Here is a 57,671-nt window from a genome sequence, read left to right as displayed (position 1 = left end):
ATGTCCTACGCGGCCACGATGGTTTCAGCTTCGGCGATATAGCGACGGCAATCGGCACGACGCGCGCCAACATCCATCATCACTTCGGCAACAAGCGTCAGCTGATGGAGGAATTGATCGCAGACTTCGCCGCCAACGCCGAGGCCCGCATCAAGCGCTTCTGGACGACCCCCGATATCCGGTTCTTCGACCGTCTCGATATGCAGCTCGAGGATCTGCGCCGTTTCTACGAACGTTTCAATGCTGAGAAGGGAGCCCGCAATATGTGGAGCCCGCTTTCGCGCCTTCGCCACGACCTCCCGGTTCTCGGCGAACCAGCGGAACGTGCCCTGGAGCGCGTCAACCGGGTCTATGATCAGAGCCTGCGTCATGCGGTAGACCAGGCGGTGAAGGACGGAGAGCTTTCCTCCCACACACTCAGCGACGAGCTCGTGCACATGCTGCGCATTACCCTTCTGTCCTGTCCACCAATGACGCAGGACACCGGAAGCTTCGACGAGGTCGCCAGGACCTTCGCAGCGCTCGCCGCGATCATCCGCGCCGCTTGGCATGATGCGGGGAAGGGCTCGGGTCGAGGCTAGACATCCAGTGGATCAAAGCGAGGGTGAGTTGACAGCCTTTGGCTTTCAAGTTACTTACTTGCAGGTAAGTCAGCCCATGATGGCGACGAGGCGCGTATTAGGGAGGATCACGTGCTGCGCGATGACGCATTCACTCGTTTCGAGGTCAGCCCCTTCACTGGAGCGCTCGGTGCAGAAATTCGTGGGATCGATCTGGCGAGCGCGAGCGAGGATGCCTTCCAGGACGTTCGCCGCGCGCTCTACAAGTATCATGCGCTCGCCGTGCGCGATCAGGAGCTTGACGCCGCCGGCGTCCACAAGGTCGCCCGCCGGTTCGGACCATTTAGCGGCAATCCGGTGCACACGCCGATCGACGGCTTTAACGATATCGTGCGCTTCGTGCGCGAGCCGGACGACACGGGCAAGGTGATCGGCGAGGACTGGCACATGGACCTCGCCTGGCTACCGAAGCCGCCGGGCATTACGATCCTCTACGGTGAGGAGGTGCCGCCGGTTGGCGGCGACACCTGCTTCTCCAGCCTCGAGAAGGCATATGACTCGCTTTCGCCGCGGCTGGTCGAGATCCTGCAAGGCCTGACGGGCGTCCATAGCGGCCGCGGGGTCTTCGCCATCAACGCGGCCCACAGCCGGCTCGGCGTCAAGGCCGATGTCGAGGCGATCGAGAATGCCGTCGTCGAGCATCCTGTGATCTGTCGCCACCCCGAGACTGGCCGGCGCTATGTCTTCGTCAGCAGCGTGATGACCAATTTCAAGGGGATGACGGAGGAAGAAAGCAAGCCGATGATCGACTTCCTGATGGCGCGGGCTGTCCGGCCCGAGTTCAACTGCAGGCTGCGTTGGGAACCGAAGACGCTCGGTATGTGGAACAATCCCCATGTCCTGCACACCGCCATCAACGATTATCCCGGATATCGCCGGGTGATGTACAGGACAACGGTGGAGGGCACCGTTCCACTTGCCGCCAGGGACGGCTGACGCGCAACCGCTCAGGGAGGAGCAATGGCATTTGGTTCCGAGGCATCCGTCGGCCACAGGGGGGAGGGGACGGCGGAAGCGGCTGGCGAGACCAAGAGGCGGCGCTTCGCGTTTTCGCCTGCCTACCTCTATGCGACGCCCGTACACCTCCTGGTGCTTGGGATCATCGTGCTCCCCGCCATCTTCGTCCTGTGGCTGAGTTTCGAAGCCTCGTCATTCGGCCAATCGGCAACCTTCGTTGGGTTCGATAACTACATCCGCGTCCTCACCGATCCCTATTTTTGGTGTTCGGTCTGGAACACCGTCCTCGTCGTCGCCGTGGCGGTTCACATCGAACTGCTGCTCGGCCTTGGCCTGGCCCTGCTTTTCGCTTCCGGGCTTCCCCTCCAGCGCGTCATGCTCGTCGTGGTGCTCGCTCCCTACGCCATCAGCGAGGTGACGGCGGTCGCAATGTGGCGCTTCCTGTTCGATCCGGACGTCGGCCCAATCACGCTAATGCTGCGATACACCGGTCTGCCGACGCTCGACTGGACGTTCATCCCTTCCCACGGCCTCGTCCTCGTCGGCCTGCTCACGATCTGGCTGCACCTGCCATTCACATTCATCATCCTCTATGCGGCACGACTCGCGGTTCCGAAGGAGCTCTACGAGGCTGGGCGCACCGACGGGGCCAATGCGTTCCAGCTCTTCCGCAACATCACGCTGCCGCTCCTGGCGCCAGCGATGCTCATCGCGCTGCTCTTCCGCTACATCTTCGCCTTCCGCCTCTTTTCCGAGGTCTGGCTCCTGACCCAGGGCGGCCCGGCACGCACGACCGAGGTCGTTTCCGTTTATCTTTATCAGGAAGGCTTCCGCTACAACTCGTTCGGCACGGCGGCCGCGACGGCGTGGATGATGGTCGTCATCTCGCTGCTGCTTGCGACTGGCTATGTATGGCGGCTGCGCAAGGAATCCCTGGCCAATGCGTTCTAGGCGTCTCGCCATCGGTGCCGGAAAGATGCTCGCTGTTGCGGCAATCGTCGTCTGGTCACTGTTTCCGATCGGCTTCATCGTGCTCTCGTCGTTCAAACCCGGTCGCGAGATTTTCGCGGTTCCACCGGAGCTCTTCTTCGAACCGACCTTGGAGCACTACGCCTCGCTGTGGCAGCGCTGGCCGGCCTTTTTCGACGGGCTCGTCAACAGCCTGATCATCACCACCGGGGCGACGGCGCTTGCCGTCATGGCAAGTATGCTCGCCGGTTTTGCCTACTCACGCTATCGGGGCGTCCGTTTCCTGGAAGGATCGGTGATGTTTCTGATCGGATCGCGGCTGATCCCGCCGATCGTCGTGACGCTGCCACTGTTCCCGGTCGTCAATCGGCTCGGGCTCAACGACACCCATCTGGTGCTGATCCTGCTCTACGCGACGTTCTTTGTCTCGCTCGGCACGCTCTTGATGCGCACGTTCATCGATCAGGTACCGCGCGAACTCGACGAGGCGGCTGTCCTCGATGGCGCGCGGCCGCTGACGATCCTTGTCAAGATCATCTTGCCGCTCGTAGCGCCCGGCATGCTCGCCGTCGCCGTCTTCGTAGTCGTCTTCGCGTGGAACGAGTTTCTGTTCGCCTATATCTTCACCGCCAACCACGCCAAGACCGCGCCTCTGGTCCTTTCGGAGATGATCAGTTCGATCGACGGCGTCGACTGGGGCGTGCTCTTTGCGGCCTCTACCGTCCAATTGCTGCCGGTTCTCGTCTTCGTGGTCCTGATGAACCGGTTTCTGGTCGCCGGATTGACCGCCGGCGCGACCAAGGGGTGACGACGTCACCGAGAAAGGGAGGAAGACAATGCCTTTGCACATGACACGCAGAGCCCTGCTGACGACCGCGATGGCCGCCGGCGCGACGGGCGCATTGGGTCGGTTGGCCCATGCCCAGGTAAAGACGCTGAACGTGCTTTGCCATCGCGTCCACCAAGCCAACCTGACGACCGGCGCCGCCGGCAATGTCATCAAGCCCTGGGAGGACAAGAACAACGCCCAGATCTCCTGGACTACGCTTGACAGCAATCCGCTCCAGGACCGGTTATTCCGGGAGGCGAGCCTGAGCGAGACCGATTTCAACGTCGGCTATGTCATCGACAACCGCATGACGTCGCAGATCGCCTCGCTGTTCGAGCCGCTCGACGACCTCAAGAAAGCCGAGCCGATCGACGATTTCGACGATATCGCCGAGGGCCTGCGCCAATCGATGACCGTCGGCGGCAAGCTCGTCGGCATCCCCGTGCGCCATGCCACGCAGGGGCTTTTCTACAACGAGGAGCTGCTTCAGGAGGCCGGCATTTCGGCGCCACCGAACACATTGGAGGAGCTGGTCGAGCAGGCGAAGAAGCTGACCTTCACCTCCAAGTCTGGTACGCCGGCCGTCGGCATGATCCTTGCGAGCGACCTCGCCGTCTTCCCGGTCATGTTCGCCCGCGCGTTCGGCGGTGATTTCATCGACAAGCAGTTCAAGGTGGTTCCCGATCCGGAGGCGATGGAAAAGGGCCTGTCCGTGCTCGCCGACCTCTTCAAGGCCGGGGCGCTTCCCCGCAGCTACGCCACAACGCGCAACGACGACATGGCGACGTGGATGCAGCAGGGACGCGCTGCCTTCGCGGTGCTGCCTTTCGCCCGCTACGCGCAGCTCAACAGCAAGGAACAGTCGACTGCGCCGGGAAAGATCAAGCCGATCGAGTTTCCCGGCTCCAAGACCCTCGGCACCGGTCAGGAAATGCACCCAGTCGTCGAATCCTGGGCAATGGCCATTCCCGCCAATTCGGCGGACAAGAGGCTCTCCTGGAGCTACATCCGCTTCGTAGCGAGCAAGGCCGCCACACTCGACATGGCGCGCAACGGCAATGGCCCCGTCCGCGCTTCGACCTATGCCGAGCCGTCGTTCGCCGGGGCGCTGCCACAGGCGACGGTCGAGGCAGCCGCCCTTGCCAAGGCGCGACCGGCCTTTCCGGCTTTTCCCGAAGCCGCTCGCGCTCAGTCGACGTTTCTCGAGGAGGTTCAGCTCGCCGTCCTCGGTCGCAAGAGCCCGAAGGAAGCGGTCGCCGCCATTGTCGATCGCGTCAAGCCGCTAATGCCAGCTTGATCGTATGGACTGACGTGGCCATGTCGCCTGCTACTTGCCAGGCGACCAACCGGCGAGGATCAGCGCGGTCGTAAAGTCGTCGTCGGGTGAGGCGGTGTTCCATGGACCTGAGTTCGATCGCGCGAGCTCAGGACTGCTTAGCAGTGCGCTGGCGGCAGACAGCAGGTTCAGCGCGCCGCCACCGATATCCCACCACGCGGCCTAGGCGCCTGGGCGATCGCGTGATGCAGGCCTTACGGCGAGGCCACGCCTTGGCGCACGAGGATCATCAGCGACTCCAGCCGCGCGACGTCCTCTGGGCGAAAAAAGCTTGACGACATCATATTCGGATGCGTTTACTTCGTCCGTAACTAGGATATAAATTCCATTACTATGGAACAGAGCGAAGGGAACCAAGATGAAGCGTTTCTTGCAAATCGTCGCTTCACTCGCCGCGCTTATGCTGCCGGCGACAGGCGCTGCCTGGGCCGAGCCCGCTAGAGGTGGAGTGATTGATGTGGCGACCATTGGGGAGCCGCCGACACTGGATCCGATGGCCTCGACCGCCGATCTGGTTGGCATTGTCACGCAGCACATCTACGAGACGCTCTATACCTTCGACAAGGACTGGGGCATCACGCCGCTGTTGGCCGCCGAAATGCCACAGATTTCACCGGATGGCCGTACCTACACCATCGCGCTCAGAACCGGCGTTAAGTTCCACGACGGCAGCGATATGAATTCGGCCGACGTGGTCGCTTCGCTGCAGCGTTGGATGAAGATTGCCACGCGCGGCAAGCAGGCAGCCGAAGTCATCGCCACGGTCGACGCCGTTGACGACCACACCGTCAAGCTCACCCTGAAAAAGCCGTTCGCGCCACTTCTGTCGCTGCTCTCACTCAACAATGCGGCCGCAATCATCATCCCGTCCGAAAACGTGGGACAGGAGCCGCTGACCAGCTTCGTCGGTACCGGCCCCTATATGTTGAAGGAACGCAAGCCGGACCAGTACATCCAGCTTGCCCGGTTCGACGGCTACAAGTCGCGCGACGGCGAACCCAACGGCTATGGTGGCGCCAGAAAACAGTATCTCGACGAAATCCGTTTCGTGCCGGTTCCCGATGCGAACACGCGCGTCGAAGGCGCTGTCTCCGGCCAGTTCGCCTATGTTGACTCGCTGCCGGTCGAGTCCTTTGACAAGATCTCGGGTGGCAAGACCCAGCCGGTCATCTTGAAGCCGTTCGGTTGGCCGGTATTCGTCCTCAATACCAAGCAGGGGCTGAATTCCGACATTCGCATCCGCAAGGCGATACAAGCAGCGCTGGCGCCGAACGACATGCTGCTCGCCGCATTCGGATCGAAGGAGTTCTTCGCAGCCGACGGCGACATGTATCCCGAAGGCTTTGCCTGGCACACGGACGCCGGCACCGAGCCCTACAAGCCCGATGGCGACACTGAGGCGGCTGCGGCGCTGCTGAAGGAAGCCGGCTATGACGGCAAGCCTTTGCGCATCCTCACCAGCCGCCAATACGAGTTCCACTACAAGCTGGCGCAGGTCGCGGCCGAGTATCTGAAAGCCGCCGGCTTCCAGGTCCAGCTCGACGTGGTCGAATGGGCGACGCTGACCAAGAACCGCACCGACCCGGCGCTGTGGGACATCTACATTAGCCACAGTCCGTTCCTGCCCGAGCCGTCGCTGACCGGCATAATGTCGGACTCCTCTCCGGGTTGGTGGGTTTCGGATCGCAAGCACCAGGTGCTTGAGGCGTTCAACGCCGAAGCCGATCCGGCCAAGCGCGTCGCGCTGTTCGCAGATGTCCAGAAGGCGATCTACGACGAGGTTCCAGCGTTCAAGGTCGGCGACTTCAACGCCTTGGCCGCCCAGGCCCCCAAGCTGAAAGCCGTGACGCCGGCGCCATGGCCCTATTTCTGGAACGCTTATCTGGAAGGCAACTGAGACGGTCCTGCTTTCCGCCTCCACTCAACGACAGGCGACCGGGTGCCGGCCGACAAAGCCGGCGCCCAGCAAACCGTTCGATGGTTGCTCAGGGATGCTATAACGCCGATGCTGCACTCAATCCTCAACAGACTTCTCGGCATGATCGTCGTCATGGCGCTGGTCGTCACCATCGTGTTCGTCATCGTACGGGTGACGCCCGGCGATCCGGCGGCAGTTATGCTGGGTCCAGACGCCACCGCCGCCGATATAACCGCGCTGCGGTCCAAGCTCGGGCTCGACGGTTCCATCCTCGAACAGTTCGGGCGCTACGTTCTCGATGTCGTCCAAGGCGACTTCGGCCAGTCGATCTTCCTCGGCGAGCCGGTCACGACCGCGCTCGCCCAACGCGCCGAACCGACGTTTTTTCTCACCGTCTTCTCCCTGGTAATCGCAACGCTCATCGCGCTGCCGGTCGGAATCCTGTCGGCCTATAAGCGCGGCTCTATCTTCGACCAGGCAGCAACCACCATTGCCATGTTCGCAGCCAGCGTGCCGAGCTTCTGGCTCGGCCTTGTGTTCATTCAGTTCTTCGCCGTGAAGCTCGGCTGGTTCGACACATCTGGCTATGGCGGGCCGGGAGCTTCGTTTGCCGACCGGCTTGACCATCTGGTGCTGCCGGCGCTGGCGCTCGGTCTCATAAGCTCGGCACTGATCACCCGCTTCACGCGTGCCTCGATGCTCGACGTGCTCAATGACGACTATGTGCGGACCGCCCGATCCAAAGGCATGAGCGAATGGCGTGTGGTGCTGAAGCATGCCTTCAGAAATGCCTTGATCCCCATCCTCACCGTCATCGGCCTGACCGCGGCACTGCTCATTTCCGGTGCGGTGGTGACCGAGACGGTGTTCGGCCTGCCCGGCGTCGGCAGCTTGGTCGTCTCGGCGGTGTTACGGCGCGACTATCCGGTTATCCAAGGCGCGCTGCTGGTCATTGCCGGGCTGTACGTCCTGGTCAATTTCGCCATCGACATGCTCTATCTGGCTGTCGATCCGAGGGTTCGCTACTGATGGCCGCTATCTCGGTGCCGCTCCAGGCGGAGCCAAATATGCTTTCGCGGCTGATGACGCGGCCGACGGCGGCGGTGGGCATCGCCGTACTGATCGCCATCGTGCTCGCCGCGATCCTCGCGCCGGTCATCGCCCCCTACGCACCGACTAAGCTCTCCATTGCCAGTCGGCTGCATCCGCCGAGCCTCGACCACCTGTTCGGCACCGACGATCTCGGGCGCGATATCTTTACCCGCACGCTCTACGCCGCGCGCACTTCGCTGGCGGTCGGCTTTGCTGTCGTGATCTTCGCCTCGATCATCGGTGTCGTTTTGGGACTGACTTCCGGCTTCTTCAGAAGGCTCGACGCGCCGGTGTCGCGGTTGATCGACGCCATGATGGCTTTTCCCGACATATTGCTCGCAATTGCACTCGTGGCGGCACTTGGCGCCACCGCCGTCAATGTCGTGGTCGCCCTCGGCGTGGTTTATGCGCCGCGGCTCGCACGCGTCGTGCGCGCCTCGACGCTGGTCATTCGCGAACTGCCCTATGTCGAGGCGGCCCGCGCACTCGGCGTGCCGACGCCGATTATCCTGGTGCGGCACGTACTGCGCAACGTCACCTCTCCATTGCTGGTGCAGGCAACCTTCATCTTCGCCAACGCCATCCTGGCCGAGGCCGGTCTGTCCTTCCTCGGCGTTGGCATATCGCCCGACATCCCGACCTGGGGCACAATGATCGCCACCGGCCGTCAATACATGGATCAGGCCGGCTGGATCATGATGTTTCCGGGCGGCGCCATCGTCATCACCGTGCTGTCGCTGCAGCTCGTCGGCGACGGCTTGCGCGATCTTCTCGACCCTCGTCTCGCAAAGGACATCTGATGTTCAGCAATCGCTCTTCCCAAACCGAAAGGCCGCTGTTGATCCGGGGCGCAAAACCAGTCGGCTTCGGCGGCGAGTTTGGCCAGACGATCGACGTGCTGATCGGCAAGGATGGCCGTATCGCCGAAACCGGTTCGACCATTGCCGCCGGCGAGGATGTGACGATGCTTGACGCCAATGGCGCGTTCCTGTCGCCCGGCTGGACCGATCTTCACGTGCATGTCTGGTACGGCGGCACCGACATTTCGCTGCGGCCGCAGCAATGTGGCGCCGCCCGAGGCGTCACCACGATGGTCGATGCCGGCTCAGCCGGCGAAGCCAATTTCCACGGCTTTCGCGAGTTCATTATAGAGCCGGCGCGAGAGAATATATACGCGTTCCTGAACATAGGTTCGATCGGTCTCGTCGCCTGCAACCGTGTCAGCGAGCTGACCGACATGCGCTCGATCGACATCGACCGCACCATTGCAACCGTCGAGGCCAACCGCGACGTCATCGTCGGACTGAAGGTGCGTGCCAGCCACGTCATTACCGGCGGCTGGGACCTGACGCCGGTCCGGCTGGCGAAGAAGCTCAGCCGCATCCTCAAGCTGCCGCTGATGGTGCACGTTGGTGAGCCGCCGCCACTCTATGACGATGTTCTCGGCCTGCTGAGCGAAGGCGACATCGTCACTCATTGCTTCAATGGCAAGGCCGGCGGCTCGATCATCGAGGACGACGATCTTTATCGGCTCGCCGAGGATGCGGCGCAGCGCGGCATTGTGCTTGATGTCGGCCACGGCGGCGCCTCGTTCTCCTTCGATGTCGCCAAGGCGGCGCTCGAGCGCGGTCTGCCGCCGAAGACGATCTCGACCGATCTGCACAACCGCTCGCTCGACGGCGCGGTGTGGGATATGGCAACCACCATGTCGAAGCTGTTGTCGCTCGGCATGGCATTCGACGATGTGGTGACGGCCTCGACGACGGCGCCGCGCCGCGCCATCCGGTTGCCCGCCGACGGACTGCTGGAAAAGGGCAGGCCGGCAGAATTCACTTTGTTCGACCTCGCCGACGCCGAGCTCACCGTGAAGGATTCGCAAGGGGCGACAAGTACGCTGCACCGGCTGTTCGAGCCTCGCCACGCTATCCTCGGTGCCGAGGCGATCATTGCCCACCGCCACCTGCCGCCGGAAGGTTCTGCGGGCAGTGTGCACGTCTGTCCGCATTGCGGGTGGAAATCATGAGCGGCGCGATCGCCAGCGACGTCATCCTGTCGGTTCGGGACTTGCGGACCTGGTTTCAGACCCGCCGTCTTACCGCCAAGGCGGTCGATGGCGTCACCTTCGACCTGAAGCACGGCAAGACTCTGGCCGTGGTCGGAGAATCCGGTTCCGGCAAGTCGGTGACCAGCCTGTCGATCATGGGCCTGCTGTCACGGCCCGGAAGGATCGCCGGCGGCCAGATATTGTTCCGCGATCGGCAGGAGCGTGTCCACGACCTCGCCGGATTTACCCAGAAGGAATTCCGCAAGGTCCGCGGTCGGGAAATCGCGATGATTTTCCAAGAGCCGATGACCAGCCTCAACCCGCTCTTAACGGTCGGCGATCAGATCGGCGAAATGATCGCGCTGCACGAGCCGGTGACCCGGGAGCAAGCGCGCAGCCGTGCGCTCGCCATGCTGAAGCATGTCGAGATTCCGGACGCCGTCTCGCGGCTCGACGACTATCCGCACCAGATGTCCGGCGGCATGCGCCAGCGCGTCATGATCGCCATGGCACTCGCCTGCAGTCCGTCGCTGCTGATCGCCGACGAGCCGACTACGGCCCTCGACGTCACCATCCAGGCGCAGATCCTCGATCTCTTGCGTCGCCTGCAGGTCGAGATGGGCATGTCGATCCTTTTCATCACCCACAATCTCGGTGTCGTCGCCGAGATCGCCCATGATGTCGTCGTCATGTACGGCGGCCGTGTCGTCGAGCAGGCACCGGTCAACCACCTGTTTGCGCACCAGCGCCATCCCTACACGAGAGGGCTGCTGGCCTGCACGCCCAATGCCGCGCGCGACATCGGTGACGACGGCAAGCGCCGGGCGCTCTATTCCATTCCCGGCAGCGTGCCGCCGATCACCGCATTGCCGCCGGGTTGCGCCTTCGAGCCGCGCTGTGACTTCGCCATTGCGCCCTGTCGCGCGGCACCGCCGCCATTGATGCCGGCAGGACTGCACGGCGCTTCCCGTTGCATCAGGAGTGCAGAGCTGTGAGCGCCGGGGTGATACCAAGTCGTGCGGCGACTGCGCCATTGCTCAGCGTGCAGGGTCTGACAAAGCACTTTCCCGCCCGCAATGGCCGCATCGTTCATGCTGTCGAGGATGTCAGCTTCGATGTCGGACGCGGCTCGACGGTCGGGCTGGTCGGCGAGTCCGGCTCCGGCAAGACCACCGCCGGGCGCGCCATCCTCAGGCTGGTGGAGCCGACCAGAGGCAAAGCGCTGTTCGACGGCGTCGATCTGTTTTCGCTGTCCGCACGTGAAATGCGCGGCTATCGGCAAAAGCTGCAGATCGTGTTCCAGGATCCATTCTCCAGCCTCAACCCGCGCATGCGCATCGCCGCCATCATCGGCGAGGCACTCGACGCGCGCGGCTTTCCGCGAGGCAAGCGACGTGCCGACAGGGTCGCCGAACTGCTGACCCTGGTCGGCCTGTCGCCTGATCACGCCACGCGCTACCCGCACGAATTCTCCGGCGGCCAGCGCCAGCGCATCGGCATTGCACGCGCGCTCGCCGTCGAGCCGGAATTCGTCGTCGCCGACGAGCCGGTCTCGGCGCTTGACGTGTCGGTGCAGGCGCAGGTGCTCAACTTGCTCGGTGAGTTGCAAAAGCGGCTCGGCCTGACGCTGCTGTTCATCGCGCATGACCTCTCGGTGGTCGAATACCTTTGCGACGAAGTGGTGGTGATGTATCTCGGCCGCGTCATGGAGCGTGGTCCGAGCCGTCTTCTCTACGCCGCGCCGCGGCACCCATACACCAAGGCATTGCTGGCGACAGCACCCGTGCCCGACCCGACCCGCCGACGCACTCACGTCGCCTTGCGTGGTGACATTCCAAGCCCGATTGACCCGCCTTCCGGCTGCGTCTTCCGCACCCGCTGTCCGGACGCAATTGCTGCCTGCGCCGGGATCATTCCGCCCGTCGACGATATCGGCGGCGGGCATCACGTGGCCTGCATCCGGCACAACCAAAAAACGATCTGATTGGAGTTTGTGTATGACTTTTTCCGAGCTCATGAAGCGACCGGAAAGCACGCCCTACGACCGGCTTTTGGCGCTTGGAATAACGCTGCCCGAGGCGCCGCCGCCGATCGCCAATTTTGTCACACACGTGCAGGAGGGCAAGCTGCTGTTCCTGTCCGGCCAGGGGCCGAGTGAGGCCGACGGCCGGGTCTATACGGGCAAGGTCGGTGCCGACGTGACCGTGGATCAGGCCTATGCCCATGCGCGGCTGACCGGTGTCAACCTCATTGCCGTCATGCACGCAGCGCTCGGCGATCTGTGCCGCGTGCGACGTGTGGTAAAGCTGTTCGGCATGGTAAACGCCACGCCGGATTTCGCCGATCACCCCGCAGTGATCAACGGCTGCTCGGACCTGCTCATTGACGTTTTCGGCGAGCGCGGCACCCATGCCCGCTCTGCGGTCGGTCACGGATCACTGCCGGGAGGGATCAGCGTCGAAATTGAAGCCGTCATCGCCGTTGATTAGTCGCATCGAATAGTCGGAGCACAAGACCATGCCTGTCGAAGATATCCGCAGCCAGTTGGGCCTCAGGCCCGTCATCAACGTCTCAGGCACGATGACCTCGCTCGGCGCCTCCATTGTCGTTCCCACGGCTGTCGAGGCTGTGTCCGGCATTCTCACCGAGTTTGTCGAAATGGCCGATCTGCATCGCAAGGCCAGCGCCGTGATCGCCGAATTGACGGGCGCGGAGGCCGGTTTCATCACCGCCTCCTGTTCCGCGGCAATCAGCCTGGCCGTGGCGGCCAGCATGACGGGCCCGGACCTTGCCGCGATCGAACGGCTGCCGGATACCGCTGGACTGAAAGACGAGATCGTCATCCAGTCCGGCCACATGGTCAGCTACGGCGCACCGATCGAACAGGCGATCCGTCTCGCCGGCGCCAAGGTCGTGCCGGTCGGTCAGGCGACCAGCGCCTCGGCGTATCAGCTCTCAGGCGCTATCACCGAGCGCACTGCTGCAGCAATCTACGTCGTGTCGCACCATGTCGTCGAGTATGGGCAAATCCCGCTGAAGATGTTCGTCGAAACCGCCCGTGCACGCGGGGTCCCGGTCATCGTCGACGCAGCGTCCGAATACGATCTGGCGGGCTTTCTCGCCAGCGGAGCCGATCTGGTGCTGTATTCGGGTCACAAATTCCTGGGCGGCCCGACATCCGGTATCGTCGCAGGCACGAAGGCGCGGGTGCGCGACGTCTACTTGCAGAACCGGGGCATCGGGCGCGGCATGAAGGTCGGCAAGGAAGGCATCGTCGGTGCGCTCGCTGCTCTCCAGGCCTGGAAAACGCGTGACCATGAGGGTATTCGCGCTCGCGAACGCCGAGCGCTCGACTGCTGGGCGCAAGCACTCGAGGGGCGGCCTGGCGTCACCGCCGCTATCGTACCCGACCCGACCAGCAATCCGCTCGATCGCTTGAAGGTGTGGGTGAATGCCGCCGAATCGCGCATTACAGCCTGGGATCTGGCCGACCGGCTGGCAGCTGGCAATCCGCCGGTGGTCGTCCGCGATCATGAAGTCGAGCACGGCTATTTCTTCCTCGATCCATGCAATTTGCATCCCGACGAAGAATTCATTGTGGCGGCACGGCTTGCCGAGGAGCTTGATGGCGCGCGCAAGTCGAATGCGATCATCGCCACACCATGGAACGAGCGTCTCATGGCCCGCGAGGCTGCGATCCTCAACTGGCCGGATTGAGGCTGGCTGTGGTAAATGCCCCGGCTGCCTTACAGTGCCCGCAAAACCGAGAATGCCATGCCCACGATAGCGCCCGACCTGCACCTGAACCCCGCCGAAGACCCGCGGGAACCCCGCCGCTCGCGCACCAGCGGTATCGACCGTGCGCTGCAGATACTCGACTATCTGCAAAAGCAGGGGCGGCCAGCAACTGCATATGAGATTGCGCACGACATCGGCGCCCCCCTGTCGACGATCTACGTCATCGTCGACGATCTGGTCGAAAAGGAACTGCTGGACCGCAAGGACGGCGGCCTGCTCTGGCTGGGTCCGCGGCTCTATCAGTACGGCCTGACCTACGCTCGCACATTGGACCTGCTCAACGTGGCAACGCAGGAGATGCACGAACTGGCTCAGAGTTCGAAAGAGACGATCCAGCTATGCGGCCGTGACGGTGACCATATGGTCGTGCTTGCGATGGAAGAGGGCAAAGATCATTTCCAGGTTACATCTCGCGTCGGGACCCGGACGCCGCTGAACTGGACCGCGTCGGGTCGGCTGCTCGTCGGCCATTTGCCGGAAGCCGAACGCCGCGCCATTTTCGCTCGATCCGCGATCGCATCTCCGACCGGACGCGCCGAGACGGACGAGGATGTGCTCGCTCGGGCGGCCGCCACAGCACTGGAGCAGGGCCTGTCGATCCAGGCTGGTGAATCTGACTTTTCAGTTGCCTGCATTGCGGCTCCCATCCGTGACAACCAAGGAGCCTGCCGTGCCACGATCTCGATCGTCGTCCCGGATGTGAAGCTGAAGCAAAAGAACCCGGATTTGATTACGATGGTCAAGATCAGTGCGCGCCGCATCGAGTCGCGGCTCGGTTGGCGAACCGACCGGCCATAACGAACGCCCGGCGCGAGTTGGCAAAATCACGGGATGGTGCGTTTCTGCACATCCCGCTCACCGAACCAGAAATGATCCCATTGGGCTCAGCAGCCCGTCCAGACGAAAATTTGACGCATTGAACCGACGGGCGCCGAGTCTCCAGCCGTTCCAATCAAGCCTGCGCTCGCATCTTCAAGCTGGCCGATCTGGTGGTTTTCGGTGCCTGACAGGCTTGAGCAGTGAAACGAGAATGTGCTCTCTGGCCTGTTGATCAGACGCTCCCGTCGTCAGGCAACCGAGTACAGCGTCATCGCTGCATCAAAGCCGCGCTGACCTCTCGGGTCGAGGGCTGCCCTGATCCCCAGGGATCCGGGGCCCCGTGCGGTGTGGCCGCGCGCGCCGAGCCTCGCGTCGCCGAAGAGGCCCGAGGCGATGTCGAAGCCCAGAGTGTACATGCCGGGCGGCTCTGCAGTGCGGGCAGCCTTAAAGGCATCCGTCGAGGTCTTCTCCGCGATCTTCGCGCCGACGGTCGCGAGGCCGAGTTGCGCATTCCGGGCGACAATGAAGAACGCTGAATCCTCGCAGCCAACGCGCTCGTCAGCATCAAGGCCATCCATGAAAAGCTGCTTTCCCGGGCCCCATAGCGTGTCTGCTCCGGGCATCGCGACGCCAATATCAAACCCGGTCTTGGCGGGGCCGTCTGGCTCTAGTTCTCGCATCCCGCTCAACAACGCGTCGCGGCTGACCATCATTTTTCCCTTGTCTGCATAAACGCTTTTCAGCCCCTTCGCGCCTTCCGGAAATGGATCGGGCGTCAGCCCTTGCGGGAAACGCCGGGCCGGCGTCTGCTTCGCGGCGAAATCAACCGGCAGGCACGCTGTTTTAGGATCGTTGATCGCCGCGGCGGCGGCTTGCGCGATGATGTCTATATCGACTTGGAAACCACGGAATGCCTCCTGAACCATCTGCAGGGTTGTCGGTGCCGTGAAGGTGAACTTGCCTGGATTGAGCGTAATGAAGTCCATCAGGTTCATCTGGTCTAGCCGGCTGCTGCGCTCCTTCGCGCACTCAACCAGAACATCCTGGGCTTGCCGGACCTGCGCTGCGTTCGGCGGGATCGGTCCATCTGCGATGGAGATTGGAGCTAGGGTGACGAAATAAGGAACGGCATTGGCGTTCGGATCGGTCTGGAATGCGTTCAGCCATTGCTGGAGAAGCCCATACATCTGGCTGGGATCCGTTACGTCCCCCATGATCAGATTGATCGGGCCGCCTTCGTGGTAGACGGTCGTGCGCACGTCTTCATGGAAATGCCTCTGCCATTTTCATCTTGGCGTCGGCAGAAAACAGCCCGTAGGACCCCGACAACTCCATCGAAACGGCTTGGGCCTCCTCGGAACTGGCTGTATCCATCTGCAGGACGGCCAGGAACATCCCGCCGCGTCCTACCCCGTTCACGAACATGTTCCCGTAGCGTGATTGGAAGAGCTCGGGATTGCTCGATATCGCCGCCGCCGAGCCGCTCAGCTTTGGTTCGTCGATGCCGTGAAAGGGCAGCGTTACTTTGGCGGAGATGAGCAGGAACAGGGAACTGCTCTGGATCTTGGAACTTTGGGCGAAGTCAAACCTTCCGGACGCGGAGAAGCACCCGCACCCGCCGCTCGCTTCGACATTGATGCTCAGCGACTTTTCGAGTTCGGCGGTGGTGTGAATACGGCGTATGTCGAATGAAGATATGGACCCCATTGCATCGTCGACGCCGGAAAATGCGCCATCGACGACATGACCCATCGGACTACCCGTCGCAAGATCGACACCTTTTTCATAGTCGTAGCCGGGAGAGTAAGGTACGGTTACTTGAGTAAGCATTTCAATCTCCTGATGGGCCTATTGGCATTACTCTTAAATAAGCCAGTTCAGCAGAGTATAATCTGCATGATTCTATCTGGCCGCCAGAGTGCAGTCTAAGGGGCTAGTTGGCGGCGTCCTCCCCACATTCCTAGCAGGAAGGCTCAAGCGTCGTCGGGAGGCGCTACCCCAAGCCATCTGTCGAGTTCCCGTTTCGGAACCAAAATTACAGGGCCGGGCGCTCCGCCCCGGGAACAGCTCCCAGACGTCTTTGATGTCCATGACCTTCTCTGCAAGGTCTTCAAAGAACGGTCCGACCGGAACCGATCCATGCATGTCAAGAAGCTCGATCGGAACCGGATCGCTCGCCGAGCTTGAGTTCGGAGCAGTTCCTGGCGCGGAGAGGCCACCCTCGCCGGAGGCACCAGACATCCAAGGCGGAGCAGGCGCGATCCTGCTTCGAGTGCGGATCGCGCATGCTAGAGCTAGTCTGATACGGATTGGACGAGGATGGTGATGTCGTAACTGGCATCCGCGCCCTGCACGTTTTTCACGGTTTGGAAATCCATGATCGCGGACAGGTCGATCATCCCTATCTCGTCATCGCCTGAAAGGTCGGTCTCGATAATATTAAGGTAGAATTCACCGGCTGGAACGATCTGTTTGATGTCGAGATTGTAGTCGTTTCCCGGAGTGAAGGATCCAATCGGGAAGCGAACAGGACCCATCACTCCAACAAGGTCGTCAGAACCTGTATAATCGTTCGTCGAATGACATTTGATGCGGCTTATGTTCAGTGAGTAGGGACGCATGGTCATTGCTCCATCAACTTGTTGCGAGACGGAATGCTCACCTGCCCGAGCTTACGAATGGCTTACGGGGTGGTCACGGCCCGCTGCTTTCTGCTCGCTGAGGTGTTGTCGGCGACCGTGGACATCACCCGATGCCTGTCGCGCGGTCAGTCAATCCGGTAAATGACGTAGTAGGCCGAACCCTCAATCGCTGAGCGGGCGATCTTGGCGATTGGACCCATGCCTTGTTCTTCCTTGTCCATGGTGACGGAGCCGAGTGGATCGTTGCCATTAAGAGGGCCGTCTTCATCCCAAAGAGAGAGATTCTGGCTATACTCGAACGGCAGCACGAGGCCAGGTTCGAACGACTGGTCCGCATTGACTTCCCTGGTGGCTCCGGGAGAGGGCCAGACAGCGTCATCGACATTGCCTTCAGTCCCGGTGGTGATGAACAGGTTGTCCGGATCGGCCCGTATGGCGTCGATCGCTCCAAGAACGCTTGGCAGTGACTTGATCCCTTGCAGCAGGCTGCCGGCGAAGTCGTTCTGGATGAATTGCGGCGTCAGGCCCATGATGGCGTCGACTAGCGCCTGGTTGGCCGCGAAGTCGGTTCCGGTGGCGGGCTGGACACAATAGATGGTTTGAACGGTTGCGGTCGGCATGGTTTCCTCCATGAGTTGGAACGATGCCGACAGTGACCGAGCCGCGCTTACGTTTGGCTTACATGCTGAAATGACGCGCACCCGGCCCATCATCTGCTATAAGAGTGCAGCCTGGTGGATCTGGATGCGGCGGTGCACGGCGGCACGATAGCAAAACTTTCAATGCCAAGACCCGCGGGAATCTCGCGGCGGCCGCGCATTGCTGCACTGGTCGACAGGTGCCTGGAATCCGGCATGTGCTGGATTGCTGCCCCTGGCGGATACGGGAAGACCACCGCAGTCATCGATTACCTCCAGGAAAAGCGGGCTCCGCATGTCTGGTATCGCGTCGATGACGAGGACCAGGATATCGCCCGGCTGTTCTACTATCTGGCGATGTCGCCTGGGGCGCGGGAACTCAGCCTTCCTGTTTTCGGAACCGAATATGCGGAGGATGCTGCTGCATTCGCGCGTCTGTTCTTCCGCGCTTACTTGGCGCAGATGGTGCCGGACACGGTCATCGTCCTCGACGATATTCACCGTGCCGATACACCAGAATTCCGCGAAATTCTGGCTGTCCTGCTGCGGGAATTGCCCAACACGGTCCGGTGCATCTGCATATCGCGTACACTGCCTGGTGGGGGCGTGGCCGAACTCGCGCTCGCAGGCAAGCTGCCGGTCATCGGCCAGACGGCACTGGAATTCTCGGAGGACGAAGCACGCTGCCTCGTCGGTCTCAGGGAACCAGGCCATGAGAAGGGGATCGAGGTCGCCGCCGCCAAGGGGTGGGCGGTCGGCCTGGTCATGATCGCCAACCAGAAATCAAGTACCCCACAGTTGATGAGCGCCATGCCTCTGGGGCAGGGAAATTTCCAGGAGGTGGTCGGCAGACTGTTCCTGCAGAACGTTCCAGGCGACGACCAGAACACCCTGTTGAAGCTTAATCTGCTTCCCGAAATCAATTCCGGTCTTGCCGACGCCTTGCTCGGACCCAGAGTCGGCGGCCCGGTGCTGGAGCGGCTCTTTCAAATGCAGCTGTTGGTCACCCGAACAGGCCTCAGAGGCGGAGGATTCCAGTTCCACGACCTCCTGCGCGACTACCTGTCCAGGCTCTTCGAAGCGCGGCTGCCGCCGGAAGAGCAGGCAAGTTTGCGCGAAAGGGCAGCTCGGGTCCTGCGCGACGCAGGATTGGTCGACGCTGCCGTATCGATGGCTCTCCAAGCAGAAGCCTGGCCGCTTGCCCGCGAGTTGGTCATCGAGCACGCCGAGGCGATGCTGTCCCAAGGCCGCAGGGCTACCTTGATCGAATGGGGCACCAGATTTCCTGCTGAAGAACTGGAAGGCTGGCTTCTCCACTGGATCGGGGCCGCTCACGTTCCTGACGACGCCGCAGCCGAGCGATGGTTCTCACGGGCTTGGGAGGCGTTCGAGAAGGACGGCGATTTGCGGGGGCAGTGGCTGACCGTAATCCGCGCCGTGCTCGTAAAGACAAGCAGCTGGCGGACGCACGGGGGCCTGGACGGGTGGACGCGAAGGGCAGCCGCCATCCTTCGCGGGAGGCAACCCGATCTTGTCCCGAGAGAGCGGATGCTGGTTGGTGTCGGCATGTTGCGCGCGGTTGACTACGGCGAGGCCGACGAAGAGACCGCACAGGCAGGAGTGAAGATCGCCGACGAGCTCCTGCAACAGCTGTCGAATCCGACTGGTGAAGTTCCGGTTGACCTGAGATTGCTTGCCAGTGAAGCCCTTGTTGATCATGCGGTCTGGTCAGGGCGGCAGGACATCTTCGAACAGGCGGTCGACAGCGTCGCTTCCGAATTGAACGACCCGAAGGTGACGCCTTGGGTGCTTGGCATGTGGTTGGTCTCTTTCGGCGCCGCCAGCGGCAGGTATTTTTCATTCTCGAGGCGCGGGTTTCCATATGCCTCGGCCGAAGACGCCCTTCGCAAGGCAATCGAGATGGGCGAGAGGGAAGCCCTGAAAAGCGTCGAGTTCAGCGGTCTCTACCATCTCCAGCTGCTGCTCAAGCTGCGCAATGATTTCGCCGGCTTCGCAGATCTCGTGACAAGGCTCGGCGAAATCGCGGACAGCCGCTTCACAACTCAGGTGGCCGTAGTCGCAGATTGCCGAGCCGCCATGCATGCGCGGCAAGGCAGCTTCGTCGAAGCCTACAGGGATTGCGACACGTTCATGACCGCGATCGAAGAGGCGAACGAGCCGATGGTCGAGCGCTGGCCGCATTATGTCACCAAATTCCAGGTTCTTCTCGCCGACAGAAGACCGGCTGAGGCCGCCTCGCTGTTGGCAGATGTCGTCGATCGGCTGGACGGCGGCCCGCGGGAACGGGTGAAGATTTGCATTCTTGCCGCTGCCGCTTTTGAAGAGAAATGGAGGGGCGGAGCCGCTTATGAAGAGAAACTGACGGAGTTCATGGCAGCCCTGAGGGCCGTCAACCCGTCTGCAATCCTACTCAACCTGCCCGATCTCCTCGCCGAACTGCTGGCGGATGCACTTGACCGCGGAATTGAAGCGGATCTCTGCCATTCGGTCATTCAGACGCGGCGTCTCGTCCCGCCAATGAGACGGCCTGCTAAATGGCCATGGCCACTGAAGATCTTTGTACTGGGCGGCTTCAGGATCGAGCTCGACGGAACTCAATTCGATCTCGGATCGAAATCGCCGACGCGTGCCCTCGATATCCTGCGGGTTCTCGCCCTGGCGCGCGACCAGACCTGTCCCCTCGAAAGCATTCATGACTGGCTTTGGCCCGATCTCGACGGGGATCAAGCCAAACCGGCGTGCGAGCAAGCCCTTCACCGCCTGCGCAAGACGCTCGGCAAGGGCGACTTCATCGTCCAGAGGGAGGGGCGGATCAGTCTGCCCCCGGATAAGGTGTGGGTCGACCTTGCTGATTGGGAAGCCCGTCTCAACCGCGGTCTTTCCAGGAAAGGGGATACGACAGCCCCCGAAAAGGAACAGCTTCTGGCGAGATTCCCCGGCCCGCCACTGTCACCGGGTTCTCTTCCGTCTTGGGCGATACCGGTGGCCGACAAGGTTCGGGACGGCTATATCGACCTGGCGATCAACGTCGGAAGACATTGGGAGAATGCCGGAGAAGGTTTCCGGGCGCGAGAAGCCTATCTGAGAGCACTCGAGTACTACCCAGATTCGGAAAGAGTGTACCAAGCCCTCATCAGGGAACGTCTGTCCAGCAGTGATCCTGCCGCAGCTGTAGACGACTTCTCGCGCTACGAAAGGGCGGTTGGAGCGAACGGGGAATACAAATCCTCACACGTGATCCGCACGCTGGTGCGTCCGTATCTGAGATCTTGAACGCCCAAACCCGTAAGCCATCCGTGAGCTGCGTCTTGCCAGCGTGCTCCGAACCTCTTCTTTGCACGGCCCGATAACTTCACGGGCAATCCCAGGTCGATCGTGTGCGGGGCGGTTTTGTCTAACCAGCAATCCGGGATCGGAAACACTGAGAGACCGGAGCGATAGACTCTGCGCTTGGGCAGCGTACCTGCGTGTCCCCAGCGGCGTTCAAGACTACTCGCGCTGCGAGCGGGTGATAGACCGGCGGAACCGGGCTTTCGATGCAATCCACTTGCGTGTGGTTTCTTCCAGAGCGAATGAATCCAAAAAATTTCGATCTGTAAGCCATCCGTAAGCTGCGGTCAGAGAAACTCAATCCGTCGAAAACAAACAACCGCTTCGTCCGGCCCCTCGAGGGGCTACCCCGCTCGCGAAACCGCGCATGCAAGCAGCCCGATGAGGATCAAAACATGTCTACATGGCAGGATAGAGCATACCGGATATTAAATCTTTTCGAGGGTTCGGCCGACGAAGCTGGCGACCGGACCTGGCAGATTATGAACCACGTTCTCGACGAGAACAATCAGGACGACTACATCAGCAGAGACTTCTACAACGTCCAGCAGACCGCAGGCGGGCTGCCGGAAGGCGTCAGCTTCGAAGTCTTCCTGTCAGCGGTGTCCGGTCATGTCAGGGACGAGCTGCAAGGCGGAAGCTTCGACGAGGGGCTTGGCGATGATGACATTCGCACGGCAGGCCTCTCTTTCGACGACAACATTCGCCGGCATATCCGGTTCCTCAACGGAGTGGTCCACCAAGGCGCTCCCGGCGAGGTTCATCTCGGACTATGGGAGAGAATTCTGCAGGCCCGCGACAATGGCCGGAGTATCCACTCGCTGTATCACGATTACCTTGTCGATGCCTAGCCGGCTCAGACACTCACGGGTTTTGTCACAGGCACAGGTCCGCGGGAAGCCATCGCCCTAGTGACGCGTGCCCGGAAGGCACAGCCGCAGACTTCGGCTGGGAGATGCTCGGCAGCCAAGGAGGCGGCTGGGCCCGGCAAGGGCATTCCTGACCTGGTGATTGTCTGCTCGGCCGATGTCTGAACGAGACGTAACTTGCTCTTGGGCCAGGGCTCCCGGATCGACGGAGCGCGGGCCTTGCACATCCGCAATCTGACGTTGGTCTTTCCCCGTCCGCGTGACGATCCATGGTCCAACGCCGCAACAAACAAGGAGAGTTCTCATGCCTGGTAACGATCTTCAGGTCACCGGCGGCATCACGCAAGCACTGCTTGACGCGCTGAACCAGATACACACCGCCGTTGCGGCCCAGCTTGTGAATCCCGACGGCACGCCGTCTGGCTCGGCAGTCTACATGCACCTTCCAGTCGGCCAGCCGATCGACCCGAAGATGTATGCCAATCCCTGGACGCCCGCCGGCGGCAGCGCCTACGGCGCGGTTTCCACCACGGGCGCTTTCTCAGCACCACCCGCTCCCCCTTCTGCCGGAACGCCCGCGACGCCGGCCGGTCAGCTGGCGGCAATGCCGGCACCAGATCCCAGGCTGCAATTGGCGATCAGCAGCGCCTTCAACACGGCTCAACGGGTTGACGACATGTTGATGGTCACCAACAAGGGGGTTGCGGTGTCGTGGCCCCAGCGAACCGTCAGTATCGAGTATTTCACAGCCCTGGCCGGCATGCAGGCGGAACCGATCCCTGAGCCCTCGACCGATATCAAGAAACGCATCGCCGATGCCCAGAAGACATTGTATCTGATGGATGCCGACGGCAATTTTACCGGCTATACGCCGCGCCACACCGCCTACAGACACAACCAGAAGGTGCTGGCAGATGCACGCAGCGAGTTCGCGCTCGCTTACTCCCAAGCCATGTCCGATCCTATCCAGGGACAGGCATGGCCGGTCACCAGCGCCAGATACCAGAACGCCGTCGACCAAGCCTATAACGACTTCAAGGATATGGGCGGGCAACAGATCGACGACGCGATTGCAACCCTTCAGTCCGTCGGCGGCAGCGCCGCGGCCGCCCTGATTGCCAAGGCCCGCAAGATGTACGACGAGTATAGCGTTGGTCTCGGTGGCGCCGTGGCAATCAAGGTGCCGTGGTCGTATATCGATCCGGTCTCCTGGTGGGATCACACCAACCATGACTTCGGGGTGATGAAAATCACCGCCACATCGAAACAGTACCAGGCGAGCGGTGGCGGCGGCCAACACAGCTTCGGACACAGTTTCTACAACAACGAGTCGTCATCAACATCGGGCAGCGTCGGCTACAGCGTTCTGGGTTTCGGCGCCTCAGCCAATGCATCGCACAGCGAGACCAGCCACAACGACGGTTGGAATGCCGACCAGTCCTCCTGGCAGTCGCATCAGGACAGCAGTTCTTCGGCAACTGTCACATTCGAGTGGTTCATGGCCAGCATCGAACGGCCATGGCTGCTTGGCGACCTTTTCCACATGGACGGCTGGTATCTCGCCGGTCAGAAGAAGAATGCGATCAGCGACGGGACCATCGAAGGTCAGATCGGCGACGTGCCCAAGCTGCTCCCGATGATCCCGAAGGGTTTTCTGATTGTTCGAAACGTGAAGATTACCGCTAATTCCTGGGGCAGCATGGGCAGCGCATTCTAGAGCGCCGTCGACAGCGCTAGCGGACACACGGAAAGCAGCTCCACCTCCTATGGCGGCAAGGTTGGTTGGTGCGGTATCGGCGGATCGGTCCAACATTCCAATTCGGACAGCAGCGGCGCATTCAGCAACCAGCACGATGCATCTCAGGGTTTTTCCTTCAGCAGCAATGAACACGGTGGAACGCTTGAACTTTTCGGTTCGCAGATCGTCGGCTGGGTAGGCCAGATACAGCCGGCCGCACCGCGCAAGGACGACCCTGCACTCAGCGCCGAAGTCGTGGCCAACCCTGCGACAGCCGCCAATGCCGGAGCGCCTGCGATACCGGCTGACGCGCCCGCTGCTCCGCAAGGCTGAGGTGTCCCTGTGAGCACGAACAGCGATCAGCTCGCGATCCTTGGCCAGCAAGTGGTGGACACGTTAATCGCGACCTACAACCCCAACAATGACCCGTCGTTGGCGCTTGCCATTCATCCGGGGCAGGCGCTAGCCGATGGCATCGTGCAAAATGGCGTGACCAATCCGCTGCGGCTGTCGGAGTGGCTGGAAGACCAGTACGACTACCCGCTATGGCTGAAACGGTCCGATGCCTCCTCCGTTTCCGCCTCGTCTGTCGGCAGTCTTACCGCCAAGTCTGCCTATTTGGCGATGATCCCATGGGCGCAACCGGGGGTTCCGGTTGATGCTCCTTCCTATGCGCGCATCGCCGCGATGGTTGCCGAGGCACGAAAAGATATCGGGGACAATCCCGATGCGCTGCCATTCAGCTGCGAGCCGACAGATTTCGCCGAGCCCAGCTGCACGGCCTGGCATGTCTTCGATCAAAGGATATCCCGCACTACCGCAACCACGACCGAGACACCCGGCGCCATTAAGGCAAATCCCCACTTATGGAAGATGCGAGTGTTGACAAAAGAGGTGGTGTCGAACCTCACCGCAGTTTCCGAGGCGGTCGAACGGCGCAAGGCATTTGCCGCCGAATTAGCTGTTGTGCCAAGGGTTGAAGCGGTCAGAAAGCTGCGCATGCAGCCACATCTCACGGACTACGCTACCCAGCCAGTCGAGTTTCTCGGTATCCAGGATGCAGCAAGCACCGCGGTCAATCTGAGCCAGTTCAGCGCGAACCATCTGGGTGGCCTCACCGCTTCGCCGCTCCACGCCCGGGCGCTGGCCGCTACCCTGCCAACATTCAGTCGAATTCGCGCTGCCCGGCGACACTTCACAGCCGAGGCAGATCACGTCTCGCCGCCCAGAGAGCAGCCAAATGCTTCCAGCACGCAAATGCAGTTGGACACCTCGCTCGTGAACCGATTGGCCACAATCCAGCTTCACGATCTCATTAAAAACCCGGTCGTAACGGAGGTAACTACCTCGGACAGTGAACTGCATGTGCATTTCGAGTATTGCATGCTCACCATCACCCGGCGGATCGCCGGCACGAGATGGTGGCATCCCGACCTCGTCGACGAGGAGGATTGGTACGTACCGGGAATGAAGCGCGGCGACATGATCAAGGCTTCGACCGACGAGACCTATGCGCATTGCCTGCCTCAGGGCCTGCTTCTGGTTCGTAACGTGGAATTCAGCGGCTCGTGGACCGCCGAAGCCCGCACGACGATGCAAAACGCCGTCTCGTTTCTGGGTCCCTTCCTGATGCAGGCGCCAACCGGCTCTACATCCAGCACGTCCGACCTCGAACAGATAAGTGTGCTTGGCGTGGGCGTTCAGGTAATAGGCGAGCTTTGCTTTCCATTGCCGCCGCTCCCGCCGATGGATGATCCGGCGGAATTGGAACGTCCCGTTGTCTAAGCAATCAACGACGCTCAATGAAGACGGTAAGTGCGTTGTGGCCGGGCCGGACGAGGTGTCCCAGGCACCGGTATCATCGCGTGCACTCTGCGGTGCTGGCACGCTGCGGACTGTGGGCAAAGGTGGTCGCGGGAGCGCGCTGCCGCCTTTGCCATACCCACCGGAATACCGGTTCCGGCCTCGCTGCTGCGGCTGAACGAGCGGAGCCTATCCCGAACCTTCGCGCGCCGATTTTTACTAGCTTCCCGCCAGCGACAATCCACGGGCGCGCTCGCATAGCAGGGCAAGCAATTCGCTGCGCCTGGCTTCCGGCGTGTCGACGGGCAACACGAAACAAAGCGTCTTGTTGATGGCCCCGTCGCCATCGCGGATGGGCGCGGCCATGCACCAGGTGAAGCGGTCAGCCAGAGCGGCGGTCTCGCTGAAACCTTGCTGGCGCGCCAGAGCCACATCGCCGAAGAACTCGGCTGGCGCAATGACGCGGCCGTCGGGAAGCTTGTAGTCGCCAGGCGGAATGAAGTCCTGTATTTCCTGCGCGCTCATATGGCCGAGCAGCAGCCTTCCGGACGCCGTCCACGGGATCGGCACCTCGACTCCGACATCGCTTGAAATCCGGAACGGGCCGGGCGAGTCCCGGCAATCAAGGACGACGTATTTGTTCCCGCGCAGGCCACACAGTTGGACGGTCTCGCCCGTCTCCGCGCCTAGTCTGTCCAGGGTTTCGATGATGCGTCGATAATGGGCATTATGATGTGAGTAGGCCCAGCCGAACAGATGCATCGCCTTTCCGAAATAGACATAGCCTTCCGTCCCGACGTTCTCGAGCATTTCGGCTTCCAGCAGGCTGTTGACGATCTCATAAGTGGTCGAACGCGGCGCGCCGATCATCTTGGCGATATCGCCGACGCGCATCGGCGCGCGCTGCCGCAGAAGCGCTTCAAGCAGCGTGATGACGCGGTCAATCCCGCGGCGCCGTTCGCCATTGCGCGGCTCGGCGCGGACTTCCCTTTCGATCAAACCAGTGACGCCATCGCTCATGTGGGCCGCACCCCGCGCAAAATCATTTCGGCCCTCGTCTCAAGACGCTTGAAAGATGTCAAGGCTCAGTCTAGCATCCCATCTGTCCGATATACAGGCCTCTTGTCTGGAATATCGGACAATAAAGAGCCAGGCGCAGAGAGTCCTGACGAGAAAAAGGGCGGTTTCCGAGATGCGGCAACCGGCGGGTTTTCTCGTCTCGACCCCGCACGTCCAGGCATAACCTCAGAAGGGAACAATCATGACCAAATCATCGTTTTTCGCATCCGCCAGCGCCCTTTGCCTCGGTCTTCTCCTCAGCGTTGGCGCCGGTTCGCAGGCCAACGCCGCCGCTAAATGCATCAAGGGCGACCGCAAGGCGCCGTATACGATCGGCTGGGCCAACATCTATTCAGTTCCGACCTGGATGAAGCAGACACAGGGCACGATCGAAGCCGAAGTCGAAACTTTGAAGAAGCAAGGCTTGGTCGACAAGCTCGTCGTGACCGACGCCCAAGGCGACGCCAACGTCCAGATTCAGCAGATCCAGTCGATGATCGATTCCGATGTCGATGCCATCATCCTGATCGCTGGCTCGTCGACCGCGCCGGCGCGCGTGCTGGCGGACGCCTGCGCCAAAGGCATCGCGATCATCAATTTCGACAGCCTCGTCGACACCGACCAGGTGACCGCCAAGGTCAACACCGATTCCTCACAGTGGGGCGATCAGGCGGCCAAGTTCCTGATCGACGCCATCGGAGGCAAGGGCAAAATTCTGATCCTCAATGGCCCAGCCGGCGTTTCGGTCAGTGACGACCGGCGCAAAGGCGCCGATGCCGAGCTTAAGGCTCATCCCGATGTGAAAGTGCTTGCCGAAACGAACACGCCCTACAATGTCGCGCCCGCCCAGGAAGCGGTCACCAGTCTGCTTTTCGCCAATCCCGAAATCGACGGCATCCTGTCGCTCGGCGGCGCTCTGTCGGCGGGTGCCGTGCTCGCGCTCGACAAGCAGGGTCGCGACCAGGTGCCGATCACCGGCGAGAATGCGCGCCAATTCCTCGAACTGTGGAAGGAAAAGGGCTTGAAGAGCTGGGCGACGATGCAGCCGAACTGGCTCGGCGCTTTCGCCACCTACACCGCCGTACAGGCGCTGGACGGCAAGGATGTGCCGGCTTTCGTCAAGATCCCGCTGCCGGTGATCGACAATTCCAACGTCGACGAATATCTCGCCCGGGCTAAGGATTTCCCGGCTGACGGTTACATCTATTCGCCGTTCGATGAGGATCTGTTCAAGAAGCTGCTGGCCCAGAAATAAGCCTGAAGGGTTGCAACATTGACAACCACGGCTACGCTTCTCGCCGCGCGGGGGGTGTCGAAGTCCTTCTTCGGCAACCCCGTCCTGCGCAACGTTTCCATCGCTCTGCAGCCGGGCCGCGTGCATGCGCTGCTCGGCGAGAACGGCGCGGGGAAGTCGACGCTGATCAACCTTTTGTCCGGCGCCCTGCGCCCGGACGGCGGGGCGATCGAGGTTGATGGACGCCCGGTATCGCGCATGAGCCCCGCTCATGCGCGGCATGCCGGGATCGCCGTTGTCCAACAGGAACTCAGCCTGACGGCCAGCCTCTCGATCGCCGAAAATATCGGGCTCGGCGCCTATCCCAAGAGATTCGGCTTGGTCGATTACACGGAACTTGCCGCACGGGCCAGGGCCGCATGTGATCTTGTCGGCCTTCGCGAACCGCTGTCTACGCCGGTGGGGCATCTGTCACTCGGCCGGCGTCAGATGGTGGAGATCGCCAAGGCGCTCTACCGGCGGCCGCGCGTGCTCATTCTCGACGAACCCACCTCATCGCTATCGGCAACCGAGACAAAAACCCTCACGGACTTGCTGGAAAGGCTTCGGGCCGAGGGCATCGCCATTCTCTACATCTCACACCGGCTGAACGAAGTGATGACACTGTGCCAGCATGTCACCGTACTGAAGGACGGCGCCTGCACGGCGGACCGCTCGCTGGAAGAAACTGATGCCGCCGGGCTGGTGCGGCTGATGGTCGGCCGCGACCCCGGCGATCTCTTTCCACGATGGCAGCCTTCGCCATCGCCAGCCAACGCCATCTCGGTTCGTAATTTTTCGGCCGGCCTGATGCGCGACGTCGATCTCGACATCAGGACAGGCGAGGTGCTTGGGATCGGCGGCCTGGTCGGGCAGGGGCAGGAAGATCTGCTGCTTGGCCTCTACGGCGCGATCCCGGCTAGGTCGGCATCCGCGACCGTAAACGCTGCTTCGGGTCTGCCGGGCGGCGTGCCGAAAGCCAATGCGCTCGGCCTCGCCTATGTCCCGGCCGACCGCAAGCGCGAAGGCCTGCACTTGATCCATCCCATCATCACCAACATGATGCTACCAGCCTTCGCAAGGCTGCCGGCGTTGAAGCTGCGCAGCCGGCGTGCCGAGCGCGATTTGGCGAGGGGACTCGCCGCCCAGCTTGCCATCAAGGGCGACCTCGATCGCCCGGCGCAGGCACTCTCAGGTGGCAACCAGCAGAAAGTCGCGCTGGCGAAATGGATGCCACACGATCCGCTTGTGCTTCTCCTCAACGATCCGACGCGCGGCGTCGATGTCGAGACCAAGCGTGAGATCTACATGATGCTTCGCAATCTCGCTGCCGCCGGCAAGGCGATCGTCCTGCTCAGTTCCGACACACCCGAACTGGTGCACCTTTGCGACCGCGTCGCCGTGGTCCGAGAAGGTCGCATCAAGGCCATGCTCGAGCGCGAGGCACTGAGCGAGGAAGTCATCGTCTCCGCCGCAATGGGCGCCGAACAGCAGAAAGTTGCGGCATGAGCACGGTTGTATCCTCAAGCCAAGCCGGCGCCCTCTACTGGCGAGTTCAGCTGCGCCGAAATGTTGGCGTGCGCAGCCTGTTTGCCGTGGTTCTGGCGTTCCTCGTTGCCTACGGCGTGTTGTTCCCCGGCCTCTTGACGGCGTCCGGCTTCGCCAAATTCACCCAGAGCTGGTTTCCGCTGGCGCTGGTCGCGATGGCCCAGGCGATCCTCATGCTCACCGGCGGCATCAGCTTGGCAATCGGCGCAATGGTCAGTCTCGGCGCGGTAATCGCCGCGACGACGATGATCGGGCCGCTGGGCGTAGCCGGCGGCACCGCCGTGGTGGCGCTGACCGGTATCGGCATCGGTGCCGCGACGGGGTTCATCGTCGTGAAACTTCGGTTGCCGGCCATCGTGGTGACGCTCGCCGGCTCCTTCATCATCGGCGGTGCTGCGTTGCTCATCCTGCCGAGGCCGGGCGGCGCCATTCCGGAGTGGCTGTCGGACCTGCTTGCCGGCAACACGCCGGCGGCATTCGTGTTGCTGGTGCTCGTCGTGCTTTTGTGGAAACTCTATCTCGCCACCCCGCTTGGGTTGAGCCTCTATGCCGCCGGTGAGAATCCGGTCGGCGCCTATCGCTCCGGCGTGCCGGTCGACGGCGCGCGGATCGCGGCCTATGCGATCAGCGGTCTGCTTTGCACAGGCGCCGGCCTGTTCGTCGCCGCGCAAACGGGTTCGGGCGACCCGGTCATAGGCACAGCCTTCACGCTGAATTCCATTGCCGCCGCGGTGCTCGGCGGAATCGGCTTCCTCGGCGGCCAGGGCACGATGCGCGGCGCGCTTGCCGGCAGCCTGCTGCTCAGCCTGATGATCAGTGTCATGTTCTTCCTCGGCTTCACGCCAGTTGCTCAGTATGTCGCCCAAGGCCTCATCATCATCGGGGCGGTCGCCATCCCGCAATTCCGCAAGGTGCAGCAATGACAGCACGGAAAGAGAGCGCGCGCGGCGGGCGGGCGTTGACGATCCTGCGCAGCCGGCCCTTCCTCACGGTCGCTATCGTTGCCGCGGTGTGGATCGCGGCGAGCTTCGCTTCACGTGGCTTCGGCGCTTATGGTCATTTGCGCTATTTGGTCGAGTTGGGCGCGGTGATCGGCCTGGTCGCGGCGGGCCAGACCTTCGTGGTGATTGCCGGCGGCATTGACCTTTCCGTCGCGGCGATCGTCACGGTCAGTGCCGTCAGCCTCCCGCTGCTCTCATTGCAGGCGGATCCGACCGGGCTCACAGCCGTTCTTGCAGTACTTGCGTTGACGACCGCGATAGGTCTCGTAAACGGGCTGGGCGTGGCGCTGTTGCGCGTTCATCCAATGATCATGACACTGGCGATGGCGACATTCCTGCAGGGCCTCCTGATCATCATCGCCGGCGGCAGCGCCGTGACCGCCGAGAACCCGCTGGTCAGCTGGCTCGGCAATGCGCGGCCAGCCGGTATTCCGGCAGGCGTGCTTTTGTGGGTGGTCATTTCCGTGATCGTTCTGACCACGATGCATGCGACATCCCTCGGCGCCCGGATTTTCGCGATGGGCGCCAATCCGCTTGCCGCGGCGCTGTCCGGAGTTTCCGTCGCCTCGACCACGCTCGCCGTCTACGGCATCAGCGGCTTCTGTTCGGGACTTGCCGGTGTGTTGGTCCTCGGCATGAACGGCCAAGGCTATGTCGGGATAGGAGATCCCTATCTCCTCGCGTCGATTGCCGCCGTGGTGCTCGGCGGCACCTCGATACTGGGCGGGCTCGGCACCTATGCCGGTACTATCCCCGGCGCGATCCTGCTGGTCACGATCACGGCGCTGATCACCGTCGTCAACGCATCGCCCGGCTGGCGCAGTATCCTGTTCGGGTCGCTGATTCTGGGGCTGCTGCTTCTCTCAGGCAGGGAGCAGGCCCGCCGATGAAATATCGTGCAGCCGGTAGATACGCCTTGCGTTGCCGAAGAACAGCGCCGTTTGCTCGTCCGCGGAAAGCTCTCCTGCAATGGCTTTGAAGCTGTCATATACTGCATCGAATGACGCATGCAGGCCGGCGACTGGGAAGTCACTGCCGAACATCGCTCGCTGCGTACCGAAACAGTCGATGCAATGCATGACAACCGGCTTCAGGCTGTCGAGTGTCCAATCATGATCGTAGGCGACCAGATCCGATATCTTGATGGCAGCGTTGTCGCACTCCGACAAAAGCCGCAGCCCTTCGCGCCACACCCGCATGCCGTCTGCATCGCGATCGATCGGGCTGCCGCAGTGGTTGAGAACAAAGAGTTGGTCCGGAAAGGCCGCTGCGAGGCGCGCCGCACCGGGGAGCTGGCGCGGAAACACCATCAGGTCGAAAACCAGCCGGTGGCGCCCAAGCAGGGACAGGCCGGCACGCCAGGCCTGATCGTCCATGATGCCGTCACGGGCAGCAAAACGGCGGGCAGGATCCGGATCCCAGCTCAGTATGTCGCGCACACCGACGACACGGTCGAATGCCGCCTGCGCCTCGACCAGCGCCGGCGCTTGGCGGCTCGCCAGCGGTATGTGAACAACATAACGGGCGGCCACGCCGCGCGACTTGTCGAGCGTTTCAAGCCACCGCGTTTCGCCGACGCATTCATCCCCGGTCCAGCCGGCTTCGACATGGACGGTTGCGACGACATTGTGCCGGCCGGCGTCGCGCAAATAATCTTCAGGAAGGTAGTTTCGCCGCAAGCGGCCAAGCTCCCCCAGACCGCCGCGTTCGCCAGCCGTTGTGGCGAGCCAGGGGTGCCGGCTGAGGCCGAGATCCCAAAGGTGATGGTGGGCATCGATGATCGGTCCGCGGTAAGGTGTTGGCACGCATCTCTCTCATGGTGTGGCCGGAATCGGAAATCGATCCGGACTTCATCCTGTAAAGGAAGGACTAGCATCGGATGACCGAAAGCTCACCCGTACTGTTGCTGGCGACCCGAGAAAATTTCCTGCTCGATGACCGTATCCGCGGCGTGCCGCCTGGCACCCTCGGCTTGGACAGCAGCCTTGTCGCATCTGAGCGCTGGCATCCAGCGGATGGGCGTATGTCGTTGCCGGTGTTGACCGTCGACGAGGGGGCCTTCATCGCCAATCGTGACCTGTTCCTGCGCTATGCGCGAGAGCAGGGCGCCGTGATCGCCCCGCATGCCAAGACCCCGATGGCGCCTGATCTTGCCCGGTCCCTGATCGAGGCCGGAGCATGGGGCACGACCGTCGCCGACATAAGGCAGGCCACGGTGATGCTCAGAGCCGGACTCTGTCGGCTGATCATCGCCAATGAGGTCGGCGGACCAGGTGGTGCGAACCGGCTTGCGGTTCTTGTCAGCGCCTGGCCAAGCGCTGAGTTCTACGTTTTCGCCGACTCGATCGCCGCCGTGAATGCGCTTGCCGAAGCCTGGCGGGCCAATGCGAGGCTGCCGCCATTGCGCGTGCTCGTCGAACTTGGTGCGGGCAGGGCAGGCGCCCGGACCACCGGCGAAGCCGAGGCGATTGCCGACGCGATTGTAGCAGCCGGCGGCCGGCTGCTGATCGCCGGCGTCGCAACCTATGAAGGTGCCGCGGCGCAGCCCGATCCTGACCGCACCGATGAGGCGATATCCGCCCTGCTGACAATGACAGCCGACATGTTCCTGCGGCTCCGCGCCCGCGTCGGCGGCGACACCCCGCTGATTGTCACGGCAGGCGGCTCGGTCTACTTCGACAAAGTGGTCGCAGCGCTTTCGCCTCTCGTTTCTAGGGACAGCAGCGCGACGCTGGTGCTGCGCAGCGGCGCCATCTTCTTCCACGACCATGGCGTCTACGACCGCTCGCTCGGCACACTCGACGCCCGCGAGGGTTTTGCAGTCGGCGGCTTCAATGCGTCCGCACGAAATTCGTTCCGTCCGGCTTTGCGCCTATGGGCCGAGGTACTGTCGCGGCCGGAGCCCGGCCTTGCGATCTGCGGCATGGGCATGCGCGACGTGTCGTTCGACCAGGGCTTTCCAATGGTCCTGACCATCTTTCGTGCCGGCAAGCAGCTGCCGATAGCGCGTGCCGAGGTCTTCAAGCTCAACGACCAGCACGCCTTCCTGACAATTGCGTCGGGCGACGACATTGCCGTCGGCGACACCGTTGAATTCGGCATCTCCCATCCCTGCACCTGCCTTGATCGCTATCGCGTGATCTTTGGCGTCGACGCGGCCGGGTATGTCAGCCACGCCTTTCCCACCTATTTCGGCTGACCATCGTCGCGCTTTCCAAAAAAAGAACGAAAGGATCCGATATGATCAAGTACTTCCAATCCGGCTCCCGCATGTCGCAGGCGGTCGTCTATGGCGGCCTCGTGCACATAGCGGGCCAGGTCGCAGACGATCGCAAGGCCGGCATCGAGGGTCAGACGAGCGAGGTACTCTCCAAGATCGAGGCGCTCCTGGTCGAGGCCGGCAGCAGCAAGTCGAAGCTCGTGGCGGTCAACATCTTCCTGCCGCAGATTGGCGATTTCGACGCAATGAACAGTATCTACGATGCCTGGGTGGATTCCGCCCGTCTGCCGGCGCGTGCCTGCGTCGAGGCGCGTCTCGCTGATCCTGACCTCCGCATTGAGGTCACCGCCGTCGCGGCTGTGTGAACCGCCGCCATGCACACCGGCATCAGCCATTCGCTCGATTTCGATCGGGACGGCAAGACGCTCAGCCATCTGAGCATCCCGTTCTCGATAGACCGTTCGCCATATTTCCAAATCAAGGTCCCGATCTGCCTCATGCGCAATGGTGAGGGTCCGTCGCTGCTTCTTATGGCCGGTAATCACGGCGATGAATATGAAGGCGAGCTGTGCTTGGCAAAGCTGGTCCGCCGGCTCGATCCAGCGCGAGTCAGGGGCCGCGTCACCATCCTGCCGATGGCCAATGTGCCGGCGGTGATGGCCGCCAAACGCTGCTCGCCGCTCGATGGCGGCAATCTCAATCGCGCCTTTCCCGGAGATCCGTCGGGCACGCCGACAAGCCGGCTCGCCAACTTTCTCGAGACAGACCTGTTCCCCCGACACGACATCGTCTTCGACATCCATTCGGGGGGCACTTCGATGGAACATCTGCCGACTGCACTCGTCGAGCGCAATGCCGATCCCGAGCGCCACAGGCGCGGGGTGGAGCTGATGCGGGCGCTCTGCATGCCCTATGGGTTCGTGGCCGACAATGGCCAGGCCTCGCCGACCTCCATGGGTGCAGCGCGCCGTGCCGGCGCCATCGGCGTCAGCGGTGAGTTCGGGGGCGGCGGCACCGCCACGGTCGACACGATGGCGATCACCGCTCGCGCGATCGACAATCTGCTGATTGCACTAGGCCTGGTCGACGGGCCAGTTGTTGGCGCGGAGTCAATGCATTCGATGCCGACGCGACTGCTTTCGCTTTCGCGGCATAGCCAAGGCCTCTACGCCGCCCGCCGCGGCTGGTTTGAACCCGCCGTGAGGGTTGGCGACAGCGTGAACGCCGGACAATTGGCTGGCTGGTATCACGATCTCGAAAGGCTCGATCTTGCCGAGGAAGCCTTGCATTTTGCCGAAAACGGCATCGTGCTTTCGCGGCGGCTGCATACAATGTGCGAGGCAGGAGACTGCCTCATGCAAGTCGCCGAACCCGTAGAAACCTAAAGGGAAAACGCACGGCGTCTAGCTGCTGCGCCACTCTGGAGAACTGAGGATATCTTATGCAGCTTTCCATGTGGACCTACCCCTGGGATGTCCAGGATCTCGGTTTCGAGATGGTCGAACGCGATCTGGTCGAACGCGCGGGACTCAACATGATCAGCCTTGCTGCCTCGTATCATGCGGGACGCTTCCTTCAGCCGCGCAGCCCGCGCCGCAAAGCCTATTTCCCGGAGGACGGCACGATCTACTTCAAGCCAACCGCCGCGCGATGGGCCGACCTCGCAATTCAGCCCAAGGTGGCGGACGTGATCTCGCAGGGAGGCGACGTGCTTGGCGAGCTCGTCCGCAGACGAGACGCCAATGGGCTCGGTGTTTCGTGCTGGACGGTGTGCCTGCACAACACCCGCGCCGGCATGCTTTATCCGCAGGTGGTTACCCGAAATGCCTTCGGCGATCCCAATTATTACAACCTTTGTCCCTCGCATCCGGATGCGCGCGCCTATGTTCGCGCGCTGGTCGCCGACGTTACGCACACCTACAAGCCGGACAGAATCGAGCTCGAAAGCCCGTCATTCATGAGCTTCGCCCACGAATATCATCACGAGAAAGACGGTGTCGGGCTGACCGCGGAAGATGACTTCCTTCTGTCGCTGTGCTTTTGCCCGTCCTGCTTCGCCCGCGCCGCTTGTGCCGGCATTGACGGCGAGGCGGCGCGCAAACTGGTCAGCGGGTGGATCGTCGAGACCTGTGATCGTGCCGTTCCGGCACCGCGTTTTCCGGACTTTCCGAACGGTAGCTTCGATACCTTCCAGCCCTGGCCAGAATTATACGACTGTCTGCTGTGGCGGTTCGAGCCGGTGACCAGCTTGGTTGCCGAGCTGCGCGACGTTGCCGATCCGGGCACACGTGTCCTCATCATTGACCTGAAGGACGGCTGGTTGGGCGGCTGCGATCTGGCGGCTCTCGGCCAGGCTTGCGACGGCGCGATCCTGTGCGCCTACGATATGCAGGCCAGCGATGTCGCAGATCTGATGGCCACTGGCCGTGCCACGCTCGGAGCAGAGAAATTCCTTGGGACCGGTTACCGGCTGTTCCATCCGGAAATGGCAGGCCCGGACATTCTCGCCGCCAAAGTGAAACCGGCGCTGGCGGCGGGCGTCGATGGCATCAATTTCTACAATTACGGCCTTGTACCTGCCGCACGCCTCGATTGGGTGAGTGCCGCACGATCTGTGTGAACAATCGATCCACTGCCGACCCAATAGGCCTAATTTTGCCTCGAGCATTGCGCGTAATGGAGAGGCGTTCGGAGGACTTCCCGCATGGATTCTCGCATTGCTTTGGCCGGCGGCCAGCAGCCTAGCTGAAAATCGAGGCATGGCTGTGAGGGCCACGCGGGAGGGAGGCGGGTTATACGGTGGAGCGCATCTTCCAATTTATTCGCTCTAGCGCATATTGAAATCTATCTTCTGAGCGTATATCTCATAGCTGGAGAGGTACGCTGTGGACCAAATCGCCCGAACGCCTAAGCAACTCGGAGATGCCATCCGCCGGCGGCGCCGCAAGCTCGGCCTGAACCAGGCCACTGTCGGGGAGCACACGATGCTACGCCAAGCGACCATCTCGGCCGTCGAGAATGGAGCGCCCGGGACACAGCTCGGAACGCTTTGCGACATTCTCGCAGCGCTCGACCTTGAATTGGTTGTCCGCTCTCGGACCAGAGCAAAGTCGACCGAGATCGAGGACGTCTTTTGATGGCTCGTCCGCGGCGGCACCTCCCGCTCAACGTCTTCTTGAACAGCCGTCTCGTCGGGCGGCTGAATAGACAATCCAGCGGCGCGATCGATTTTCAGTATGATCCGTCCTGGCTTGCCTGGGAGCATGCGCTACCAGTCTCGCTATCTCTGCCCCTACGTGAAGATCGCTATATCGGTGCACCCGTCATTGCCGTGTTCGACAATCTCCTGCCCGACAGCATCCCGATTCGCCGCCGTATGGCTGAGCGTGTTCATGCCCGAGGGATAGACGCCTACGACTTGCTTGCCGCTGTCGGACGGGATTGTGTCGGCGCACTGCAATTCCTGCCGGATGATGTCGAGCCGGGCCCCGCCGGTATTGTCGACGGCAAACCCGTTGACGATATCGAAATTGCTCGTCTCGTCCGCGATCTGGCATCGGCCCCCCTCGGGCTGGGCGAGGATGAAGATTTCCGGATCTCGATCGCTGGCGCTCAGGAAAAGACTGCGCTCTTGTTCTGGAAAGGACGTTGGTACAAGCCGCTGGCGACGACTGCTACAACGCACATCCTCAAGCCACAGATTGGACGCTTGCCAAATGGCATCGACCTTTCCTTCAGTGTTGAAAACGAATTTTTCTGCCTCAAGATGACAGCCGCCCTGGGACTCCCGTGCGCCGTCGCCGCAATCGAGGAATTCGAAGGCAATCGCGTGCTCGTAGTCGAACGTTTCGATCGCCGATGGACGAGTGACAACCGTCTCCTGCGCTTGCCCCAGGAAGACTGCTGCCAGGCTCTGTCTGTGCCTCCGTCGCTGAAATACGAATCCGATGGCGGGCCTGGGGTTCCGGCTATCCTTGGTCTGATGAAGGGAAGCGACCAACCGGAGCTAGATCAAGCTGCGGTTCTGAAGGCCGTGGTCGCCTTTTGGCTGCTCGGCGCCACAGATGGACATGCCAAGAATTTTAGCGTCTTTCTTTCTCCCGGCGGCCGGTTCCGCATGACGCCGTTATATGATGTGATCTCAGCGCAGACCAGCCTTGATGCGGGACAGATCAGGCGCAACAAAATGAAGTTGGCGATGGCTATAGGCGACGCACGCCACTACCTTATCGATAGCGTCATGCCGCGCCATTTCATCCAGACCGCCGCCAAGGCAGGAATTGGTCCAAAACCCGTCACAGCGATCTTTGACGAGCTGCGCCAACGGGCGCTAGCGGCAATCGAACTGGTTTGTGCATCGCTCCCAAAGGGTTTCCCTTCGCAAGTCGCAGATGCCATTGGCAATGGGGTCAAAGCTCGCGTGCGCAGACTGGAAGAGGTGTGATGCTTAAGATCGAGGCACAACCAGACTGATAGCCATTGGGACGTCCAAATGATCTTCTTTTAGCAGCAGCAACGCCGCGCGGGATGTAATCAACCCACGGACTTGCCAGCCTGTAACTTTCTGACCAGGCCGATCAGCTGATCCAGGTCCGCGCGTGTAAGCGCAAGCATCTCCGCAGGGGGTTTGTGATATTCCCTTGTCAATTCCTCAATGGTTGCAACACCCTTGGCCGTAAGCTTGACACGTTTGACACGGCGATCGCTTGGCGACGGAACCCGTTCGGCGAGCCCCGCCTGCTCCAACCGGTCGACCAGCCAGGTCGCCGTCGAAGGGTCGCAGTGCCATTGAGCGGCCAATGCGCCGATCGGCTTGCCCGCATCTTTGTCGAGGGTGAAGAGGGCGCGCGAGTCGTTGGGCGTCAGACCCAATTTCTGCTGGATCGCCAACCGGTCCGGCGCGGACCGCATCAGGAAATCAAACATCAGGCGCCAGGCCTCGGTGGCGTGCTGCAAGCGATCTTGGCCCGGTCCCATTCCACGCTCCTTCGTGTCTTGACACATATTTGGACCAATCATATGATTTGATCAATCAAAATGTTTGGTGATCAAAGCAATGAGAGGAGATCCGAGATGACCAACACCACGGTTCTCGTCGTCGGGGGCGGCCTGAACGGTCTGACGGCGGCCGCCCTTTTGGCTCACAACGACATTCCGTGCGTCCTCGTCGAGCGCCATCCCGACACGTCAATCCAGTACAAATTTGCCGGCATTTCCCCGCGCAGCATGGAGATCTTTCGAAGCCTCGGCCTCGAGGAGGAGATTCGTGCAAATCGTACGGGGGACCAGCAGGCAGGCGCTATTGCGCGCGCCAGGAATCTCACCGATCCCGAGATTCAATGGGGCGGACCGGCGTGGCCGGATGCAAGTGCCCTCAGCCCCACGCAACCGGCGACGTGTGATCAGCACGTCCTGGAACCGATTCTGCGCCGCTACGCCGAGCGGAACGGTGCAGACATACGTTTCAGCACGGAACTGGTGGCTTTCGAACAGGATGAGAATGTCGTCCGCGCGGAAATTCGCGATATCGCGACCGGCGCAAAGGACGCCATCTCGGCCGACTATCTGATCGTCGCGGACGGTGCGAACGGCTCGATGCGAGAGAGGCTGGAGATCAGCCGCAGCGGGGCAGGCGGCCTTCAGCACTGGATAAATGTCGTCTTTGACACGGACATGCCTCCGACGATCGGCGGCAAGCGTTTCACGTCGTGCTTCGTGACGGACCTCAACGGGACCTTCACGCCCAGGGAGGGTGGACGATGGCTTCTGGCGCTCCAGTACTTTCCCGAAAAGGGCGAGAAACCCCAGGATTTTGATGAAGCCAGGTGCAGGGAACTGATCATACGAGGTGCGGGCCGGTCGGATATCACGACTAGGCTTGTCGATGCGCGCTCCTGGGAAGTGGCCGCGATGACAGCGCGCCAATTCCGCCGAGGCCGCGCGTTTCTTGTGGGGGATGCGGCACATTTGATGCCCCCAACAGGCGCTTTCGGTGGCAATTCAGGTATCCACGACGCCCATAACCTTGCCTGGAAGCTTGCGATGGTAACACGCGGGCATGCCGGTCCCTCTTTGCTGGATAGCTATGACATGGAGCGCCGGCCGGTCATCGAGGCTACGTTGGCGCAAGCGCTCGCCCGCCTTCAGAAATGGTTCGACGATCCGTCGAAGCGATTGCCTCCCCCAGTCGCGATGGTCGAGGATTACGACGTGGTATTTGGCCAACGCTACGCTGCAGGTGTCGTGGCTCAGGAAGCCACGCGGGACGATCACCCATTCCAAAAATCCACGGAGTTGTCGGGCCGCCCTGGCACGCGTTTACCGCATTTCGCGGTCGGGCGTGCCGGCCAGCGGATTTCGAGTCTCGATTTGTGCGATCGCGACCTTCTTCTCCTCTGCGCCGACGACGCATGGTGTCAGGCCGCTGACGCCGTAAGCCAGCGCCTCCGCATGCCGCTGACCTGCCACGCCTTTGCCAATGGGGGTCTGATTGATTTGGACCATCGGTGGCCTTCCGCGCTCGGGGTTGAAAGCGGCGGTGCCGCCTTGGTCAGGCCGGACGGGTTTGTCGCGTGGCGGTCAACGCACAGTGTGCCTGATCCTGTACAGATGCTGATCGAAATACTTGACGGCTTGGGTTTCCGCACGCAGGCGTGCGAACATCATCAGTGAGCGGCGGATGCCTCCGGTCTTCCGGCACGACTTCCTTGCCGATGTCGTCGCCGGGAATGCCGGCGATGTTCAGCCGTTTGCCCGTCTCGTCATGCCTCTTCCTACTCGTTGTCACCGAGTAGGGCCGCGCCAACCGCTTCGGTCCTCCCCTTGTGTCGCTAAACTCGCATGGACCATCGTGCTGGCCTTTGGCATTGGAGGCCGAATGTCGCCGTTACGGCAAATGATCAATCAACTCGTTCAGCAGGAGCAGCAACGCCCCAGCGACGACAGCCGCGGCAGCATCGTCCAGCATGATGCCGGCCCCACCCCTTACCTTGTCATGCATGATACGGATGGGCCAAGGCTTGACGACGTCGAAAAACCGGAAAGCAAGGAAGCCTGTTGCCCACCAGAGTGGGTCGAGTGGCAGCATGGAAAGTGTCACGGCGGCGCCGAAGGTCTCATCGATGACGACGATCTGCGGGTCCTCCGTCCCGGTATGGGAGATAACATGCGATGACGCCCATACGCCGACGGCGAACAGGGCCGCATAGGCAAGCACCGTCAGCCAAGGTGATGCGGGTATCAGAGCCGCGGCAACAGCCACTCCAACCATTGCGCCGGCCGTGCCCGGCCATGTTGGAGATAATCCCACGCCGACAGAGGTCGCGAGCAGGTAGGCGAACTTGGGTAGAAATTTATGCATCGAGTTTCGGCCGGCTTCCGACGGGTCGCAAGCAATCATAGTCACATCGTTCGGGTGTTGCCGCCAGACCGCCACTCGATTTGCACAACCGTCACAAGGGCATCGCCCAAACCGTGAAATGCTGTCGGGCAGCTGTCGCTGCGACCGGAAGTTCTGTTTCGCCGTCAGCTTGGCGAGCACCTTAATCCGCCGGCCACATTCGCCAAACGAGATCGCTTTTGCGGCGAGTTGAGAACGTTCCTGAGCCCGGTCTCGGCCCGCATTGGCCAACTGAAACGGTGGCGATGGTGGAACAAACCCGCAAATTGCTGGTAAAGCTCCGTCAAACGACATCATCAGAGGAGCCGCCATGATCGCCGGTCTCATGAAAAGTCGCATCGACCCGCTATGGGAGCAGGCCGCCTCTCCGCTGATCGGGATCGGCATGACGCCGAACCAGGTTACGGCCAGCGGGCTCGTGCTCGTGGCTTTGTCTTCGGCCGCCTACGCGTATCACCATTCAAGTCTTGCCTTTGGCTTGTGCCTGGCGTTTGCCTTCAGCTTCGACGCGCTGGACGGTGCGGTCGCCCGCCGGACAAATATGAGCACCAAGGCCGGTGGCTATTTCGACGCTGTCGTCGACCGTTATCAGGAATTGGCCGTCTTTGCGGCAATAGGCTGGGTCGCCGATCTGTGGGCGATCGCAATGTTCGCGTTCGCCGGCGGGATCCTCACCAGTTACGCCAAGGCGCGGACGGCGCTGGAAATCCCTGTGGAAAACCATGGTTGGCCGGATTTCTTCGAGCGGATGGAACGTCTGGTGTTCATTTGCGTGCTGCTCGCCGCCGACGGAGTCGCGACTGCCATGGGCGCGGCTTCGCCCTGGATTCTGGCAGGCGGGTTCGCGTTGTACGCAGTGCTGGCCAACGCGACGGCCCTGCAACGGATCAGTCGCGCATTTGCGATGCTGAAACGAGCCGACGGGAAGCAGCCGTGAGACCGCTAGAACGCGAGCATCGTATTGACCGCCGTGGCTTTTCCAACAAAGTCGCGTCAGCGCCAGCCCAAGCCTGGGGCGACGTGGGTCAGGATCGCCTCGATGGCATGGACATTGTAGTCGACACCGAGCTGGTTGGGGACCGTGAGCAGCAGCGTATCGGCCTCAGCGATGGCTTCGTCGCCCTTTAGCTGCTCGATCAGGACGTCCGGCTCGGCGGCATAGGAGCGGCCGAACACGGCAAGCCTGTCTGCCTCGATATAGCCGAACTGATCTCCACCCTGGTTGCCGCCGAAATAGGCGCGGTCGCGATCGTCGACCAGCGCAAAAATGCTGCGGCTCACCGACACCCGTGGCTCGCGCGTGTGGCCGGCCGCCTTCCAGGCTTCGCGAAAAGCCCTGATCTGTTCGGCTTGCTGGATGTGAAACGGCTTTCCGCCTTCATCGAATTTGAGCGTGGAACTCTGCAGGTTCATTCCAAGTTTCGCCGCCCATTCTGCGGTGGCGTTTGTGGCGGCGCCCCACCAGATGCGCTCGCGCAGGCCCTCCGAGTGTGGCTCGACGCGAAGCAGGCCAGGCGGGTTGGGAAACATCGGCCGCGGGTTGGGCTGGGCAAAGCCTTTGCCCAGCAACACTTCGAGCAGCACTCCGGTGTGTCTGCGAGCCATGTCGGCATCGCTCTCGCCCTCTTGCGGGGCGTAGCCGAAGTACCGCCATCCGTCGATCACCTGCTCCGGCGAGCCGCGGCTGATGCCTAGCTGCAGACGCCCTCCGGCGATCAGATCGGCGGCGCCGGCGTCCTCGGCCATGTAGAGCGGGTTCTCGTAACGCATGTCGATCACCGCCGTGCCGATCTCGATTCGGCTGGTCTTCGCCCCAACCGCTGCGAGCAGCGGGAAGGGCGAGGCGAGCTGGCGGGCGAAGTGATGCACGCGGAAATACGCGCCGTCCGCACCCAGCTCCTCGGCGGCGACGGCCAACTCGACGGACTGCAAAAGCGCATCGGATGCCGTCCGCGTCTGCGATTGCGGCGAGGGCGTCCAGTGCCCGAACGAGAGGAAACCAATCTTCTTCATGAAATAGCCAGCCTAGAGGGAAGACAGGTGCAGACTATGCTTCGGCGCAGAGCAAAGCATCCCGAAATCGGTACCGACGGCCCAGTTTGAGGTGAACGGTCCGTTGTTGATCAGCGATGCCGTCAATGGCGAGCCTGTTGCTGGCGCGAGCGCATCTAGGAAGGTGCCGCGAACGCGAGCACTATCGCGATGAGGATCAACAGCGGCCCCATCCATTTAAAATGGGTTCCAAAGTTGGTCCACCATGCTTGCTGGCCGGGGCGAGCTTGGAACGGGTCCGCGAGAAATCCGAAGCCGATGCCAGCCATCCACAACCCGGCGCAGAACATGATGAACTCGTCGATGTAATCCGCGACCATGTTCCGCAACTTTCGAATTATGCCGCCGCCACGTGCGCCGAATTCGAGCCGATATAGTTACGGATCGTTTCGATGATCCGGTCCTGGTCGGCCTCGCTCAGATAGGGATGCATCGGCAGGCACAGGATGCGCTTCGGCAGCTCTTCCGAAACGGCAAGGCCGGTCGGCGTGCGCGGATAATCGCGATAGGCAATCTGGCTGTGCAGCGGTTTCACATAGTAGATGACCGACGGAATGCCCTTTTCACCGAGATGTGCCTTGAGCCCGTCGCGCTTCGGCGTTTCGATGGCGTATTGCGCCCAGGCCGAGCGGCCGCCGCCCAGATTGCGCGCCGTCTTGACTATATCGCCGAGACCTTCGGCATAGCGATTAGCGACCGCTTGCCGCGCCACCATCTCGTCCTCGAGGATGGCCAGCTTCTCGATTAGGATCGCCGCCTGCAGTGTATCGAGCCGTGAATTGATGCCGACGCGGACATTGTCGTATTGCGTTTCGCCCTTGCCGTGAAAGGCGAACGAGCGCAGCTGTTCGGCCAGCGCATCGTCATTGGTGAACATCGCACCGCCGTCGCCGTAGCAGCCGAGCGGTTTTGCCGGATAGAAGCTGGTCGAGCCGACGGTGCCGAACGAGCCGCACATCTTGCCGTCAGCCGAGCCGCCGGTCGCCTGCGCCGCATCCTCGATGACCATCAGGCCTTCGCGATTGGCGATGGCCATGATTGCTTCGTAATCGGCGGCGAGGCCGAACAGGTCGACGGGAATGATTGCCTTCGGCCTCAGCCGCCCCTCCGCCTTGATCATGGCGATTGCCGCCTCGAGGCTGGCGATGTCGATATTGTAGCTGTCAGCATCGACATCGACGAACACCGGCTCGGCCTTGGTCAGCGCCACCACTTCGGCCGTGGCGGCGAAGGTGAAGCTCGGCACGAATACCGCGTCGCCCGGGCCGATGCCGGCGGCAAACAGCGGCAACAGCAGCGCGTCGGTGCCGTTGGCGCAAGCGACCACGTGCTTGGTGCCGATATAGGCGGCGAGCTTGTTTTCGAATTCGGTGACCTGCGGTCCAAGAATATAACGACCTTCGTCGACGACGCGGTCGATTGCCGCCTTCAGCCTGTCGCGGATGCGTTCGCGCTGTGCGCCAAGATCGATGAACTGCATGTCGGCCTCAAACGGTTTTTAGCCAGATAACCGGCCGCTGGTAGCAGACTTGGCACGGCCGAGAAAGCCGCAGGGCAAAACCCTGAATTGCTCAAGTGTCGCAGCCTGTTACCTCTGGTTTCCGATCTGCCCTCTTAAACGCGGGAAAATCCGGGCTTCGGCATGCTTGATATGGGCTGCGCATCCCGCCCGCCAGGTTAGGCGAAACATAAAGTGATCGCCGGCAGGCAGTCCGTGAGGCGGTTGCCAGCCGGTCAGGCGAGTTCATGCCGCCATGGCGGATTGGCGCCGGCCCGCGAGACCGTCACCGCCGCAGCCTTGGCGCCGAGCGTCAGCGCCTTATGGATGGCTTCTTTCGGCAGGCCGGCGATTGCCGTCTTCGACAGCAGGCCCTGCTCGTGCAAGGAGGCAAGGATGCCGGCATTGAACGTGTCGCCGGCGCCGACCGTATCGACCACCTCGACCTTGTCCGGCACGACCGTGACCCGGTGCTGGCTGCTGTAACCAACCGCGCCCTCGCTGCCGTGGGTGACGACGATCAGCTTCGGGCCGCGGTCCAGCCAGTTGCGGACGACGTCCTCATGCGAGCCGGCTTCGTCGAACCAGTTCAAATCCTCGTCCGACAGTTTCACGATGTCGGCCATCGCCATCATGTTGCGGATGCGCCTGAGATGCCTGGCCTTGTCGGGAATGAAAGTTGGCCGGATGTTGGGGTCGAGCATCATCACGCGGCGCTCATGCTCACGTCGCATGAACTCCTCATAGGCCGATCCGGCCGGTTCCGAGATCAGGCTGATGGCGCCGAACAGCATGGCCTCGATCTCGCTGCCGAGCTCCGGCAGGTCCTCGATGGTCAGCATGCGCCCGGCGGTGTTCTCGTCATAGAATGTATAGGTCGCCTGGCCGTTGGTGAGCCGCACGAAGGCGAGCGTGGTCGGCCGCGGCGAGGTGTGCGCATAGGTGGAACTGACCTTGCTGGCCCCCAGCGCCTCCCTGAACTGCCCGCCGAACAGATCCGACGACAGGCCGGAGAAGAAGCCGGCCGGCGCGCCGAGTCGGCCGAGCGCAATGGCCGAGTTGAAGACGGCACCGCCGACATAGGGGGCAAAGGCCGCTTCGCCCTCCGTCGTGGTGCGCGGCAGCATGTCGATCAGGGCTTCGCCGCAGCAGAGGATCATGAAGTCTTGCTCTCCGGCGGATAGATCACGCCCTTGCGAATGATGATGTTGGCGTAAAGCCGCGGCTCGCTCGTCGCGACGATCGCGTGCGCGGCCTTGACCCGTGCATAGAAGTCGGCGCCGGCAAGCGCAACCACCTTGCGGCCCGGCGCATGCCTGGCGCAGATCGCTTCAATCTCATGATGAACCGGATCGGCGAGCAGGGGATCGCCTTTAGCCGAGGCGCGAAACAGCGCCTGCGGCACGGCGTCGTCGACAGGCAACACGCTCAATACGGCATCCAGCACCGGGACGAGATGATGACCGTCGGCGCGGATCAGCCGCTGTGCCTGCTGTTCGGCCGGGTAGTTGCCGTCGACCAGCGCGATCTCGTCCCCATGGCCCATGGCGCGCAACATCGCCAGAAGCTCCGGGCCGAGCAGCGCCGGGATACCGATCAGCATGCTCAGAAGCTCCGGGAAATCGTGGTCGAGCCGATGAGGAAGCGCTCAGACAGCGGCAGGCTGGCGCCACCCAGCGCCCGCGCATGGATGCCGACTGTTCCCTCGCGAACGGCCGGCAGCCTCAGGCCTTCGCCGTCGATCCTGCCGATGGCCTGGATGACAGCATCGACAAGCCGCCTGCGCACGGCGAGCGGCATCCATCCGTCGATCACCGCGGCTTCGAAATCGATGACGGACGACGCCGCAACGATGGCATAGGCGAGCGCGTGCGAGGCGCTGGCGATCCAGTCGTCAAGCTCGGCGCCGATCTCGCCCCAGTCCCCCGGTGATGTCCACAGATGCGAGGCTTCGACGCCGCGCGCGTTGAGCGCCTTTTCCAGCATGGCGATCGACGCCACGTCGATCAACTGCGTCGGCTTGCCGTCAGGTCCGGGCACTGGCATTGAGCCCAGCGCGCCGGCATTGCCGGTTGGGCCGCCAAACAGCCGGCCGTTCAGCACGATGCCGCCGCCGGCAAAGGCACCGATGTAGAAATAGACGAAATCGCGCGCCGCACCCGCCGCCTGGCCGAACACGAGCTCGGCGCCGCAGGCCGAGGTGGCATCGTTTTGCAGGTAGACCGGAAATTCGCATTGCGCCTGGATGTCGGCGCGGATGTCGCGATGGCGCCATTCGTCCATGATTTCACGCGGCGCGCCGGCGGTATCGGCCCAGTTCCACAATTCGAACGGCATGGCGATGCCAAGCCCGGCGATGCGCTTGTCCTGCGCAGGAGTGAGCTCGCCGCGCATCTTCTTCATGCCGCTCGTAACGAATTCCACCGTCTCGCGCGGCGCCGGATAGCGGTACGAATGCTGCAGCATCGAGCGCACATTGCCGAGGAAATCGATCAGCACGAGCTCGGCGCTGCGCCGGCCGATCTTCAGGCCGATGAAATAGGCGCCGTCGGGATTGAGCGCCATGGGTGTCGAGGGCTGGCCAATCTTGCCGCGCAACGGCGCCTGGCGAACGAGCAGGTCGTCCTCCTCCAGCTCGCGCATGATGACTGATACTGTCTGCGCCGAGAGGCCAGTCATGCGTGCGATGTCGGATTTGGCCAGGCTGCCGTGCTGGCGCACCAGCGACAGCACCAGCCGCTCATTGTGGTCCCGCATGCCGCTTTGATTGGTGCCGCGGTGCAGGCGGCTTTCGGCCGCATCGGGCGAGCCGTGCCTTGTAATGCCGGTCTCCACCCCTGTTCCTCCCGTCGTTTCCCCTCGATGCTTTTGGTCTAGAGTGAGTGAACAATCCTGCGTTGTCAATAATAAATAAGAGTGATTTAATTATTGACAGTGCTGGCGGACTGGTGTCTCTTGAGATCGGCGTCGACACTGGGAGATTTCGTCGGACGCGCTGCAGATGCCGGTTGGCCGGCATCCTAAATGGTTCAATGGGAGGAAAATCGTGACCACGTCAAAACTGTTGAAATCCACCGTGTTTGCCGCGGCCGGACTGAGCCTGATGGCGTTTGCGTCGACGGCATCGGCCGCCGGGGTCGGCGCCTGCTTGATCACCAAGACCGACACCAATCCCTTCTTCGTGAAGATGAAGGAAGGTGCCGCCGCGAAAGCCAAGGAAATCGGTGTCGATCTGAAAGCCTATGCCGGCAAGGCGGAAGGTGACAATGAGGGCCAGGTTGCGGCGATCGAATCCTGCATCGCCGACGGCGCCAAGGGCATTTTGATCACCGCCACCGACACTGCGGCCATCGTGCCGGCGGTGAAGAAGGCGCGCGATGCAGGGGTGCTGGTGATCGCTCTCGACACGCAGCTCGAGCCTGCCGATGCCGCGGATGCGACGTTTGCGACCGACAATTTCAAGGCCGGCGAGCTTATCGGCTCCTGGGCAAAGGCTACCTTGGGCGACAAGGCCAAGGATGCGCACATTGCCTACATGGATCTGATCGCCAGCCAGCCCTCCGTCGACGTCCAGCGTGATCAAGGCTTCATGAAGGGCTTCGGCATCGACCTCGGCGATCCCAAGAAGATCGGCGACGAAACCGACGCACGCAACGTCTGTCACGATCTGTCGAGCGGCAATGAGGATGGCGGGCATACTGCCATGGAGAATTGCCTGCAGAAGGATCCGGATATCAACGTCGTCTACACCATCAACGAACCTGCGGCCGCGGGCGCCTACCAGGCGCTGAAAGCCGTCGGCAAGGAGAAGGACGTCCTGATTGTCTCGGTCGATGGCGGCTGCCCCGGTGTCAAGAACGTTGCCGAGGGCGTGATCGGCGCCACTTCACAGCAATATCCATTGCTCATGGCCTCGCTCGGCATCGAGGCGATCAAGACCTTTGCCGACACCGGCACGAAGCCTGAGCCGTCGCCCGGTCTGAACTTCTACAACACCGGCGTCACGCTGATCACCGACAAGCCTGCCGCCGGCATCGAATCCATCGACACGAAGCAAGGCCTCAGCAAGTGCTGGGGTTGATTTGATCCCCTGATCGGCTCAACTTCAAAAGAACAATAGGGAATGTGGAGCGGTTTCGGCCGCTCCACATCACAGGCGGGGAGGCCGACTTGAGCGTCGAAACAACCAGGAGCAAGGGACCGCAGGAATTCGAGACGGTCCTGGCCGCTAGCGACGCCAGCGTCGCATCATTCGAGACGCATTCCCGCTCGACGTTGGAGAGCATCCAGCACCGCTTGCATAAAAGCCCGGCCATGGTGCCGCTGATCATCCTGCTCATCTCGGTGGTTCTGTTCGCAGTCGTCGTCGGCGGACGCTTCTTTTCTCCCTTCACCCTCACCCTGATCCTCCAGCAGGTGGCGATAACCGGCATGGTCGGCATCGCGCAGACACTGGTGGTGCTCACCGCCGGCATCGACCTGTCAGTCGGCGCCATCATGGTGCTGAGCTCGGTTGTTATGGGCCAGTTTGCCATGCATTACGGTGTTCCAGCGCCGGTCGCCGTTGCCATCGGGCTGCTTGTCGGCGCGATTTGCGGCTTGATCAACGGCATTCTCATCGCCTGGGTGAAACTGCCGCCCTTCATCGTGACGCTCGGCACCTGGTCGATCTACGCTGCCATCAACTTCATCTATTCCGGCAACGAGACCATCCGCAGCCAGGATCTCGAGGCGACGGCACCGCTGCTGCAGTTTTTCGGCGGCTCGTTCAGGATCGGCGGCGCAGTCTTCACCTATGGCGTGCTGTTGGTGCTGATCATGGGGGCAATTGCCTGGTACGTGCTCAATCACACCGCATGGGGCCGGCATGTCTACGCAGTCGGCGACGACCCGGAAGCCGCGGAACTGTCGGGGGTGCGCGTCAGCCGGATGCTGGTCACGGTCTATACCCTGACCGGCATCATTTGTGCCATCGCCGGCTGGGCCTTGATCGGACGCATCGGATCGGTCTCGCCGCAGGCCGGGCAGTTCGAGAACATCAATTCGATTACCGCCGTGGTGATTGGCGGCACATCACTGTTCGGCGGCCGCGGTTCCATCCTCGGGACCATCTTCGGTGCGCTGATCGTCGGGGTGTTCGCGCTCGGCCTCAGGCTTTGGGGGACAGATCCCCAATGGACGCAATTGTCTGTCGGCGCCCTTATCATCATCGCTGTTGGTATCGACCAGTGGATCAGGAAGATCTCGGCATGAACCAGACTCAGGAACCGATCCTTACCGCCCGCAGCCTGGTCAAACGCTACGGTCGCGTCACCGCCCTCGACAATGCCGATTTCGATCTCTATCCGGGCGAAATCCTTGCTGTCATCGGCGACAACGGCGCCGGCAAGTCGTCGCTTATCAAGGCGATTTCCGGCGCGGTCGTGCCCGACGAAGGCGAGATCCGGCTTGAAGGCAAGCCTATTGCATTCAAATCGCCGATGGAGGCCCGCGAAGCCGGCATCGAGACCGTCTACCAGAACCTGGCGCTGTCGCCGGCGCTGTCCATCGCCGACAACATGTTTCTCGGCCGCGAGATCCGCAAGCCGGGCTTTCTTGGCAGCTGGCTGCGCATGCTCGACCGTCCGGCGATGGAAAAGCGCGCCCGCGACAAGCTGACCGAACTTGGCCTGATGACCATCCAGAACATCAGCCAGGCGGTGGAAACTCTCTCCGGCGGTCAACGCCAGGGCGTGGCGGTGGCGCGCGCCGCGGCCTTCGGCTCGAAGATGGTCATCATGGATGAGCCGACGGCCGCGCTCGGCGTCAAGGAGAGCCGCCGCGTGCTCGAACTGATACTCGACGTCAAACGCCGAGGCCTGCCGATCGTGCTGATTTCACACAATATGCCGCATGTCTTCGAGGTGGCGGACCGCATTCACATTCATCGGCTCGGCCGTCGCCTGTGCGTCATCGATCCGAAGCAGTATACGATGTCCGACGCGGTCGCCTTCATGACCGGCGCCAAGGTGCCGCCGGAGGCGGCGCTGGCGGCCTGAACAAGAACTTGAGGCCCGCCGCTGAGGGCGCGGTGTTTCAATGCCAAATTGCCGCAGGGCAACCCGGCTTGCGGTCGCCTGAATCCATTGAACATCCGGTGGGATGCATTAGCATTGGCGGAGATGGTGAAAGCCGCATGATCCTGGCAACGTCACGAGAGGCAGCATGACGCGCGCGATGACAACCGAAGCTCCTCTGCCCACCCTCGAAAACCCGGATCCCAAGACGCTCGCCGACGAAGTCTTGCAGGCCCTCAAATACAGGGTCGGCAAGGGCACCAACGTTGCAACCCAGTACGATTGGCTCACCGCCTCGATCAAGGTTGTGCGCGACCGCATCGTCGATCATTGGATGCAGGCGACCCAAGAGGCCTACGCCCAGCAGGAAAAGCGCGTCTATTACCTGTCACTGGAATTCCTCATCGGCCGCTTGATGCGCGATGCCTTCTCCAATCTCGGCCTGATGGACAATATGCGCGAGGCGCTGTCGTCACTTGGCGTCGACCTCGACATCATTGCTGCGCTCGAACCGGACGCTGCCCTTGGCAATGGCGGCCTTGGCCGGCTCGCCGCCTGCTTCATGGAAAGCATGGCTACCGTCGATATCCCCGCGCATGGCTATGGCATTCGCTACGCCAACGGCATGTTTCGGCAGGAGATCCATGACGGCTGGCAAGTCGAACTGCCCGAGACATGGCTCGATCACGGCAATCCTTGGGAGTTCGAACGCCGCGAACGCTCCTTCGAGGTCGGCTTCGGCGGCTCGGTGGAATCGATCACCTCGAAGGATGGCAGGCTCGAGCGCCATGTCTGGAAGCCGACCGAACATGTTCTGGCCGTTGCTTACGATACCCCGGTGGTTGGCTGGCGGGCCAACCGCGTCAACACGCTGCGTCTGTGGTCCGGCATGCCGGTCGATCCGATCCTGCTCGACAAGTTCAACGCCGGCGATCACATCGGCGCGCTCGCCGAGAGCAACAAGGCCGATGCGCTGTCGCGCGTCCTTTACCCGGCCGATTCCCACAAGGCAGGCCAGGAGTTGCGGCTCAGGCAGGAGTATTTCTTCTCCACCGCCTCGCTGCAGGACATCCTTCAGCGTCATCTCAGCCAGTATGGCGACCTGCAATCGCTGCCCGACAAGGCGGCGATCCATCTCAACGACACCCATCCGGCCATCGCCGTCCCCGAGCTGATGCGCCTGTTGATGGATGTCCACGGCATGGATTTCGACCAGGCGTGGAGCATCACCAAGCGCACCTTCGGCTACACCAACCACACGCTGCTGCCCGAAGCGCTGGAAAGCTGGCCCGTGCCGCTATTCGAGCGGCTGTTGCCGCGCCACATGCAGATCGTCTACGCCATCAACGCCGAGGTGCTGCTCGAGGCGCGCGTCTCCGACCAGTTCTCGGACGAGCAGATCAGCCGCATCTCGCTGATCCAGGAAAATGGCGATCGCCGCGTGCGTATGGGCAATCTGGCCTTTGTTGGCTCGCACTCGATCAACGGCGTCTCGGCACTGCATACGGAATTGATGAAGGAGACGGTGTTTGCCGACCTCCACAGGCTCTACCCGGATCGCATCAACAACAAGACCAACGGGATCACACCGCGGCGCTGGCTGATACAGTGCAATCCCGGCCTCACGGCACTCACCCGAGAGGCGATCGGCGACGGCTTCCTCGACGACATCGACGAGATAAAGCTGCTCGATCCTTTCGCCGAGGACGCTGCCTTCCGCGACAAGTTCGCCGCTGTCAAACGGGCGAACAAGACGAGGCTTGCCAATCTCGTTGCCGACCGGCTCGGCATCAAGGTGGACCCCTCGGCGCTGTTCGACATCCAGGTCAAGCGCATCCACGAATACAAGCGCCAGCTCTTGAACATTCTCGAAGCGGTCGCGCTTTACGACCAGATCCGCTCGCATCCGGAGCGCGACTGGATGCCCCGCGTCAAGTTCTTCGGCGGCAAGGCGGCGCCCAGCTATCACAACGCCAAGCTGATCATCAAACTTGCCAACGACGTCGCCCGGGTCATCAACCGCGACCCGGCGGTGCGCGGCTTGCTGAAAGTGGTGTTCGTGCCGAACTACAATGTCAGCCTAGCCGAGATCATGATGCCGGCCGCCGATCTTTCGGAGCAGATATCGACCGCCGGCATGGAAGCGTCCGGCACCGGCAACATGAAGTTCGCGCTGAACGGCGCGCTGACCATCGGCACGCTCGACGGCGCCAATGTCGAGATCAAGGAATGCGTCGGCGACGACAACATCTTCATCTTCGGCCTGACCACCGATGAGGTCGCCGAGCGGCGCAACAATGGTTACGATCCGCGCGCCGTAATCGAGGGATCGCCTGAATTGGCGCAGGCGCTTGCCGCGGTTTCGTCCGGGGTCTTTTCGCCTGACGATCCGGACCGTTATCGCGACCTGATCAACGGCCTTTACCAGAGCGACTGGTTCATGGTCGCTGCGGATTTCGATGCCTACGCCGCCACCCAGCGCGACGTCGATGCCGTCTGGCGCAACAGCCCGGACTGGTACGCCAGAGCCATCCGCAATGTCGCCCGCGTCGGCTGGTTCTCGTCCGACCGCACGATCCGCCAATATGCGAAAGACATCTGGCACGTGCCCGCCTGATGTGATTGCATGAGACCAGGAACAATGTGGCCCTAGTGGAGTGATTTGACCTTCGCATCCCTTGGAAGGTCAGGCGGCCTGCGACTGTCGAATTCAAAACTTCACTAGAAACACGCACTTGGTGCCCGAGGAGGGACACTGCCTGATGAGCAAGCCGCGCGCGACCGTTGCGACAAGCGGGCCGGACGGACTGGCGCCAGCCGGCGATGTCGCGGCGATTGTCGCCGGCACGCATGGCGACCCGTTCTCCGTGCTTGGCGTGCATGAGGCGGGGAAGGGCTTTGTCGGCCGCTGCTTCGTCCCTCATGCCGAGTCCGTCACCGCCTATACGCTGACCGGCAAGAAGGCCGGCGAGCTGTCGAGACGCGACGATCGCGGCTTCTTCGAGGGCAAACTGTCGCTGCGCAAACGCCAGCCGCTGCGCTATCACGCCAGGAACGCCGGCGGCGACTGGTGGCTGACCGATCCATATTCCTTCGGCCCCGTGCTCGGCCCGCTGGACGATTATTACATCGCCGAAGGATCGCATCTCAGGCTGTTCGACAAGCTCGGCGCTCATCTCATCGACCATGAGGGTGCATCGGGCGTACATTTTGCGGTGTGGGCGCCCAATGCAAGGCGTGTCTCGGTGGTCGGCGACTTCAACGAGTGGGACGGCCGCAGGCACACCATGCGCGACCGCCGCGATACCGGTATCTGGGAGCTGTTCATTCCCGACATCGGCGCCGGCCGCCCTTATAAATACGAGATCATCGGGCCGGATGGCGTGAGATTGCCGCTCAAGGCAGATCCGTTCGCCTTCAAATCCGAACTGCGCCCGGCTACCGCCTCGGTGACGGCGCTGCCGCCGGTGCATGAATGGGGCGACGAGGCGCACCGGAACTACTGGCGCAATGCCGACCACAGGCGCGAGGCCGTATCGATCTACGAGGTCCATGCCGGCTCATGGCGGCTTCACGACGACGGCAGCTTCCTGTCATGGGACGAACTCGCCGACCGGCTGATCCCCTATGTGGTCGAGACGGGTTTCACCCACATCGAATTCATGCCGATCTCCGAACACCCCTATGACCCGTCCTGGGGCTACCAGACGACCGGTCTCTATGCGCCGAGCGCCCGCTTTGGCGATCCGGACGGTTTTGCCCGCTTCGTCGACGGTGCCCACCGCGCCGGCATCGGCGTCATCCTTGACTGGGTGCCGGCGCATTTCCCGGTTGACGAACACGGTCTGGCAAAGTTCGACGGCACCGCACTCTACGAACATGCCGATCCGCGCAAGGGCTTCCATCCCGACTGGAACACCGCGATCTACAATTTCGGTCGTCGCGAGGTGGTCTCGTTCCTTGTCAACAATGCGCTGTTCTGGGCAGAGAAATATCACGTCGACGGTCTGCGCGTCGATGCGGTCGCCTCGATGCTTTATCTCGATTATTCGCGCAAGGCCGGTGAATGGATTCCCAACGAGAAAGGCGGGCGCGAGAACCTGGAAGCGGTCAGCTTCCTGCAACGGATGAACAAGGAGGTCTACGGCCACCATCCGGGCGTGATGACGATCGCCGAGGAATCGACCTCGTGGCCGAAAGTCTCGCAACCGGTGCATGAAGGCGGACTGGGCTTCGGTTTCAAGTGGAACATGGGCTTCATGCACGACACTCTGGAGTATTTCTCCAAGGAGCCGATCTTCCGCAAGCATCACCACAACGACATCACCTTCGGCCTGGTCTACGCCTTCAGCGAGAATTTCGTGCTGCCGCTGTCCCATGACGAGGTGGTGCACGGCAAGGGCACGCTGCTTAACAAGATGGCCGGCGACGACTGGCAGAAATTCGCGACGCTGCGCGCCTATTACGCCTTCATGTGGGGCTATCCCGGCAAGAAGCTGTTGTTCATGGGCCAGGAGTTCGCGCAACGCCGCGAGTGGAGCGAGGCGCGCGCGCTCGACTGGAACCTGCTCGATTTCCGGCTCCACCGTGGTGTCTGGCAGACGGTGCGCGATCTCAACTATCTCTACCGCTCGCGCCCGGCGCTGCATGCCCGCGACTGCGAGCCGGAGGGCTTTTCCTGGCTGATCGTCGATGACAGCGCGAATTCGGTGTTCGCTTGGCTGCGCAGCGCGCCGGGCGGCAACCCGGTCGCCGTCATTTCCAACTTCACGCCGGTGCCGCGCGACAATTACCGCGTGCCGTTGCCGCAGACCGGAAAATGGCGCGAGATCATCAACACCGACGCCACGGACTATGGCGGTTCCGGCAAGGGCAACAGCGGCCTCGTCGAGGCTCGGGCGGAAGGAGGAGGCATTTCGGCGACGATGCTTTTGCCGCCGCTGTCGACGATCATGCTCGAATTCGTCCCGGACTGAGCTATGTCTGGAGCATCTAACCTGGGAGGATAGGAATGGCTGAAATAAAACGAACACAGCCGCTGGCACGCGACGCCATGGCTTATGTGCTGGCCGGCGGCCGTGGCAGCCGGCTCAAGGAACTGACCGACCGCCGCGCCAAGCCGGCGGTCTATTTCGGCGGCAAGACCCGCATCATCGATTTCGCGCTGTCCAATGCGCTCAATTCCGGTATCCGTCGCCTCGGCGTCGCCACCCAGTACAAGGCGCATTCGCTGATCCGCCACCTGCAGCGCGGCTGGAACTTCCTGCGGCCCGAGCGCAACGAGAGTTTCGACATCTTGCCGGCCAGCCAGCGTGTGTCGGAAACACAGTGGTATGAGGGCACCGCCGACGCCGTGTACCAGAACATCGACATCATCGAGGCCTATGGGCCGGAATACATGGTCATCCTGGCCGGCGACCACGTCTACAAGATGGATTACGAATTGATGCTGCGCCAGCATGTAGAGGCCGGCGCCGATGTCACCGTCGGCTGCCTCGAAGTGCCGCGCATGGAAGCCACCGGCTTCGGCGTCATGCATGTCGACACCAAGGACACCATCATCTCCTTCATCGAGAAGCCCGCCGATCCGCCCGGCATTCCCGACAAGCCGGATTTTGCGCTGGCCTCGATGGGCATCTATGTGTTCAAGACCAAGTTCCTGATGGAGCAATTGCGTCGCGATGCGGCGGAACCCGGCTCCAGCCGTGACTTCGGCAAGGATATCATCCCCTACATCGTCGAGCACGGAAAGGCGATCGCCCATCGTTTCGCCAAATCCTGCGTGCGCTCGACCGCCGAGAACGAGGCCTATTGGCGCGACGTCGGCACGGTCGACGCCTATTGGGAAGCCAATATCGACCTGACCGACATCACGCCGGAACTCGACCTCTACGACCGCGACTGGCCGATCTGGACCTACGCCGAGTTGAAGCCGCCGGCAAAGTTCGTGCATGACGAAGATGGCCGCCGCGGGTCGGCCGTGTCGTCTCTCGTGTCGGGCGATTGCATCGTTTCGGGCGCTTCGCTGAAGCGAAGCCTGATCTTCACCGGGGCGCGCATCAATTCCTATTCGACGCTGGAGGAGGTCGTCATGCTGCCCGATGTCCATGTCGGCCGCAACGCCAGGCTGAAGCGCGTGGTCATCGATCACGGCGTCAGGATCCCGGAGGGGCTGGTGGTCGGCGAGGATCCTGTCCTCGACGCCAAGCGTTTCCGCGTTTCGGAAAAAGGCATCTGCCTGGTCACGCAGGACATGGTCAACAGGCTGGGATCGTAGTGCATGCAGGTTCTGTCGGTGGCGCCCGAGATCTTTCCGCTGGTCAAAACCGGAGGGCTCGCCGACGTGACTGGCGCCTTGCCCGTGGCATTGGCCGGCAACGGCGTCAACATGCGCACGCTCGTCCCCGGCTATCCTCAGGTGATGGGCGCCTTCAGGAAAAAGAAGGCGGTTCAGCAATATCCATTGCTGCAGGGTGGGAAGGCTTCGGTGCATGCCGTCCAGATCGCCGGGCTCGACCTGTTTGTGCTCGACGCGCCGCATCTTTTCGACCGTCCCGGCGGCCCGTACGGCAACGCGACCGGCGCCGACTGGCCGGACAATTGGCGGCGGTTCGCGGCCTTGAGCCAGGTCGGCGGTGATATTGCTGCCGGCGCCATCTCCGGCTACCTGCCCGATATCGTCCATGCCCATGACTGGCAGTCGGCAATGACGCTCGCCTATATGCGCTACGGCAAGGCGGTCGGCACGCCGTCGATGATCACCGTCCATAACCTCGCCTTCCAGGGCCAGTTCGGCGCCGGCATCTTTGGCGAGCTTGGCCTGCCGGCGGCGGCGATGGCGCTCGACGGCGTCGAATATTATGGCGGCGTCGGCTTCCTCAAGGCCGGCCTGCAGGCCGCCTGGGCGATCACCACGGTCAGCCCGACCTATGCGCAGGAAATCCGCTTGCCCGAATTCGGCATGGGCCTCGACGGCCTGATCAACATGCGCTCCGTCGATCTCCATGGCATCGTCAACGGCATCGATACCGAGATCTGGAACCCGGAAACCGACACGCATCTGGTCTCCAACTACACGGCAAAGACGCTTAAGGCGCGAATGCCCAACAAGGCCGCGGTCGAGGACCGTTTCAGCCTCGATC

General features: G+C 62.0%; 51 protein-coding genes (2 of these 51 running past the window's edge). 37 read left to right on the top strand and 14 right to left on the bottom strand.

Features of this window, described 5'->3' with window-relative positions; translation table 11 throughout:
• The 14 genes from NKH91_RS22565 to NKH91_RS22500 all read left to right on the top strand — a co-directional run.
• A protein-coding gene (locus NKH91_RS22565) for a TetR/AcrR family transcriptional regulator (protein WP_352588814.1) crosses the window boundary here: on the top strand, positions 1–581 show its 3' portion. It extends 124 nt beyond the left edge of the window; only the last 581 of its 705 coding nucleotides appear in the window; the start codon falls outside the window, past its left edge; it ends in the stop codon at positions 579–581.
• A 111-nt stretch (positions 582–692) separates the two neighbouring features.
• The gene (locus tag NKH91_RS22560) at positions 693–1,556 is read left to right on the top strand and encodes a TauD/TfdA dioxygenase family protein (RefSeq protein ID WP_023718497.1); all 864 of its coding nucleotides are present in this window, start codon (positions 693–695) and stop codon (positions 1,554–1,556) included.
• Positions 1,557–1,580: 24 nt separating this feature from the next.
• A complete protein-coding gene (locus NKH91_RS22555; protein ID WP_023718496.1) occupies positions 1,581–2,528 on the top strand; it encodes a carbohydrate ABC transporter permease in 948 nt (315 codons plus the stop codon).
• Positions 2,518–3,354, top strand: coding sequence for a carbohydrate ABC transporter permease (locus tag NKH91_RS22550; RefSeq protein WP_023718495.1), 837 nt, complete (start codon positions 2,518–2,520; stop codon positions 3,352–3,354). Before NKH91_RS22555 ends, NKH91_RS22550 begins: the two co-directional genes overlap by 11 nt.
• A 28-nt stretch (positions 3,355–3,382) precedes the next feature.
• The gene (locus NKH91_RS22545) at positions 3,383–4,672 is read left to right on the top strand and encodes an ABC transporter substrate-binding protein (protein WP_023718494.1); all 1,290 of its coding nucleotides are present in this window, start codon (positions 3,383–3,385) and stop codon (positions 4,670–4,672) included.
• 397 nt (positions 4,673–5,069) lie between these two features.
• Positions 5,070–6,608: an ABC transporter substrate-binding protein gene (locus NKH91_RS22540; RefSeq protein WP_023718492.1), complete on the top strand. Its 1,539-nt coding sequence runs from the start codon at positions 5,070–5,072 to the stop codon at positions 6,606–6,608.
• Positions 6,609–6,716: 108 nt separating this feature from the next.
• A complete protein-coding gene (locus NKH91_RS22535) occupies positions 6,717–7,658 on the top strand; it encodes an ABC transporter permease (RefSeq protein ID WP_023718491.1) in 942 nt (313 codons plus the stop codon).
• Positions 7,658–8,521 carry an ABC transporter permease gene (locus NKH91_RS22530; protein ID WP_023718490.1) on the top strand — a complete coding sequence of 288 codons (864 nt, stop codon included), beginning with the start codon at positions 7,658–7,660 and terminating at the stop codon, positions 8,519–8,521. The genes NKH91_RS22535 and NKH91_RS22530 overlap by 1 nt, the downstream gene beginning before the upstream one ends.
• Entirely contained in the window at positions 8,521–9,744 is a 1,224-nt protein-coding gene (locus NKH91_RS22525) for an amidohydrolase/deacetylase family metallohydrolase (protein ID WP_023718489.1), read from the top strand. The genes NKH91_RS22530 and NKH91_RS22525 overlap by 1 nt, the downstream gene beginning before the upstream one ends.
• Complete coding sequence (locus tag NKH91_RS22520) at positions 9,741–10,760, top strand: ABC transporter ATP-binding protein (RefSeq protein ID WP_023718488.1); 1,020 nt, start codon at positions 9,741–9,743, stop codon at positions 10,758–10,760. Before NKH91_RS22525 ends, NKH91_RS22520 begins: the two co-directional genes overlap by 4 nt.
• Positions 10,757–11,749 (top strand): ABC transporter ATP-binding protein, encoded by a 993-nt coding sequence (locus NKH91_RS22515; protein WP_352483667.1) that lies wholly within the window; start codon positions 10,757–10,759, stop codon positions 11,747–11,749. Before NKH91_RS22520 ends, NKH91_RS22515 begins: the two co-directional genes overlap by 4 nt.
• 13 nt (positions 11,750–11,762) lie before the next feature.
• Entirely contained in the window at positions 11,763–12,254 is a 492-nt protein-coding gene (locus NKH91_RS22510; protein ID WP_023718486.1) for a RidA family protein, read from the top strand.
• 28 nt (positions 12,255–12,282) lie between these two features.
• Positions 12,283–13,482: an aminotransferase class V-fold PLP-dependent enzyme gene (locus NKH91_RS22505; RefSeq protein ID WP_023718485.1), complete on the top strand. Its 1,200-nt coding sequence runs from the start codon at positions 12,283–12,285 to the stop codon at positions 13,480–13,482.
• Positions 13,483–13,539: 57 nt separating this feature from the next.
• A complete protein-coding gene (locus tag NKH91_RS22500; RefSeq protein WP_023718484.1) occupies positions 13,540–14,361 on the top strand; it encodes an IclR family transcriptional regulator in 822 nt (273 codons plus the stop codon).
• Positions 14,362–14,630: 269 nt separating this feature from the next.
• Here NKH91_RS22500 and NKH91_RS22495 read toward each other — a convergent pair whose 3' ends face one another.
• The 4 genes from NKH91_RS22495 to NKH91_RS22480 all read right to left on the bottom strand — a co-directional run bounded on the left by NKH91_RS22495 (position 14,631) and on the right by NKH91_RS22480 (position 17,644).
• Complete coding sequence (locus tag NKH91_RS22495) at positions 14,631–15,641, bottom strand: hypothetical protein (protein WP_023718483.1); 1,011 nt, start codon at positions 15,639–15,641, stop codon at positions 14,631–14,633.
• A 4-nt stretch (positions 15,642–15,645) separates the two neighbouring features.
• Positions 15,646–16,212 carry a hypothetical protein gene (locus NKH91_RS22490; RefSeq protein WP_352885412.1) on the bottom strand — a complete coding sequence of 189 codons (567 nt, stop codon included), beginning with the start codon at positions 16,210–16,212 and terminating at the stop codon, positions 15,646–15,648.
• A 464-nt stretch (positions 16,213–16,676) separates the two neighbouring features.
• Complete coding sequence (locus tag NKH91_RS22485; protein WP_023718481.1) at positions 16,677–17,009, bottom strand: hypothetical protein; 333 nt, start codon at positions 17,007–17,009, stop codon at positions 16,677–16,679.
• Between the two features lie 140 nt (positions 17,010–17,149).
• Positions 17,150–17,644 carry a hypothetical protein gene (locus NKH91_RS22480; protein ID WP_031193811.1) on the bottom strand — a complete coding sequence of 165 codons (495 nt, stop codon included), beginning with the start codon at positions 17,642–17,644 and terminating at the stop codon, positions 17,150–17,152.
• Between the two features lie 114 nt (positions 17,645–17,758).
• Between NKH91_RS22480 and NKH91_RS22475 the strand changes: the two genes are divergently transcribed.
• The 4 genes from NKH91_RS22475 to NKH91_RS22460 all read left to right on the top strand — a co-directional run bounded on the left by NKH91_RS22475 (position 17,759) and on the right by NKH91_RS22460 (position 25,405).
• Positions 17,759–20,956 (top strand): AfsR/SARP family transcriptional regulator, encoded by a 3,198-nt coding sequence (locus tag NKH91_RS22475; RefSeq protein WP_023718479.1) that lies wholly within the window; start codon positions 17,759–17,761, stop codon positions 20,954–20,956.
• A gap of 539 nt (positions 20,957–21,495) precedes the next feature.
• Positions 21,496–21,864 (top strand): hypothetical protein, encoded by a 369-nt coding sequence (locus NKH91_RS22470; protein ID WP_156948050.1) that lies wholly within the window; start codon positions 21,496–21,498, stop codon positions 21,862–21,864.
• A 277-nt stretch (positions 21,865–22,141) separates the two neighbouring features.
• A complete protein-coding gene (locus NKH91_RS22465) occupies positions 22,142–23,599 on the top strand; it encodes a hypothetical protein (RefSeq protein WP_352951002.1) in 1,458 nt (485 codons plus the stop codon).
• A gap of 363 nt (positions 23,600–23,962) precedes the next feature.
• Positions 23,963–25,405 (top strand): hypothetical protein, encoded by a 1,443-nt coding sequence (locus tag NKH91_RS22460; RefSeq protein ID WP_023718476.1) that lies wholly within the window; start codon positions 23,963–23,965, stop codon positions 25,403–25,405.
• A gap of 237 nt (positions 25,406–25,642) precedes the next feature.
• Here the strand turns inward: NKH91_RS22460 and NKH91_RS22455 are convergent, their stop codons facing one another.
• The gene (locus NKH91_RS22455) at positions 25,643–26,443 is read right to left on the bottom strand and encodes an IclR family transcriptional regulator (protein ID WP_352483665.1); all 801 of its coding nucleotides are present in this window, start codon (positions 26,441–26,443) and stop codon (positions 25,643–25,645) included.
• A gap of 241 nt (positions 26,444–26,684) precedes the next feature.
• Here NKH91_RS22455 and NKH91_RS22450 point away from each other — a divergent pair, with 241 nt between their 5' ends.
• Genes NKH91_RS22450 through NKH91_RS22435 form a run of 4 tightly spaced genes read left to right on the top strand, consistent with a single transcriptional unit; the run spans position 26,685 to position 31,194 of the window.
• Positions 26,685–27,737 carry a substrate-binding domain-containing protein gene (locus NKH91_RS22450; RefSeq protein ID WP_031193806.1) on the top strand — a complete coding sequence of 351 codons (1,053 nt, stop codon included), beginning with the start codon at positions 26,685–26,687 and terminating at the stop codon, positions 27,735–27,737.
• 18 nt (positions 27,738–27,755) lie between these two features.
• Positions 27,756–29,264: a sugar ABC transporter ATP-binding protein gene (locus NKH91_RS22445; protein ID WP_023718472.1), complete on the top strand. Its 1,509-nt coding sequence runs from the start codon at positions 27,756–27,758 to the stop codon at positions 29,262–29,264.
• A complete protein-coding gene (locus NKH91_RS22440; RefSeq protein ID WP_023718471.1) occupies positions 29,261–30,226 on the top strand; it encodes an ABC transporter permease in 966 nt (321 codons plus the stop codon). The genes NKH91_RS22445 and NKH91_RS22440 overlap by 4 nt, the downstream gene beginning before the upstream one ends.
• Positions 30,223–31,194 carry an ABC transporter permease gene (locus NKH91_RS22435; protein WP_156948048.1) on the top strand — a complete coding sequence of 324 codons (972 nt, stop codon included), beginning with the start codon at positions 30,223–30,225 and terminating at the stop codon, positions 31,192–31,194. The genes NKH91_RS22440 and NKH91_RS22435 overlap by 4 nt, the downstream gene beginning before the upstream one ends.
• Here the strand turns inward: NKH91_RS22435 and NKH91_RS22430 are convergent.
• A complete protein-coding gene (locus tag NKH91_RS22430) occupies positions 31,168–32,109 on the bottom strand; it encodes an amidohydrolase family protein (protein WP_023718469.1) in 942 nt (313 codons plus the stop codon). The genes NKH91_RS22435 and NKH91_RS22430 overlap by 27 nt on opposite strands.
• 74 nt (positions 32,110–32,183) lie before the next feature.
• Between NKH91_RS22430 and NKH91_RS22425 the strand changes: the two genes are divergently transcribed.
• The 6 genes from NKH91_RS22425 to NKH91_RS22400 all read left to right on the top strand — a co-directional run bounded on the left by NKH91_RS22425 (position 32,184) and on the right by NKH91_RS22400 (position 37,968).
• Positions 32,184–33,503, top strand: a complete 1,320-nt coding sequence (locus NKH91_RS22425; RefSeq protein ID WP_352494804.1) for an alanine racemase — start codon at positions 32,184–32,186, stop codon at positions 33,501–33,503.
• A 41-nt stretch (positions 33,504–33,544) separates the two neighbouring features.
• On the top strand, positions 33,545–33,889 hold the full coding sequence (locus NKH91_RS22420; protein ID WP_023718467.1) for a RidA family protein: 345 nt from the start codon (positions 33,545–33,547) through the stop codon (positions 33,887–33,889).
• A gap of 9 nt (positions 33,890–33,898) precedes the next feature.
• Positions 33,899–34,909 (top strand): succinylglutamate desuccinylase/aspartoacylase family protein, encoded by a 1,011-nt coding sequence (locus NKH91_RS22415; protein WP_023718466.1) that lies wholly within the window; start codon positions 33,899–33,901, stop codon positions 34,907–34,909.
• A gap of 56 nt (positions 34,910–34,965) precedes the next feature.
• Positions 34,966–36,144 (top strand): hypothetical protein, encoded by a 1,179-nt coding sequence (locus tag NKH91_RS22410; protein ID WP_352885413.1) that lies wholly within the window; start codon positions 34,966–34,968, stop codon positions 36,142–36,144.
• A 265-nt stretch (positions 36,145–36,409) separates the two neighbouring features.
• Entirely contained in the window at positions 36,410–36,661 is a 252-nt protein-coding gene (locus NKH91_RS22405; protein ID WP_023718464.1) for a helix-turn-helix domain-containing protein, read from the top strand.
• On the top strand, positions 36,661–37,968 hold the full coding sequence (locus tag NKH91_RS22400) for a type II toxin-antitoxin system HipA family toxin (protein WP_023718463.1): 1,308 nt from the start codon (positions 36,661–36,663) through the stop codon (positions 37,966–37,968). Before NKH91_RS22405 ends, NKH91_RS22400 begins: the two co-directional genes overlap by 1 nt.
• Before the next feature lie 89 nt (positions 37,969–38,057).
• On the opposite strand, the gene NKH91_RS22395 is transcribed toward NKH91_RS22400, so the two are convergent.
• A complete protein-coding gene (locus tag NKH91_RS22395; RefSeq protein ID WP_031193803.1) occupies positions 38,058–38,501 on the bottom strand; it encodes a MarR family winged helix-turn-helix transcriptional regulator in 444 nt (147 codons plus the stop codon).
• Positions 38,502–38,597: 96 nt separating this feature from the next.
• Here NKH91_RS22395 and NKH91_RS22390 point away from each other — a divergent pair, with 96 nt between their 5' ends.
• Positions 38,598–40,196 carry an FAD-dependent monooxygenase gene (locus NKH91_RS22390; protein ID WP_352549182.1) on the top strand — a complete coding sequence of 533 codons (1,599 nt, stop codon included), beginning with the start codon at positions 38,598–38,600 and terminating at the stop codon, positions 40,194–40,196.
• A 214-nt stretch (positions 40,197–40,410) separates the two neighbouring features.
• Here NKH91_RS22390 and NKH91_RS22385 read toward each other — a convergent pair whose 3' ends face one another.
• On the bottom strand, positions 40,411–41,235 hold the full coding sequence (locus tag NKH91_RS22385; protein ID WP_352848349.1) for a phosphatidylglycerophosphatase A family protein: 825 nt from the start codon (positions 41,233–41,235) through the stop codon (positions 40,411–40,413).
• Here NKH91_RS22385 and NKH91_RS22380 point away from each other — a divergent pair.
• A complete protein-coding gene (locus NKH91_RS22380; RefSeq protein ID WP_352717074.1) occupies positions 41,234–41,860 on the top strand; it encodes a CDP-alcohol phosphatidyltransferase family protein in 627 nt (208 codons plus the stop codon). The two genes, NKH91_RS22385 and NKH91_RS22380, sit on opposite strands and share 2 nt — an antisense overlap.
• Positions 41,861–41,916: 56 nt before the next feature.
• On the opposite strand, the gene NKH91_RS22375 is transcribed toward NKH91_RS22380, so the two are convergent.
• From NKH91_RS22375 to NKH91_RS22350, 6 genes are all read right to left on the bottom strand, one after another.
• The gene (locus NKH91_RS22375; protein WP_352549178.1) at positions 41,917–42,936 is read right to left on the bottom strand and encodes an LLM class flavin-dependent oxidoreductase; all 1,020 of its coding nucleotides are present in this window, start codon (positions 42,934–42,936) and stop codon (positions 41,917–41,919) included.
• Positions 42,937–43,091: 155 nt separating this feature from the next.
• Positions 43,092–43,295, bottom strand: a complete 204-nt coding sequence (locus tag NKH91_RS22370) for a hypothetical protein (RefSeq protein ID WP_023718458.1) — start codon at positions 43,293–43,295, stop codon at positions 43,092–43,094.
• 17 nt (positions 43,296–43,312) lie between these two features.
• Positions 43,313–44,455 (bottom strand): DegT/DnrJ/EryC1/StrS family aminotransferase, encoded by a 1,143-nt coding sequence (locus tag NKH91_RS22365; RefSeq protein ID WP_023718457.1) that lies wholly within the window; start codon positions 44,453–44,455, stop codon positions 43,313–43,315.
• Positions 44,456–44,709: 254 nt separating this feature from the next.
• Entirely contained in the window at positions 44,710–45,633 is a 924-nt protein-coding gene (locus NKH91_RS22360; protein ID WP_352848350.1) for a carbohydrate kinase family protein, read from the bottom strand.
• Positions 45,630–46,076, bottom strand: coding sequence for an RbsD/FucU family protein (locus NKH91_RS22355; protein WP_023718455.1), 447 nt, complete (start codon positions 46,074–46,076; stop codon positions 45,630–45,632). The genes NKH91_RS22360 and NKH91_RS22355 overlap by 4 nt, the downstream gene beginning before the upstream one ends.
• 2 nt (positions 46,077–46,078) lie before the next feature.
• Positions 46,079–47,308: an ROK family transcriptional regulator gene (locus NKH91_RS22350; RefSeq protein WP_352848353.1), complete on the bottom strand. Its 1,230-nt coding sequence runs from the start codon at positions 47,306–47,308 to the stop codon at positions 46,079–46,081.
• A gap of 229 nt (positions 47,309–47,537) precedes the next feature.
• Here NKH91_RS22350 and NKH91_RS22345 point away from each other — a divergent pair, with 229 nt between their 5' ends.
• The 7 genes from NKH91_RS22345 to glgA all read left to right on the top strand — a co-directional run.
• On the top strand, positions 47,538–48,554 hold the full coding sequence (locus NKH91_RS22345; RefSeq protein ID WP_352848372.1) for a sugar ABC transporter substrate-binding protein: 1,017 nt from the start codon (positions 47,538–47,540) through the stop codon (positions 48,552–48,554).
• Positions 48,555–48,643: 89 nt separating this feature from the next.
• A complete protein-coding gene (locus NKH91_RS22340) occupies positions 48,644–49,726 on the top strand; it encodes an ABC transporter permease (RefSeq protein WP_023718452.1) in 1,083 nt (360 codons plus the stop codon).
• Positions 49,723–50,511: an ATP-binding cassette domain-containing protein gene (locus NKH91_RS22335; RefSeq protein WP_023718451.1), complete on the top strand. Its 789-nt coding sequence runs from the start codon at positions 49,723–49,725 to the stop codon at positions 50,509–50,511. Before NKH91_RS22340 ends, NKH91_RS22335 begins: the two co-directional genes overlap by 4 nt.
• Positions 50,512–50,677: 166 nt before the next feature.
• Positions 50,678–53,146 (top strand): glycogen/starch/alpha-glucan phosphorylase, encoded by a 2,469-nt coding sequence (locus NKH91_RS22330; RefSeq protein ID WP_023718450.1) that lies wholly within the window; start codon positions 50,678–50,680, stop codon positions 53,144–53,146.
• Positions 53,147–53,291: 145 nt separating this feature from the next.
• The gene (glgB, locus tag NKH91_RS22325; protein ID WP_352848354.1) at positions 53,292–55,505 is read left to right on the top strand and encodes a 1,4-alpha-glucan branching protein GlgB; all 2,214 of its coding nucleotides are present in this window, start codon (positions 53,292–53,294) and stop codon (positions 55,503–55,505) included.
• A gap of 35 nt (positions 55,506–55,540) precedes the next feature.
• Positions 55,541–56,806, top strand: a complete 1,266-nt coding sequence (gene glgC / locus NKH91_RS22320) for a glucose-1-phosphate adenylyltransferase (protein ID WP_352717089.1) — start codon at positions 55,541–55,543, stop codon at positions 56,804–56,806.
• Between the two features lie 3 nt (positions 56,807–56,809).
• Positions 56,810–57,671: the 5' portion of a glycogen synthase GlgA gene (gene glgA / locus NKH91_RS22315; protein ID WP_352848357.1), read on the top strand. It continues 584 nt past the right edge of the window; only the first 862 of its 1,446 coding nucleotides appear in the window; its start codon is at positions 56,810–56,812; its stop codon lies off the right edge, out of view.

This window comes from Mesorhizobium sp. M0894, assembly GCF_040319725.1.
GTDB lineage: Bacteria > Pseudomonadota > Alphaproteobacteria > Rhizobiales > Rhizobiaceae > Mesorhizobium.
The sequence above is the reverse complement of the archived record's forward strand: the minus strand, read 5'-3'. Positions and strand labels throughout refer to the sequence as shown.

What these genes read in the sequence shown, in the direction of transcription:
- NKH91_RS22555 (WP_023718496.1), top strand. Translation starts at nt 1,581, where the DNA reads ATGGCATTTGGTTCCGAGGCATCCGTCGGCCACAGGGGGGAGGGGACG.
- NKH91_RS22550 (WP_023718495.1), top strand. Translation starts at nt 2,518, where the DNA reads ATGCGTTCTAGGCGTCTCGCCATCGGTGCCGGAAAGATGCTCGCTGTT.
- NKH91_RS22545 (WP_023718494.1), top strand. Translation starts at nt 3,383, where the DNA reads ATGCCTTTGCACATGACACGCAGAGCCCTGCTGACGACCGCGATGGCC.
- NKH91_RS22540 (WP_023718492.1), top strand. Translation starts at nt 5,070, where the DNA reads ATGAAGCGTTTCTTGCAAATCGTCGCTTCACTCGCCGCGCTTATGCTG.
- NKH91_RS22535 (WP_023718491.1), top strand. Translation starts at nt 6,717, where the DNA reads ATGCTGCACTCAATCCTCAACAGACTTCTCGGCATGATCGTCGTCATG.
- NKH91_RS22530 (WP_023718490.1), top strand. Translation starts at nt 7,658, where the DNA reads ATGGCCGCTATCTCGGTGCCGCTCCAGGCGGAGCCAAATATGCTTTCG.
- NKH91_RS22525 (WP_023718489.1), top strand. Translation starts at nt 8,521, where the DNA reads ATGTTCAGCAATCGCTCTTCCCAAACCGAAAGGCCGCTGTTGATCCGG.
- NKH91_RS22520 (WP_023718488.1), top strand. Translation starts at nt 9,741, where the DNA reads ATGAGCGGCGCGATCGCCAGCGACGTCATCCTGTCGGTTCGGGACTTG.
- NKH91_RS22510 (WP_023718486.1), top strand. Translation starts at nt 11,763, where the DNA reads ATGACTTTTTCCGAGCTCATGAAGCGACCGGAAAGCACGCCCTACGAC.
- NKH91_RS22505 (WP_023718485.1), top strand. Translation starts at nt 12,283, where the DNA reads ATGCCTGTCGAAGATATCCGCAGCCAGTTGGGCCTCAGGCCCGTCATC.
- NKH91_RS22500 (WP_023718484.1), top strand. Translation starts at nt 13,540, where the DNA reads ATGCCCACGATAGCGCCCGACCTGCACCTGAACCCCGCCGAAGACCCG.
- NKH91_RS22490 (WP_352885412.1), bottom strand. Translation starts at nt 16,212, where the DNA reads ATGCTTACTCAAGTAACCGTACCTTACTCTCCCGGCTACGACTATGAA.
- NKH91_RS22485 (WP_023718481.1), bottom strand. Translation starts at nt 17,009, where the DNA reads ATGACCATGCGTCCCTACTCACTGAACATAAGCCGCATCAAATGTCAT.
- NKH91_RS22480 (WP_031193811.1), bottom strand. Translation starts at nt 17,644, where the DNA reads ATGCCGACCGCAACCGTTCAAACCATCTATTGTGTCCAGCCCGCCACC.
- NKH91_RS22470 (WP_156948050.1), top strand. Translation starts at nt 21,496, where the DNA reads ATGAACCACGTTCTCGACGAGAACAATCAGGACGACTACATCAGCAGA.
- NKH91_RS22455 (WP_352483665.1), bottom strand. Translation starts at nt 26,443, where the DNA reads ATGAGCGATGGCGTCACTGGTTTGATCGAAAGGGAAGTCCGCGCCGAG.
- NKH91_RS22450 (WP_031193806.1), top strand. Translation starts at nt 26,685, where the DNA reads ATGACCAAATCATCGTTTTTCGCATCCGCCAGCGCCCTTTGCCTCGGT.
- NKH91_RS22440 (WP_023718471.1), top strand. Translation starts at nt 29,261, where the DNA reads ATGAGCACGGTTGTATCCTCAAGCCAAGCCGGCGCCCTCTACTGGCGA.
- NKH91_RS22435 (WP_156948048.1), top strand. Translation starts at nt 30,223, where the DNA reads ATGACAGCACGGAAAGAGAGCGCGCGCGGCGGGCGGGCGTTGACGATC.
- NKH91_RS22425 (WP_352494804.1), top strand. Translation starts at nt 32,184, where the DNA reads ATGACCGAAAGCTCACCCGTACTGTTGCTGGCGACCCGAGAAAATTTC.
- NKH91_RS22420 (WP_023718467.1), top strand. Translation starts at nt 33,545, where the DNA reads ATGATCAAGTACTTCCAATCCGGCTCCCGCATGTCGCAGGCGGTCGTC.
- NKH91_RS22415 (WP_023718466.1), top strand. Translation starts at nt 33,899, where the DNA reads ATGCACACCGGCATCAGCCATTCGCTCGATTTCGATCGGGACGGCAAG.
- NKH91_RS22410 (WP_352885413.1), top strand. Translation starts at nt 34,966, where the DNA reads ATGCAGCTTTCCATGTGGACCTACCCCTGGGATGTCCAGGATCTCGGT.
- NKH91_RS22400 (WP_023718463.1), top strand. Translation starts at nt 36,661, where the DNA reads ATGGCTCGTCCGCGGCGGCACCTCCCGCTCAACGTCTTCTTGAACAGC.
- NKH91_RS22395 (WP_031193803.1), bottom strand. Translation starts at nt 38,501, where the DNA reads ATGGGACCGGGCCAAGATCGCTTGCAGCACGCCACCGAGGCCTGGCGC.
- NKH91_RS22390 (WP_352549182.1), top strand. Translation starts at nt 38,598, where the DNA reads ATGACCAACACCACGGTTCTCGTCGTCGGGGGCGGCCTGAACGGTCTG.
- NKH91_RS22380 (WP_352717074.1), top strand. Translation starts at nt 41,234, where the DNA reads ATGATCGCCGGTCTCATGAAAAGTCGCATCGACCCGCTATGGGAGCAG.
- NKH91_RS22385 (WP_352848349.1), bottom strand. Translation starts at nt 41,235, where the DNA reads ATGGCGGCTCCTCTGATGATGTCGTTTGACGGAGCTTTACCAGCAATT.
- NKH91_RS22375 (WP_352549178.1), bottom strand. Translation starts at nt 42,936, where the DNA reads ATGAAGAAGATTGGTTTCCTCTCGTTCGGGCACTGGACGCCCTCGCCG.
- NKH91_RS22370 (WP_023718458.1), bottom strand. Translation starts at nt 43,295, where the DNA reads ATGGTCGCGGATTACATCGACGAGTTCATCATGTTCTGCGCCGGGTTG.
- NKH91_RS22365 (WP_023718457.1), bottom strand. Translation starts at nt 44,455, where the DNA reads ATGCAGTTCATCGATCTTGGCGCACAGCGCGAACGCATCCGCGACAGG.
- NKH91_RS22360 (WP_352848350.1), bottom strand. Translation starts at nt 45,633, where the DNA reads ATGATCCTCTGCTGCGGCGAAGCCCTGATCGACATGCTGCCGCGCACC.
- NKH91_RS22355 (WP_023718455.1), bottom strand. Translation starts at nt 46,076, where the DNA reads ATGCTGATCGGTATCCCGGCGCTGCTCGGCCCGGAGCTTCTGGCGATG.
- NKH91_RS22335 (WP_023718451.1), top strand. Translation starts at nt 49,723, where the DNA reads ATGAACCAGACTCAGGAACCGATCCTTACCGCCCGCAGCCTGGTCAAA.
- NKH91_RS22330 (WP_023718450.1), top strand. Translation starts at nt 50,678, where the DNA reads ATGACGCGCGCGATGACAACCGAAGCTCCTCTGCCCACCCTCGAAAAC.
- glgB (WP_352848354.1), top strand. Translation starts at nt 53,292, where the DNA reads ATGAGCAAGCCGCGCGCGACCGTTGCGACAAGCGGGCCGGACGGACTG.
- glgC (WP_352717089.1), top strand. Translation starts at nt 55,541, where the DNA reads ATGGCTGAAATAAAACGAACACAGCCGCTGGCACGCGACGCCATGGCT.